Origin of the sequence: Pseudomonas sp. CG7 (assembly GCF_023701885.1) — a bacterium.
GTDB classification, from domain to species: domain Bacteria; phylum Pseudomonadota; class Gammaproteobacteria; order Pseudomonadales; family Pseudomonadaceae; genus Aquipseudomonas; species Aquipseudomonas zanjanensis.
The window spans coordinates 90999-136970 of sequence record NZ_JABAEE010000005.1 but is presented as its reverse complement, the minus strand read 5'-3'; the positions used below and the strand labels follow the sequence as shown (position 1 = coordinate 136970).

The window sequence follows — 45972 nt, the reverse complement described above, 5'->3', positions numbered from 1 at the left end:
CGCGATGGCGGAGTATCAGTCAGCATCTATGATTCTGATGCACCGCCATCGCGAGCAAGCTCGCTCCCACAGGGGAATGGGGTTGGCTTTAAGAGCTCCTGCTCTCACAGGGAGATGTGGTTGGCTTTAGACCACCTGCTTCTGCGGCTCCGGCAGGTGACTCGCCCCCAGCACCGCCGGCAGCAGCCCCGAGCGCAGGTCCGTGCCGCTCGGCTGCTGGTACAGGTTTAATCCGAACTCCGGCATCACCGCCAGCAGGTAATCGAAAATGTCCCCCTGGATGCGCTCGTAGTCCGCCCACGCGGTGGTGCGGGTGAAACAGTAGATTTCCAGCGGGATGCCCTGGGCGGTGGTCTGCATCTGCCGGACCATGCAGGTCATGTTCGGCTGGATCTCCGGGTGGCTCTTCAAATAGGCCAGGGCATAGGCGCGGAAGGTGCCCAGGTTGGTCATCCGCCGGCGGTTGGCCGACATCGCCGCGACGTTGCCCTGGGCCTCGTTCCAGGCCTTGAGCTCGGCCTGCTTGCGGCTGATGTAGTCGGTCAGCAGGCGGACCTGGGTCAGGCGTTGTTCCTCCTCGTCATGCAGGAAACGCACGCCGCTCGCGTCGATGAACAGGCTGCGCTTGATCCGTCGTCCACCGGACTGCTGCATGCCGCGCCAGTTCTTGAACGACTCGGACATCAGGCGCCAGGTGGGGATAGAGACGATGGTCTTGTCGAAGTTCTGCACCTTGACTGTGTGCAACGTGATGTCCACCACATCACCGTCGGCGCCGACCTGGGGCATCTCGATCCAGTCGCCGACCCGCAGCATGTCGTTGCTGGTCAACTGCACGCTGGCGACGAACGACAGCAGGGTGTCTTTGTAGACCAACAGGATCACCGCCGACATCGCACCCAGGCCCGACAGCAGCAACAGTGGCGAGCGGTCGATCAGCGTGGCGACGATGATGATCGCGCCAAACACATACAGCACCATCTTCGTCAGTTGCACGTAGCCTTTGATCGAGCGAGTCCGCGCGTGTTCGGTGCGTGCGTAGACGTCCAGCAGGGCGCTGAGCAGGGCACTGAGACTCAGCACCATGAACAGGATGGTGAACGCCAGGGCCACATTGCCCAGGAAAATCATGCTGGTCTTGCTCAGTTCCGGCACCAGGTGCAGGCCGGATTGAATGATCAGTGACGGCGTCATTTGCGCCAGGCGATGAAAGACCTTGTTCTGGCGCAGGTCGTTGACCCAATGCAAGGCTGGCTGGCGCCCAAGCAACTTGGCGGCGTGCAGGATCAGGTAGCGCGCGACGCGTCCGAGCACCAGGGCGATGACCAGCAGCAACATCAGGGCGAGGCTGGAATGCAGGAGCGGGTGCTGGTCAAGGGCACCCCAGAGGTCTTGAATGTTGACCCAGAGTTGTTTGATGTCCATGGACGAAACGATTCTTCTATAGAGACGCGACGGGGCGATTAGAGCATTTAAGCCTGCTCAAGTGACCGTTGATACAATATCGGCTGATAAAAAAGCACTGATTTACCGCCGTTTGTATAAAGAAACTCGGCCTTCGCGCTCGAACCCGTTACCCTATGCAGCTGTTTTTTTGCATTTCTTCGAGGTAGCACCCGTGTTTTCCCAATTCGCCCTGCACGAACGCCTGCTCAAAGCCGTGGCCGAGCTTAAATTTGTCGCGCCAACGCCGGTGCAGGCAGCGGCCATTCCGCTCGCGCTCCAGGGGCGTGACCTGCGGGTGACGGCGCAAACCGGCAGCGGCAAGACTGCCGCGTTCGTGCTGCCGATCCTCAACCGCCTGATCGGTCCGGCCAAGATCCGCGTCAGCATCAAGACCCTGATCCTGCTGCCGACCCGTGAACTGGCCCAGCAGACCTTGAAGGAAGTGGAGCGCTTCTCGCAGTTCACTTTCATCAAGTCCGGCCTGATCACCGGCGGCGAAGACTTCAAGGTCCAGGCCGCCATGCTGCGCAAGGTGCCGGACATCCTGATCGGCACGCCGGGGCGGATGATCGAGCAGTTGAACGCCGGCAATCTCGACCTCAAGGAAGTCGAAGTGCTGGTGCTGGACGAAGCCGACCGCATGTTGGACATGGGTTTTTCCGAAGACGTGCAGCGCCTGGTGGACGAGTGCGTCAACCGCCAGCAGACCATGCTGTTCTCCGCCACCACCGGCGGTTCGGGCCTGCGCGAGATGATCGCCAAGGTGCTGAACAACCCCGAGCACTTGCAGCTCAACGCGGTCAGCCAACTGAACTCCACCACCCGGCAGCAGATCATCACCGCCGACCACAACCAGCACAAAGAGCAGATCGTCAACTGGTTGCTGGCCAACGAAACCTACGAAAAAGCCATCGTGTTCACCAACACCCGGGCCATGGCCGACCGCATCTACGGCCGCCTGGTGGCCCAGGAATACAAGGCGTTCGTGCTGCACGGCGAAAAGGACCAGAAGGACCGCAAGCTGGCCATCGACCGCCTCAAGCAGGGCGGCGTGAAGATCCTCGTCGCGACCGACGTCGCTGCCCGCGGCCTGGACGTGGATGGCCTGGACATGGTCATCAACTTCGACATGCCCCGCAGTGGCGATGAATACGTGCACCGCATCGGTCGTACCGGCCGCGCCGGCAACGACGGCCTGGCGATCTCGCTGATCTGCCACGGCGACTGGAACCTGATGTCGAGCATCGAGCGCTACCTCAAGCAGAGCTTCGAGCGCCGCACCATCAAGGAAGTCAAAGGTACTTACGGCGGACCGAAGAAGGTCAAGGCGTCGGGCAAGGCCGTTGGCGTGAAGAAGAAAAAGGTCGACGCCAAGGGCGACAAGAAAAAAGCCGGCGCCAAGGGCCCGACCAAACGCAAGACCGCCAATCGCCCGAAGTCCGACGCACCGTCGCTGGTCAGCAAGGACGGCATGGCCCCGCTCAAGCGGCGCAAGCCAGAGGCGCCAGCGGCTGAGTGAAGCTGCGTTAGCGCTTGCTAAAAAGAACCGGACCTTGGGTCCGGTTTTTTTATGGGCTGTTACTCAGCCTTACGTACAACAGGCTCTTGTGGCGAGGGAGCTTGCTCCCGCTGGGCTGCGCAGCAGCCCCGAGAGGGTCTCTGGTTTATCAGCCCTGATGTTGACGCTCAGGTTTGGGGGCGCTTCGCACCCCAGCGGGAGCAAGCTCCCGCGCCACAAAAGCTGGCCGTGCTCGCTCGGCGATCACTCCGCTTTCCTCTGCGCCTCTTCCAGCTCCTGCAGGCGCTTATCGATCAATTGGCACTTATCCGGCACCTCCTTGCTGGATGTTTCCAGATCCATAGCCTTCAACTCGTCATTCATCTCCTTGGCCTTGGACGGATCCTGTTCGGTGAGCTTGGCGATTTTATCCGCCAGTTGTTCACGCTTGATGGTCGCTTCCTCAGGTGTACAAGCGGCCCAGGCGGGCAGGGCGCAGGTGAGGGTGGCGGCGAGGGTAAGTTTGATGAGGGTTTTCATGGCAGGGCCTCATATTCCTTGTTGGGCAGGTAATGGGTTGAGGCCCGTGCAGAGTGGAAAGTTCATTAGCCTGCCGCTGACAGGCGTTCCGTCGCTGCATGGGCCCAGACACGGATTGAAGTCTTTTTCAGGGTTTCCCTAGCCGATATGAAACCGTCGTCTACCATGGAGAAAGTGACTGGTAGCCCTATGCCTGCAATGCTGGGTCGCTCCTTCACACAGGACGTAAGTGCTTCATTAGCCAGGAGGCTAACAATATGTCTGACGCAATGCAGTCAATGAGTTCTGGATCACCCGGTGCCGCTCGCATTCGAGCAATGGAACAACTACGCCTGTCAGGACGTGCCCACGGACTGCGATAGCTATTAATTCAAGGAATGAAATCTATGAGCCTTAGAGCGATACTCAGTCGGCTGATGTTGTGCCTGTGTGGTTTGTTCGCGGTGTCATCGGCTTATGCAGAAAGTGTGATCATCGCCACGTCGCGACCCGATGAAGGGATCGTAGTTGATGTGTTTGACAGCCCTGATGCCGCAAACGCCATACCTTCTTCGTCGGGCATGGTGCCATTTCCCTCGGTAGGGTTGGCTACACCCGCGGTGCAATCGTTCAAGGGCAAGATTTATATGTTTTGGGCCAACGATAGTGATTCCGCTATCTATTTTTCCACTTCGGCGCAGGGCAGTAATTGGTCCCCACCACAGCCCATTCCGGTGTCTGGCATCGTGGGTAATGTCTCAGCGACCGTGTTTCAGCAAAAGCTGGTGCTGACCTTTACCGACGAGAAGCACATAAATAGCATCAGTTCCGAGGACGGCATAACCTGGTCCAATGTTAACCCTATTGCGGTCTCCAGCGACGCCGCTACTAACAGTCCTGTGGTGTACAACGGAAAATTATTTGTCCTGTATAGCGAGGAGGACGATCACACGATTAACTATGTGACCTCGGACGATGGCTTGCTGTGGAGTAAGGAAAATCCTGGGTTCACTGCAAATGCTCTCAGAGTGCTGAGTCTGGTGCCCGTGGTCTATAACGGTGAGCTGTTGGTCTATTACTCTTATGATCTTAATAATTTTGCCGTGCGCAGTTACGACCGGGGCGGTAACTGGGGAGATGAACAAAGACTGTCGGGCCTAGCAAAGAGCGAGCTTTTCCTGAACCGTGCAACCATCACCGGTAACCGCATTTTTCTCAGCAGTGGCCCTACCACTTTTGGTTCAAGCGATGGGGTCAACTGGAGTCCCTATTATTCAAGGCTTTTCTCTGACAGTTTGACCGGCCCATCGGGATTGGGCGTTTCCTACGGCATTACCACAAACGATCTGACAGGGGACAACCCGCAGTTGCCTGCTGACCTGGCGACGGGCCTTAGCCATACCGACTATGCGACCTTTGCCTGGCGGAGTTTTTTTGCGCTGAACAACACCGCCATGACGCCGTTACCGGCTAGCCGTGGCATGGGTAATCCCGCCAGCAGCTTTGCCGATTCGGGCAAGGCCTCGCAGTCTCCAACCCCTTTGTTGTGGCAAACCTTCGCCCACCGCAGCGAGTTGTTTCCGGCGGTAGGGTTCAATCCCGTTGGCGGTCCTACGCGTTCGCTTGGTTCTGATCCGAACTACACCTATACCCAGTTCCTCAAGAAGCCGATACGGATGGCGCCAGGCACTGATTTTACCCTTTACAACAATCTGGATGAGGCGACCCAAATAGGACAAAACGCTATTTTCTTCCCGGTTAAGCCGCCCAATGCGGCGAAGACAACAGATGCGCGGGGAGACTATGCCCCTTCAAGCGACAGCCAGATCCTGTTCGAGGCCAAGGCCAACCCCGTCGTTTACAACTATGCGAAAGGCCTGACCCGTTATCCGGATCATATTGTGCTGCCCGACGGCGCGGTGGAGGTAAAGGCGGCATGGCGCAAGCTGGCCGACATTCCGGTGCCGGATCGCGGGCGCTACCATACGGCGACGGTGGTGACCTATAAGGGTACCGACACTGACCCGGAGGCGCAGAACGAAGACTACGCACTGGTCGCCTTGCATATCATCCATAAGACGGCCAACTACCCGACCTTCATCTTCGCCACATTCGAGCACGAAGATGCCCTGACGTTGCCCGACGGTAAATCGCCGACCGGGCTCTACTACATCGCCAACTACAACAAGATCGATTACCCCGGCCTCGATTCAGCCACGCCGCCGACCGCCACCTTCTCTGACGGCAACAAGACCTATACGGTTTCCCTGCCAACGGAGGGACTGGTCGCAAACGCGAAACTTGATCCGCCGGTCTACTCCGGCAGCAACGGGATCCCCGAAGGACAAGCCGGCCCGATCAAGGTCGTGCAACCGCTGACCGTCCATTCAGAAGTCCAGGCGGTGAACGACCAGGTCAGGCAGCTCATGGACGGCAGCCGCGAATTCGACAATTCGGTCTGGAAGCACTATCGGCTCAAAGGGGTGCAAGCCATCCCGTCGAGCACCTCAACCGACCCGGATTACTATCTGGCCAACATCATGGTCGAAAGCAGCCAGCCGGGCATCCAGCTGTTTCGTGGAAGCAACGTGTTCCCCATCCCGAATAACAACACCCTGACCAATGCGCGCAACCAACCGAACATCAAGGTGCCGGACTACGCCCACAGTACTCAAAGCCTGACCATGGGCGGCTGCATGGGCTGTCACGGCATCGCCCAGAGCTCGCTGAAACAAGGCTTCAGCTTTTTGTTCGATGCGATCAATCCCACGTTCGCCAAAGGCGTCACCGGCTTTGCGGGCCCGGAGACCGTAGGCTTACCTGATCCGCGGACCTCGAAGGCACGGGCCCTGAAATACTCTTTCGGTCCTCAGAATGCGGCAGCCGTTGAGGAGGCAAGCAAGTAGTCGTCAAATCTCTGCCAAGCAGGATATCCCTGCTTTCTGAGGCAGATGCCTAGCGCTTTAATAAAGAACCGGACCTTGAGTCCGGTTTTTTATGAAGCCCATCCTGAATTCGCCACAAAAGCAAATTCGGTCCTCCTTCCCGCAGCCTCAATTCGCGACGTTTATCGAGTAACGGGTGTGCCCAGGCCAATCGGCGTTACCAATGCCCCGTACCGCAGCCATCTGATTTCAGATGAATGGGTCTAGGAATAGCCTCAAAGCCAAACCCATTTAGTTGACGTCAAAATGATGGCTCATTAATATCGCGCCACTATTTTGATGTCACTTTCCACTCGAGGGATCGAACATGTCCTCACCCGCCTTTTGGGCGAGGTTGTGCCTGGCTTTGCTGTGCCTTTCTCCATTCACCCTGGCTCACGCCGCCCCCACGCCTGGCGACACGGACCTGATCCGCGAACGCCAGAATCGCTTGCTCGAAGAGCAGCGCCGTCGTCTGGAAGAACTCAAGGATTTGCCCGGCCAGGAGGCGAAGCCGGCCCAGCCGAGCGCACCTGCCGATACCCATTGCTTCCCCATCAAGACCATCGAACTCAAGGGCGCCGACAGCCTTTCCGCCGGCGAGCGCGAGCAATTGCTCAAGCCCTACATCGGCCAATGCCTGGGCGTGCCGCAGCTTAACGAACTGCTCAAAGTCATCACTGACCATTACATCGAAAAGGGCTTGGTCACCAGCCGCGCCTATTTGCCGCAGCAGGATCTGTCCGGCGGACACCTGAGCGTGTTGGTGGTGGAAGGGCGGCTCGAAGGCCTCAAGGGGGCCGAGACCAGCCAGCTATCGGACCGTGAGTTGGCGATGGCTTTTCCCGGTGCGACCGGCGAGTTGGTCAACCTGCGGGAGATCGAGCAGATGGTCGATCAGCTCAATCGCCTGCCGTCGAACCAGGCAAAAATGGAATTGACGCCAGGGCAGAACGTCGGTGGCAGCGAAGTGCGGGTCACCAATGAACCGAAAAAGCCTTGGCGCGCCGGCCTGTCGCGCAGCAACGATGGCCAGCGCAGCACCGGCGAGCAGCAGTGGGGCAGCAGTTTCGAATGGGACAGCCCGCTGGGCCTGGCCGATCAGTTGATGTTGCGCGGTGGTCATGACGCGATGACCGACCACCAACACACCTCCAACAACGCCATGCTTTATTACAACCTGCCCTGGGGTTGGTGGAACGTCAGTTACACCTACAGCCAGAGCGAATACCGCTCGCAGATCCCGGCCAACGGTTTCAACTTCAAGCAGACCGGCGACAGCCAGAATCACCAGGTGCGGGTCGAGCGGGTGATCTACCGCGACGCCTTGAGCAAGACCTCCCTCAATACGGGCCTGGCGTACCTGCGCACCAACAACTTCATCGAAGACAGCAAGCTGGCGGTGAGCAGTAATCGGCTCAGCGAAGCGCAATTCGGCATCAACCATGGCCGGCGGGTTGGCAATGCTTTCGTCAACCTCGACTTGGGCATGCAAGAGGGGATCGGCGCCTTCGATGCCCAGGACGACAACGATCCGGGTCCCGGCCAGGCCGATGCCCGCTACCGCAAATACACCGCCACCGCCAGCTACCTGCAACCGTTCCAGGTGTGGGGCGAGTCCTTCAGCTTCAGCAGCCTGATGACCGGCCAGCGCAGCGAAGACGTGCTGTTCAGCCCGCAGCGCATGAGCCTGGGCGGCCAGTCGTCGATTCGTGGCTACAAGGATCAATCGTTGTCCGGCGACAGCGGCGGTTATTGGCGCAACGACCTGCGCTGGAGCCGTCCGGTGACGTTGGAATGGCTGCGCCCGGTGTTCGGCGAATACGGCACCAGCCTCGGTTATGACCAGGGTGTGATTCGAGGCAGTCGCTACAACGGCGACCAGCACGGACGCATGTCGAGCAACTCACTGGAGCTGTTTGCCCGCGGTGAGCACCTGAACGCCAGCGTCACCTTCGCCCATTCCCTGGAACGCCCGGATGCCCTGACCGAGCGCGAAGCGCCGATCTACTTCCGCGTGGATGTACTCCTCTAATTCCGCTGCAACGAGACCTGAACATGGACGACCGTCAACACGCCTTCCTGGCCCGCCAACCCTCCGCGACCCTGCAATCGCGCGAGCAATTCTGGGGCATGCCCAAGCGCGGCCTGGCGTTCCTGTTGGCCAATGTCATGTTCTGGCAACCGATGTGGGCCCAGGCCGACGGCATCATCGTCAGTGCGCCGGGCACTGGCCTGGATCGGGCGGGCAACGGCGTGCCCATCGTCAACATCGCCAAACCCAACGGCAGCGGCCTGTCTCACAACCAGTTCAGCGATTACAACGTCGGCAGCAACGGCGTGATCCTCAACAACGCCACCGCCCGCACGCAGTCCACGCAACTGGGCGGGATCATTATCGGCAACCCGAACCTCAACGGTACGGCCGCCACGACCATTCTCAACGAGGTCAACGGCGGCAACCCCAGCCAGTTGCGTGGCTACACCGAAGTGGCGGGACAGTCGGCCCATGTCATCGTTGCCAACCCCTATGGCATCACCTGCAACGGTTGCGGTTTTATCAACAGCCCGAAAGTGACCTTGAGTACCGGTAAACCGGTGGTGGAAAGCGGTCGGCTGGATCGTTATCAGGTGGACCAGGGCAGCGTCGCCATCGAAGGAGCGGGCCTTAACGCCAACAACCTTGATCGCGTCGAAATCATCACCCGCAGCGCCAAGATCAACGCCGAAATCCAGGCCAAGAACCTGACGATTGTGGCCGGACGCAACGACGTCAACGCCAATACCCTCGACGCCACAGCCCGCGCCGATGACGGCAGCGTCAAACCGCAACTGGCCATCGACTCCTCGGCCTTGGGGGGCATGTACGCCGGTGCGATCAAGCTGGTGGGCACCGAGACGGGCGTCGGCGTGAAGCTGGGCGGCAAACTGATCGCCAGCGGCGGCGATATCCAGCTCGACGCCAACGGTCGCCTGAGCCTGGCCGAGACCTCGGCCAGCGGCGCCGTCAACGTCAAGGCTGCCAGCCTCGATGCTCGGGGTGCGGTCTATGCCGGCACTACGCTGAACGCCCAGACACAAGGCAACTTGAGCAACCAGCAAACCCTCGCGGCGCGGAACAGCATCACGCTGAATGCGGGTGGGCAGTTGACCAACAACGGCATCATCGAAGCCGGGGTCAATGCCGACGCTACGCGCAATGCGACGGGAGATGTAAACCTTACGGCGCAGCGCCTGAGCAACGATGGCAAGAGCATCGTTGCCAGCCGGAACCTCACGGCCAATGTTGGGCAGACCCTGAGCAACCAAGGCGGGACCTTGAGTGCCGGCCAAACGGCCACGGTCAAAGCCGGGAGCCTGGACAACCAAAACAAGGGCAGGGTGCTGAGCGGCACCGCGCTGAACATCACTGCCGATAAGTTGCTCAACGCCCAAGGCGTGGTCAGCAGCAACGGCAACCTGACAGCCAACGTCGGGCAGTTGAACAACAGCAGCGGCGAACTCAACAGCCTGAGCAACATCACGTTGCGCGTCGCCTCGCTGGATAACGTGGCAGGTCTGGTGGCGGCGGGGCAGATGCTTGACATCAACGCCAGCGGCCAAGTGAACAACCGGAACGGGCGGCTCTCCGCCCGCAATCGCGCTCAGTTGACGGCGGCGTCAATGGACAATACGGCGGGTCGATTGCTCAGCGACGGAGCGCTCACCGCCAGTATTTCGGCACAGTTGCTCAATCAGGCCGGGTTATTGTCATCGGCTGGCCTGTTGACCCTCAACGCGGCGAGTCTGGATAACCGCCAGGGTGGCGTCTTCACTGCCGCCCAGGCGGGCAGCCTCAACGTCGGCACGCTGGATAACCGTGGCGGCGAAGTGTCGAGCCAGGGCGTCCTGGCCCTGGTCGGCACCGAACTGGACAACAGCGATAGCGGCAAGCTGATTGCCTATGGCGACCTGCGCCTGACCCTCGAACGCTTGACCAACCAGACCAAGGGATTGATCTCCACTCGCGCAGCCTTGGCGATCGACGCGCAACGACTGGACAACCGCCAGGGATCGCTTTATGCCCAGCAAGGCCTGAATCTAAACCTGGGCGGGGCACTGCTCAACGCCCAGGGCAGTGTGAAAAGCGACACCACCGCCAGCCTCAAAGCCGCCGAGATAAATAACGACGGTGGCCAGATTTCCAGCATCGGTGCGTTGAGCCTCGACAGCATGGAAGCCCTGAGCAACGTCGGCGGCAACGTGATCAGCAGTGACACGCTGCTATTGAAGGCTGGCCAAGTGAATAACGCCAGCGGCCGCATCGCCAGTGCCAAAGCCCTGGATGCCAGTGTCACCGGCCTCGATCAACAGAACGGCCAGTTGTTCAGCAACACCCGCCTATCCCTTGACCTCAACCATGGGCAGTTGAATAACCAGGGCGGGCTGATCAACACCCCGGGCAGCCTGTTGTTGAAAAACCTGGCGGCGGTGAACAACCGCGACGGTGAGATTTCCAGCGACCAGGCGTTCAGCCTGAATGCCATGAGCCTGGACAACCGCGCCGGTTCGATCGTCAGCCAGCAGCGTCTCGATCTGGTCATTGCCCAGGCGCTAAATAATGCCAAGGGCCTGATCTCAGCCAACGGCCTTGAAGTGCGTGCAGCCAGCCTGGACAACAGCGGCGGCAGCCTGGGCAGCGATGCAGACCTGACGGTAAACGTCGACGGCACGTTGACCAACCTCGATGGCGAAATCTCCAGCGCGGGCCTGACCCGGCTCAACGCGATGGCCTTGGATAACCGCAACGGCCAGGTACTGGGCGACAGCGCCTTGAGCATTGAGCTTGGCGGCGCGCTGGACAACCGCAACGGTGTACTCGGTTCGGGTAAGGCCGTGGACATCAAGGCGGCCAGCCTGGACAACAGCAACGGCGGCCAATTGATCAGCGATGGCAGCCTGACCGCGCGCATCAGCGGTCTGCTGGACAATCAGAACCAAGGCCAAGTGCTTGCCAAAGGCGCGATCGACCTGCAAACCGGCAGCCTCGATAACCGCAGTGGTCGCCTGGCCGGCAACGACTTGCTGACCTTGCGCAGCGACTCGGTCGACAACCGTGGCGGGAGCATCCGTGCCGACAAGGCGCTGCAACTGACGGTCAATCAACTGGATAACCGTGATAACGGCGTCATCGCGGGCAAAAGCAGCGTCACTTTCGAAGGCTCGCGTCTGGACAACAGCGCCGGGCTGCTGACCAGCGTTGGTGTGCTGACCTTGAAGGCCGCTGAGGTGCAGAACGGCCTCGGTCGTATCTCCAGCCAAACCGACCTCACCGCCATTATCGATACCCTGCAGCAACAGGGCGGTGCGCTGGTAGCCCAAGGCAATTTGAGCCTGACCGGCAAGATTCTTGATAACCGCAACGGTGGTTTGATCGGCACCACAAAAGCGCTGGATTTGCAGGTCGGGCAGATCGATAACCGCGCGGGCGAGCTGTCCGCGGGGCTTGGCATGAAGGCGGGCGGCCAGCGACTGGACAACAGCGAGGGCGGCAAACTCATCGCCGGCACTGATCTGGAGTTGAAGGTCGCTGAGCTGATCAACCAGAGCAAAGGACTCATCCACGCCCAAGGCCAAATGACCCTCAGCGGCACCACGCTGGACAATAGCGAAGGCGTGCTCGACAGCCTCAACGGCCTGGTGATCACCCTCGATAACGCACTGTTGAACAACAAAGGGCTGATCAGCAGCGAAGGGGAATTGAGCGTCGACGTGGGCCGCCTCGATAACACCGCCGGCAGCCTGAGCAGCGCCGGCGTGTTGTCGATTGTCAGTGGTGGTGGGTTGATCAACCAGGGCGGGGCCATCAGCACCGACGCCGCGCTGACCCTCGAAAGCGCCAGCGTGGACAATAGCCAAAAGGGCCTGATCTCGGGCAAAGCCGCGACCCAAGTCACCACCGGTGCCCTTGACAACAGCCAGGGCGGGCGCCTGATCTCGGGCACCACGCTCACGCTCAACGCCACGCAGGTAAACAATGCCTCAGGCCGTATTGCCAGCAGCCAAGCCCTGACCGCGTCAGTCACCGGGCTGGATCAGCAGCAAGGCGAACTGTTCAGCAACACCCGCCTGAGCCTGGACCTGAACCACGGTCAGTTGAACAACCAGGGCGGCCTGATTAACGCCTCGGATGCGTTGCTGCTGAGCAACCTCAAGGACGTCAATAACCAGGACGGGGAAATCTCCAGCCAGCAAGCCTTCACCCTGACCACGCAAAACCTCAATAACAGCGGCGGTAAATTGCTGAGCAGCCAAGGCCTGATGCTCAGAACCGCCCAGGTACTCAACAACGCCCGCGGCGTCATCTCGGCAGCGTCCCTGGACAGCCGCAGCGCCAGTTTGGACAACAGCGAGGGCCTGGTCAGCAGTCGTGACCGCCTCGACTTGAATGTCGATACCGTGTTCGACAACCAGCGTGGCTCGTTGCTGGCCGACGGTGCGTTGTTGCTGGTCGCTGATCGCCTGGATAACCGTGCCGGCAGCCTCGCCGGCAAGCCCGGATTCAACGCCACTGTCAGCACGTTGGATAACCGTCAGGGCACACTGATCAGCACCGACGCCCTGACACTGGAGGCCGCCAGTCTCGACAACCGTCAGGCCGGTTTGATCGGCGCGACAAAAGCGCTGGATCTCAATGTCGACGATCTTGATAACCGTGGCGGTGAGCTGTCCGGCAGCGCCGATGTCACGCTGGTCAGCCAGAACCTCGACAACAGCGACGGCGGCCAGGTATTCGCCGGGCAGGCGCTGAAACTGACCGTGGATAAATTGCTCAACCGCACCAAAGGCCTGCTCAGTGCCAAGACTCAGTTAAGCCTCGATGGCGGGTCCTTGGATAACAGCGGCGGCTACCTGATCAGCCAGCAGAATCAGCGCATCAACCTGAGCCGCGATCTGCTCAACACCCAAGGCCAACTCAGCAGCGAAGGCACGCTGCATGTCAGCGCCGCCAACCTGACCAACACCGGCGGCAGTCTGTCCAGTGCGGCGGATTTGACCGTGCACAGCCTGGGGCGTCTCGACAACCAGGGCGGCGAACTGGTCACCGACGGCGCGCTGCTGCTCACCAGCGCAGCACTGGACAATCGTCAGCAGGGCAACATCAGCGCTAAAGGCGCGGTAAACGTCACCACCGGCGCGTTCGACAACAGCCAGCAGGGGCGGCTCAACAGTGGCAGCACGCTGAACCTCACGGCCGCCCAGGTCACCAACCAGGAGGGCGGTCGCATCGGCAGCCAAGGCGCGTTGATCGCGTCGGTCGCCGGCCTTGATCAACAGGGCGGCCAACTGTTCAGCAACACCTCGCTGAGCCTGGACATGAACAACGGCCAGCTCAATAACCACAGCGGCTTGATCAACGCCCCCGGCGCGTTGCTGCTGAAAAACCTCAACGGAGTGAACAACCAGGGCGGTGAAATCTCCAGTGCCCTGGCCCTCACCCTGACGGCTAAAACCCTCAACAACGATGGCGGCCGGCTGCTCAGCAACCAGGGCCTGACCCTGCGCATCGCCCAGGCGCTGAACAACGTCAAAGGCATGATCGGCGCGGCCAGCGTCGATGCCCACGGCCAAAGCCTGAACAACAACAGCGGCACGCTCACCAGCCGTGGCAATCTCGTCCTGACGGTCGATCAGCAACTGGATAACCAAGCCCAAGGTCTGATCAGCGCCGCGCAATTGCTCACGCTCAACAGCGGTGACCTGAACAACCAGGGCGGCAGTGTGCTGGCGGGCGATGCTTTGGTCCTCAATGCCATGGCCCTGAATAACGGCGCCAATGGCCTGATCAATGCCCAGGACGATCTAACGCTCACCGCCAATGCGCTGGACTCCAGCAATGGCGGCGAAGTATCGGCCAAGGGCGACATCAACCTGACCTTGGCGGCGCTGACGCAAAACGGCGGTCGCCTGATGGGCGAACAGGCCATGACGCTGAACCTGGGCGGCCATGATCTGAACAATCGCAATGGCCTGATCACCGCCAAAGGTCCGCTGACCCTCAACGGCCTGCGCGACCTGAATAACCAGGGCGGTGAAGTGTCCAGCAGCCAAAGCTTCACCCTGGCCGGACGCACCCTCGATAACACGGGCGGCAAGCTGATCAGCAGCAACCTGCTTAGCCTCAACGCCACCAGCCTGATCAACCAGAACGGCCTGATCTCTGGCTGGCAGGGGCTGGACGTCAGGGGTACCAGCCTCGACAACCGCAACAACGGCACGCTCTCCAGCCGCAATGGCGACGTTGGCGTCACCCTTAGCGGGGCACTGCTCAACAGCGGTGCCGGTGCACTGGTCGGTCAGCAAAAACTCGCCGTCAGCGCCGCCAGCCTGGACAACAGCAGCGGCGGGAGTCTTTCCAGCGGCGGCGACCAGACCCTGACGGTCACTGGCGGTCTGCTCAACAACGCCCAAGGCGGCCTGATCGACAGCGGCGCCCTCCTGGTCATGAATGCCATGACCCTGGGCAACGCTGGCGGTACCGTCAACGCGCAAAAGGCCTTGAAATTCACCGGCACCACCTTGGACAACAGCGGCGGCAGACTAGTCGGTAACGCTGCCGTGACCCTGGACCTGCTGGGTGCGCTGAGCAACACCAATGGCAAAGTCGCTAGTGTTGGCCCATTGCGAGTCGAACGCGCCACACAGATCAGCAACCAGGGCGGCCAGATCGCCAGCCAAGGTTCGTTGACCTTGTCCTCCGATGGCCTGGACAACAGCAATACCGGCACCGTCGCCGCGAAAAATGCGCTGGAGATCACTGCCTCCGGAGCCGTGCAGAACCATAGCAACGGCCTGATCTACAGCCAGACGGCCGATGTTGCACTCGATGCCGCGAGCCTTGCCAACGGCCAGGGTGAGATGCAAGGCCAGACTGGCCTCAAGCTTGAACTGGCCGGAAATCTGGATAACCAGGGTGGCAAGCTCATCGCCCAAACCGGCGATGCCAACGTGACCGCGGCGAATATCGACAACCGTGGTGGCATCCTCGCCAGCCTCAAGGGCGCCCTTGAGGCGAGAACCGTGGGCGTGCTGCGCAACGGCTTCGATGTGAACAACAAGGGGGGGGTGATCCAAGGCCAAGGCTTGGACCTGCGCGCCTTGGCCGGGCTGAACAACAACGGTGGTCGGATCGCCGCGCAGACTGGCGATGTCATCATCGACACCGCCAGCTTCAACAACCGCAACGGCGGTCTTTATGCCTCTGGGCTGATCAAGGTCGCTGGCCCCGGTGCCAGCGTGGACAACACCGCCGGACAGATCGCCGGCAACGCCATCCATTTGGATCTGGACGGTGCCCTGACCAACCGTAGCGGCATTCTGGAAAGCGACAGCACTTTGGTGGTCAGCGCTGCCAGCCTCGATAACCAGACCGGCCAACTGCGAGCCCTTGGGGCAACGGGCAAAACCGACTTCCAGATCGGCAGCCTCTTCGACAACCGCAACGGCAAGCTGGAAAGCGCCAACACTCACCTGACCCTGTCCGCCAACAGCTTCCTCAACAGCGGCGGCCAATTGCTGCATCTGGGCGACGGCACCTTCGATATCTCCCTGGCCAACGTCACTGGCGCCGGCGGCGACATCGTCACCCGTGGCGGCCTGACGCTCAAAGCCGACACCTGGACCAACACCAGCGCCATCCAGGCCGGACGCCTGACGGTCGACGTCAACAACTTCACCCAGACCGAGACGGGGCAACTGCTGGCTTCGACGCAACTGGAAGGCAAGGGTGGGAATTGGGTCAACAATGGGTTGATCGCCAGTGATGGTGGCTTGGGCTTGGAGTTGACCGGGCGGTATAGCGGCAATGGCCGGGTCACCAGCCTGGGCGACATGACGGTAGACGCCGCTGCGATCGACTTGAGTAGCGTGGCCAGTATTACCGGTGGCGGGACCACGACGATCGGTGGGCGCGGTGGCCTGGGCAGCCTGAACAACTACGGGCGGCTGACATCGGCGAGTGCGCTGAATATCACTGCGAGCACCATTAATAACTATGGGACGGTTGCTGGTGCGGATGGATTGAAACTGACGGCTTCGACCTTGCTGAACGATCAAGGTGGGTTCTTGTTCAGCGGTGGGGACATGAAGCTGCGGGTGGGGAGCTTTACCAACCGTAAGTCGGATGTTTATGCCCTAGAGGACATTGATGTAGCGCGCAATGACCTGGGGGGGCGGTCGGCGTTGATGGAGAATGATTCGGGCACCATGGAGAGTGGGCGGGATTTTTCCATTAATGCGGATTCGATTATCAATAAGCGGGGGGATTTTAAGACTGAGGCGGAGTTGTATTCGTCGGCGGTGGGGGTTCGCTGCTATAGCTGTGATTCGATTCCACGTTATTGGACAGATCGGCAACCTTCTTTATATTTGGTTTATCTACAGCAATATCGAGTTAAAGTTTCTGGAGATGCGACGGCTAAAGCGGCTTCGTTGAGTGCAGGAAAAAATCTGACCGTTAAGGGTTTCTCTTTCTTGAATTCAAATTCACTTGTTAGTGCTGGAGGTGATATCGATGTTGCAGTAAGTGAGTTTGAAAACTCAGGTACAGCTCTGGGAGACTACACGAGCTACCAGTATTTTGACGATGATCTTTCTTTGGAGAGGATGAGGGAGGTTGTAAATTACAATATACGTAACGACGCGGGCTACAAGGAGGATCTGCGTTTCTGGAACGCAGCAGGTACTGAATCCCCAGTTTATTCTGAGGTTCTGCGTACTGGCTCCAAGAATCCGGATAAAGAAACTTACCAGGTTATCGGTCCGGTGGTGTTTTTGCTCGCGGCGGGTTGGAATACATCGTCGGCAATTATATTTGGACAATCTGAGTTTGCAGCGGGCAGTCGTGCGGAGCTACCGGACTTTATAAATAACCTCAATCCATTCAAACAGGAGGTTTTTACTTCCACCGCATCCGACAGTTTTGCCCCAGCCATCATCCAAGCCGGCGGCAACGTCTCCATTACCGCAACAAACAAAATCACCAACGGCGTGGAGCGCCCATTCTCCACCGGCATTACAACGTCGTCCCGCAACACCACAACCGCCGCCGCAGGATCAGGCAAAACCACGGGCGTGACCCTGAACAGCCAACTCCCACCGGACTTGGCCCAACAACAAATAACCCCCCTGACACTCCCCGGCTTCAGCCTCCCCACCGGGCAAAACGGTCTGTTCCGGCTGAGCGGGCAGGGCGCCAGCGACGCGTCAGCCTCCCAGACCCCGGTCGTGTCGCAGAACTGGACAATCGGCGGCGCCAGCGTGAGCGCATCGAATCGATCCACCGCCGCGCCGATCGCCAATGTGCGCGACATCGAGATCGCCGATGTCACCCAGGTTTCCGCCGCCGAACGACAGGTGCAGTTGTTGAATCGTGACAGCGGCGGCGTCACCGCCGGCGCGTCCGCCATTCAGGTCACCGCCCCAACGGACTCATCCACAGGCAAGCCGCAACTGCCAGGGCATAGCCTCGATGGCACCATCACCCGTGGCGCCGACATTGCGCTGGACACTTCGGGCACGCCGCCAATTGGCGTCAGTCGCCCAACCGACGCCTCGGTAAGCGCGCCAGTGCCTGTCACCGGTCAAACGGTGGCGCGGGTCACGGGGCTACCCAGCACAACCGTGGCTTCCAAACCGCAAAAATACCTGATCGAAACCAACCCGCTTCTTACCAACCTCAAGTCATTCACCAGCTCGGATTATCTGCTGACGAAACTCGGCTACGACGCGGACACCAGCGCCAAGCGGTTGGGTGACGGCCTGTTCGAACAACGACTCATCCAACAGGCCGTCGTCGCCCGTACCGGCCAACGCTTTATCGACGGCCAGACCTCCGACGAGGCGATGTTCACGTACCTGATGAACAACGCCATCGCCAGCAAGGACGCCCTCAACTTGTCGGTAGGCGTCACCCTCACCGCCCAACAAGTCGCCGCCCTGACCCACGACATCGTCTGGCTTGAAGAGCACGAAGTGAACGGCGAAAAGGTGCTGGTGCCGGTGCTGTATATGGCCCAGGCCAATAATCGTCTGGCACCTAATGGTGCGTTGATTGCCGGGCAGAACGTTACGTTGATTGCCGGTAACGATCTGGAGAACGTTGGCACGCTTAAGGCTACGAATAACCTGTCCGCGACCGCAGGTCAGAACCTCGTTAACAGCGGGCTTATTGAGGCCGGCAGCCGCCTTGATTTGCTGGCTGGCAACGACATCGTTAACAAATCCGGTGGCATCATCACCGGACGTGACGTCACCCTAAGGGCGGTAGCGGGGGACGTAATTAATGAGCGCACGTTGACCACTGCAAGTGTCAGCAGCAACGGCTACACCCAGCGGCAGGATTATGCGGATAACGCCTCGCGTATAGAAGCGGCCAACGACCTGACCATGGGCGCCGGTCGAGACGTCAATAGCGTCGGCAGTGTCATGGTCAGCGGGCGTGACACGGAAATCGATGCGGGGCGGGATGTGAATATCGTCTCTGCGCAGCAGCAGACCTCCAACACCGGTGGTACCCGCAGAAGTTCGATCACTCAACTGGGCTCGGAGGTGGAGGCGGGTCGCGACGTCACTGTGAACGCAGGTCGAGACTTCAACGCTATCGCTAGCCAGATCAGTGCCGACCGCAATGTGGCCTTGGCCGCCAACGAGAACATGACAATCTCCTCCGGCGCCAACGAGATTCACTCTTACTACAAGTCGAAAAAAGTCACAGCCCAAGAGGACCACGTCAAACAGATCAGCAGCGCTGTCAGTGCTGGAGGCGACGTGAGGTTGGATGCCGGGAAAGACATGGCGCTGATCTCCAGCCGTATCAGCGCCGGTGACGAAGCTTATCTGGTGGCTGGAGAAAATCTTGACTTGTTGGCAGCGCAGGACAGTGATTACTCGCTGTATCAGAAAAAGAAAAAGGGCAGTTGGGGGAAGAAACAGTTCCGGCGCGATGAGGTTACTAAGGTCACCCATGTCGGAAGCGAAATCATTACCGGCGGGAACTTGGCGTTGATTAGCGGCGGTGATCAGACGTATCAGGCCGCCAAGCTGAATAGCAATAGTGATCTGACACTTCTAAGCGGAGGGGCCATAACCTTCGAAGGCGTAAAAGATCTCCAACAGGAAAGTCACGAGAAGACCAACAACAATGCTTTCTGGGTCTCGTCGAAAGGGAAAGGAAACACCGACGAAACCTTGCGCCAGACCCAAATGAAGGCTGCTGGCAATGTCGTGATCAATGCTGTCGGTGGTTTGACAATCGACGTGAGGCAGATTGATCAGCAAACCGTTAGTCAATCCATTGATGCAATGGTAAAGGCCGATCCTCAACTGGCCTGGCTGAAACAAGCAGAAGCACGTGGTGATGTGGATTGGCGGCAGGTGAGGGAGATCCATGAATCCTTCAAATACAACAATTCCGGGTTGGGGCCTGCTTCGCAAATCATCATTGCTATCTTGATGGCCGCGTTTGTTGGGCCGGCAGTGGCGGGTATGGCCGGCGGAGGTATTGGGGGCGGTATGGTTGGTGCTGTTGCGTCAAATGCAGCGACGAACGCAACAGTCAGTACCGTCAACAACCGTGGCGATCTTGGCGCGGTATTCAAAGATGTGACCTCCTCAGACGCGATGAAGGGTTATGTCATCTCAGCGGTTACAGCTGGGCTTACGGCGGCATATTTCAACGACTGGACTGGGACAACGGCCAATACGGTAACGGACAAGATCATTTCCCCTTCTTTGAGCACTTGGAGTGGAGTTGGTCAGTTCGCCGCTAATCAGGCGCTACAGAACGGTACGTCGACGCTTTTAAGCAAGGCATTGGGGCAGGGGGGCAGCGTGAGCGATGCATTGAAAGGTGCGTTGTTCAATACGCTGGCGGCAGCCAGTTTCAATGCGATTGGGGATTACTCCAAAGGAGTACTGGCTGACGGTTCTTTGCCAAAGATCGCCGTTCACGCGATGGTTGGTGGGTTGCTGGCAGAAGCAACTGGCGGTGACTTCAAAACCGGGGCCCTGGCAGCAGGGGCGAACGAGGCGCTCGTTACGCAGCTGAACACGCTGGTTAAGGGTAATGAAGATCTGTTGAGCATGAGCTCACAAATTGTTGGTGTTTTGGCTGCAGCAGCGCAGGAAGATGCGGATGCCAGCAAGATGGATAAGGGCGGGTGGATTGCCAAAAACGCCACGCAATACAACTTTTTGGGCGACCATGGCTATGGGCAGGCAGCAGCGTCTCTTGCTGAATATATGCAACGCAACGGTGCGACTGCCGAAGAGGTTGCACAGGCGCAACGAGACCTCGCGGAGGGGCAAGGTTTTGATGGCGTGCTACCGGCTAACGAGTTCGTTAAGGCTTGGGGCGAATTCATGGCTGGAGAGGTTGTAGGACTGGGACTACTCTCCTTTATAGGAAAGCTTGGTTCGTGGGGAGGGAAAGCAACCCCGTCTGTCGTAACAGATCTCGGGAAAGTTTCATTTGATGCTGCTAATGGGGTTGGAACTATATATTCTCCAAAAGTGACAGTGAGTGCCGGTGAGGTTATGTTTGACGACTTTGCTGTTGGTACGTCGAAAGGTTTTATTGGCTATGGTTCGGATGGGGCTGCTGAATTAGTCGGACCGCTTAAAAAGCTCTTGGAATACACTAAGTCTCAAGGCGGCACGACTGTTACCTTAAGGGGGTATTATGCATCCGAAGAGGGCGCAGCATTAGGTACGGGAAAAGTAGGTGAGAAATTTTCTTTTAGTTTCCCTGCTACGAATGAAGGTCTTAGGAATTTCTTGAAGGGGCTAAAAAAATGACCAATATTAAACCAGTTCATAGATATCTTGAAAGTCTAAGTGCGTCTGGTTATGGAGCGTATATATCTTTTGCTAGTGATCCGGTGTTGGGGCAGGGGGTGTACGAAATTGTTTTAGAGGGTTGTGTCTTAAAACTTTTCGAAAAGGGTTTGGCTATAAGTTTTAAAGGTGAAAATGTTGATGTGTTTTATTCTGATATTTTAGATATCGCTAGTCATCTCTCTGCTGAGGTGTTTTCAAAGGCTTCGGAGAGTCAGAATATGGATGTTAAAGTTCCTTTGGATATTCATGTTTTCGAGAGGGTTGTGGCTTTAGAAGTGCAGTTGTTAGCTTATTCTAGGGTGGTAAATATTTTGAAATATCTATGGGGTGGCTTAAAGAAATAAGGGAAAAGCCAAAAGAGCACAAAATAGCGAAAAAAGGGAAAGGTTTTAATGGTGCTTACTTAACGACTAATTAACTGATGTACCCGCAAAAAATGAAAAAGACTGGCCTTGGAGTACGGCTCCTCAGGGCCGGACCACATATCTGTGTAGGTTTTAGATGTAAAATTTGGTTTGTACCCAAGAGTCCCGATCTGCGAGTTTGCTCGCCAGCATGTTGATTTGTTGCTGGTAGGAAAACTCGCTTTCGCATGGGTCATTCCCTAGACAATTCGGCCCTCTTCTTGGCGCGTGCGAATACTTCCATCGCTTTGGCGAAGTAGTTCGCATCGCCGGTTTCCCAGGCATCTCTCATAAACTCCGCAATGGTCTCTGGTGTGCTGAGATATTCTGCAAGGTCAAATTCTGTAAAGGTCTCAATCATTTTGTTCTCCGCGCATGTGAAAAACGGGCGACCCTCAGCAAAAGTCGCCCGTTTTTCGTTACTCAGCAGCTTGCGCCCGCAACCGTCTCCCAATCACATCCATCACATCACACCCATCGCGCAACGCAATCGTCAGCATCTTGCAAAAGTCCGAAAGCACCACCGTATCGGAGCTGATGTCCGAGCGAAACGCGATGTTTTCCAGCAGTTGGGTCACGGTGCGGATGCGGTAGTCGGCAGTTTCGAAGAGGACATCGAGTGGGGCTTCGGTGTCGATGAGCAGGGTGGCTGGGGTGCAGTCGATTCCGGTGATGGGCATGTATCTGGTCATAAGCAGAGCCTCGAAAGTTGATGAGTCTCTCTGTAGATCGGGTCGCCAAACCCGGCTGCCTTTTTGGGCGACGAGGGACTATAGGGCGATTCGCTCTTGGGCCACAAGACTCCGCTTTCCGCGCTTCATGTAGGACGTTTAGCCTGGTATTTGTCGGCTTAAAGCAAGCGACTGCTGCGCAGTCGAGCGGGAGCAAGCGCCCTCGCCACGGGGATCGCGCTCGACTGGGCGGGTTGACGTATCAGCTGTGGCAGCAACCACGCGGCTTGGCCTCTTCGTATTTATCGTGGTGCCGCACCCAGTCCATGATTTCCTCTTCATTGCGGCCCTTGGGCGTCAGGTCGAGGTAGTTGTAGGTGCCGACCAGGATGTCGAGGCCACGGGCGTACGTGGAGTAGGTGTGGAAGATGTCGCCGGCTTCGTTGCGATAGAAGACGCTCAGGCCGGGGAGTTCGCCTTCGGTGGTGTCGGTTTTTTCGTAGTTGTAGGTGGTTTTTCCAGCGGCGGTGTCTTCGGCTTCGAAGCTGACGCCGAAGTCGTAGTTGAAGTCGCAGCCTTCCGACGAGACCCAGTCGAAGGCCCAGCCCATGCGGCGTTTGAACGGTTGGAATTCGGCGAAGGGCGCGCGGGAGACGGCGACCACGGCCACGTCGTGGTGGGCCAGGTGTTGGTTGGCGCCGTCGATGTGGTCGGAGAGGAAGGAGCAGCCCTGGCAGCCTTCTGCCCAGCCGGGGCCGAACATGAAGTGGTAGATGAGCAGTTGGCTGCGGCCGCCGAACAGGTCGGCCAGGCTTAGTTCGCCGTGGGGGCCTTGGAAGCGGTAGGGTTTGTCGATTTTGACCCAGGGCAGGGTGCGGCGTTCGGCGCTGAGTTTGTCCCGTTCGCGGGTGAAGGCTTTTTCGTGGGCCAGGTGCTGGCGACGGGCGGCGAGCCATTCTTCCCGCGAGACGACTGGATGATTCTCTACGTTCATGGTGATTTCTCCTGTAGGCAGTTGCTCAAGTCGGCGCTTCACTCATTGGTCGTTTGGCCTGGGGTAAATTCGACAGGCCGTTGGTCGGCTGGCGGGATGGGCCGTCCGCCAACCCGGCTGAACGGTGGCGTGGCGCCTCGGTCACAACCTAGGTAGGCATCTCACTCTTTAGAGGATGGACCAGGATGACGACTTATAACTGGGACTTGATCGAACGGTTGTTGCACGAAGTGCAGAACGGCGCTGGCCACAGTTTTGCTCCTCGGGTTTATGCGGAGGAGTACGCGGCGGCGAAAGCGGCTGAAGGCGGGGAAATCGAGAACCTCGATCATTTGAAAGCAGTCGCCGGGGAGTATGAAAAGTTACTGCTGGAGCGTGGCTATATCGAGCCGCGGCCCGAGGATCAGGGTGGCAACGGTGAGAATTTTATTCTGACGCCGCGTGGCTCAAGTTTGTTGAGCCTGATCGACAGCAGCATTCCGGGCAATGATCATCCACGCGAGGTGTTGGATGAGCAGGAAGACGCGCTGGATGAGCTTACCTTTAATGATTTGGCTTCGAAGGCGCAGATTGCCTGACAGCCTGGCACTGAACCCTGTGGGGGCAGAGCTTGTGTGGGAGCAAGGCTTGCCCGCGATACCATCACCTCGGTTCACCTGATAGACCGAGTTGCCTGCATCGCGGGCAAGCCTTGCTCCCACACAAGCTCGCTCCCACATTGGGTCTTCCACAGGATCTCAGTGGTTTTAAGAGCGTGCTGCCTTCAGGCACTTCAAGTCAGTGAAATCCTTCTTCACCCCGTCGATTTTCTTCAACAGCTGTTCGCGCTGGGGCGGGGTGCTTTCGGCCATCAGGTCCACCAGCAGGCTGCGGGCCTGGGCTTCGGTTTTGCTGAAGGCCTCGCGGTAGGCTGGGGTGCAGAGGCTTTCGCGGTCGACGAGTAGCTGCTCGATGCGTTTGGGGAAGTCCGGGCTGTGGCGGTGGGCCACGGCTTCGCTGAACTGGTTTTGCCAGTGGGCGCGGTTGGCGATCCATTGCTGGTTCTGGTCGCCGAGGGCGGTGGACCAGGCCATCACCCGTTGGCGCTGGGCGTCGTTGAGCGGGCCGAGCCAGTCGTCCAGGCGTTTGACCATGCGTTCGCTGCGTTGCTGGATCTGCTCCTGCAGCGTCGGCTTGAGGTATTGCTGCTGGCGCTTGCGCTGGTCCTTGACGAAGGCTGCGTCCATGTCGGCAACTTGGTCGTCGCTCAGGCCTTGCAGCAGTTCGATGGCCGAGGGGGTGATTGCCCGGGCGGTTTCGGCGATGGCGGCCTTGGCTTCCCGGGTGCGCTGTTGTAGCGCTTCGTCGGTGACCTGGTTGGTCTGCACCATGGTCTTGAGGCGATCCAGCCAGTCGAGGTAGCCGGGCAACTGGGTGGTGCAGTGCCAGGTCAGGTGGTCCTTGAGGCGTTCGTTGAACCAGTCTTTTTGCTCGCCTTTGATGTCCAGGTAGTCGTTGAGGGTCCAGGGGATGATCAGGTCGAGGTTGCGGTACGCCAGCCCGACGCGGCTGCAAGCGGTGAGCACGAAGAGCATGGCGATGAACATGGCGGTGCGTGTTAACCAGCGCGACATGAGCGAGTCCTTGCGAATGCGTAAGTGCTTTGTTTGAGCATGGCAGGCGCGCAGCAGTTCAGCTGATTAATGCGTAACGCTTAGTAAAAAGGATGGGCCATCTTGAGGGTCAGCAGGCTGTCGCATTCGCTGTTGTGGCCGGAGTACGCCGAGCAGCTGCTGCCGCTGAGGCTTGAGTCGCTGTAGATCAGGTCCAGGTCGATGCCCATCCAGGGGCGGGAAATTTTCAGTGACCAGTCGCTGAAACTGCCTACAGAACCGTTCTCGACCGAGACCGGCGTATTGAGTTGGTGGGTGGTGTATTTGGCGCTGATGCCAATGCCGAACGGCACATTGCCGCCCAGGTCGGCAAACAGTGTGCTGTTCTGCTTGTCCGGATCGTTGCTCAGGGCCGCGCCGAAGCGGCTGCCCAGCACAGTCAGGCCGCCGTAGAACGCCTGGCTGTCGAGGGTATCGACGGTGGGGTAGCTGTAGTGGATCAGGCCGACTTCGTAGCCCAGGGTCTGGTCGAAGGGTTGTTTAAAACCCATGTAGGAATCGACTTCAAGATCGGCGGATAGGCCGGCGCTGGGTGACCACTGGCCGACGTACCAGCCGCTGTCGTGGCTCAGGTCAAGGCCACCATGGAACGAACCGGTGCTCGACGGCGTGACCAGGCCCTGGGCCATGCTGCGGCTGGGAGTGGTGCCGAGTTTGAGGTCGAAGTCGCCGAGTTCGCGCTGGAACACCTGCCCATGAGCGAGAGAACAGGACAGTAGGCTGATCATCAGCAGGACAATAGGAATGCGCATGCTTCACTCCATGAAATAGCGAGGAGCAGGAACTAAGCTGAAACGCTTGGGCTAGAGAGGTGCAAGCATACCGGCGAATACTCGGCAGCGAAGGCCGTTCGTCGATTTTTGGGAAATGGGTGAGGCGGGGAAGGTTCCAGTCCAAGCGCTTCGAAGCTCAAAGCGCTTTGGGACCAGGTGACGCGCAGGTTATTTCTTGCCCAGGCTGATCTGCTTGGACGGGCCGAATGTCTGGCCGCTGACGCCTTTGGCAATTTGCTGGATCTCGCCGCCGGACTTGAGGAACGCAGCGATCTGGTCGTTGATCGACTCGCTGGTTTCAACGGCTGGAGCTGGCTTTGCTTTGCTGTTGGATGCTTTTACGCGCATGACGGCCATTAACCTGTAGATAATTAATTGGGCCAGGCATCGTACAGGAAATACTTGACAATTGCTTGGCAAATATCCTTCTGAATTATCGTCGGCGTGACGGGAATAATGCGCGGTTATCCGTCAATTATTGCCCTAAGCCCCTGTTTTAAATAACAACCCTGCGAAAAATAGTGTGCCGATGACAAGCGGTACGCACCGCCGCTCGCCTGACGAATGGCCGTGCCCGGGGTGAAAACCCAGGAAAATCAAGGGTCGTGCCGGGCCTTGTCGGCAAACCGTGCCGGCGGCCACGAATCGCACCGCAAAACCGGGTAGAATGCCGCCCACGCAATGAGGGTATTGGAAATGGCTGTAGTCGGGCGCTACAACAGTTTGCAAGTGGTCAAACACACTAACTTCGGTTTATATCTGGACGGCGGTGCGGACGGCGAAATCCTGCTGCCCAATCGATATATTCCCAAGGATATTCCCAGCGAAGATGAAGATTGGCTCAATGTTTTCATTTATCTGGACAGCGACGACAAACTGATCGCCACCACGGAAAAACCCAAGGTCCAGGTCGGTGAATTCGCCAGCCTGAAAGTGGGTGAGATCAACAGCATCGGCGTGTTCCTGGACTGGGGCCTGCCCAAGGACCTGTTGCTGCCGTATTCCGAAGAAAAGCGCCAGATGACCGCCGGCGAATACTGCGTGGTGCACGTCTACCTCGACAAGCACACCCGCCGCATCACCGCCACGGCGCGCCTGGATCGTTATCTGGACAAGACCCCGGCCAACTACACGCCGGGCCAGGAAGTGGATTTGCTGGTCGCCGAAGCCACCGACATGGGGTTCAAGGCGATCATCAATAACAAGCACTGGGGCCTGATCCATAAAAATGAAATCTTCAAGTTCATGCGCGCCGGCAAACAGGAAAAGGGCTTCATCAAGGAAATCCGTCCGGACGGCAAGATCAGCCTGAGCCTGCAACCCGTTGGCCAGGAGGCCGCCACCAGCCTCAACGCCAAGATCCTCGCCAAGTTGCGTGAGAACAACGGCACCCTGGCGGTCAGCGACAAGAGCGACCCGGTGCTGATCAGCAGCCTGTTCGGCGTGAGCAAGGGCAACTTCAAGAAGGCCATTGGTGCGCTGTACAAGAATGGGCAGATTGTCATTCATGCCGATCGCATTGAATTGAGCTGATCGAACGCAGAATCCTTGGCTTGTGAACCTTGTGATCAATGATCCAGTGGCTTGTGACCTTGTGGCGAGGGAGCTTGCTCCCGCTGGCCTGCGCAGCGGGCCCCGGCGTTCTTCCTGACATGCTGTGGTGATACAACCGCTTTTGGGGCTGCTTCGCAGCCCAGCGGGAGCAAGCTCCCTCGCCACGGGTGCTCATCTCTGTATACAAACTCCTGCACCTTTAGCATGCATCCACGCCCTGTTCGTGGGCGCATGCCTGCGCTTGCCTGGCTTTAGCCCCCGCTACACACCCCGGTTTGTCTCATATTCCACGCCTATGGCACGCATTCTGCGTAGCAACCCGTATACAAACCATGCCGGCTCCCGTGCGCAGTATGGTGAGCAGGTCGATACGGGGGCACGGCGGTACTCAAAAGGAGCCCCGCAATGTCCGAGCAATTGCCCAATGGCTACAGCCCCCGCCTCTATAACCAGGACCTGGGCCCGCTGCCGCAGAAATGGAATTGGTACAACATCTTCGCGTTCTGGATGAGTGATGTGCACAGCGTCGGCGGCTATGTGTTCGCTGCCAGCCTGTTCGCCTTGGGCCTGGCGAGTTGGCAAGTGCTGATCGCGTTGCTCGGCGGGATCTGCATCGTGCAGTTGATCGCCAATCTGGTCGCCAAGCCGAGCCAGCAGGCGGCAGTGCCTTACCCCGTCATTTGCAGGTTGGCGTTCGGCGTGTTCGGGGCGAATATTCCGGCGGTGATCCGCGGGCTGATCGCCGTAGCCTGGTACGGGATTCAGACGTACCTGGCGTCCAGCGCGCTGATCATCGTGGTGCTGCGGTTTTTTCCTTCGATGGAAGTCTACGCGACGCCGCATTTTGCCGGTTTGTCCTACCTGGGCTGGTTCGGTTTCCTCAGCTTGTGGTTCGTCCAGGCGCTGGTGTTCTGGACCGGCATGGAGTCGATCCGGCGTTTCATCGATTGGGCCGGACCGGTGGTGTATGCGGTGATGTTCCTGTTGGCCGGCTGGATCGTGTGGAAGGCCGGTTGGAGCAATATCAGCTTCACCCTGGCGGAAAAGTCGTTGTCTGGCTGGCAAGCGTTCGGCCAGGTGATTGTGGCGACGGCCCTGGTGGTGTCGTACTTTTCCGGCCCGACGCTGAATTTCGGCGATTTCAGCCGTTACTGCCGGAGCATGTCTGACGTGCGCCGGGGCAATTTCTGGGGGCTGCCGGTGAATTTCCTGGCGTTCTCCCTGGTCACCGTGGTGATTGTTTCCGGGACCTTGCCGGTGTTCGGTGAAATGCTCCACGACCCGATTGCCACCGTGGCGCGCATCGACAACGACGTGGCCGTCCTGCTGGGGGCCTTTGCCTTCGTGACCGCCACCATTGGCATCAACATTGTCGCCAACTTTGTGTCCCCGGCGTTCGACTTTGCCAACGTCGCGCCGAGCAAGATCAGTTGGCGCGCCGGTGGCATGATCGCGGCGGTGGCGTCGATTTTCATCACGCCGTGGAACCTGTTCAACAACCCTGAAGTGATCCACTACACCCTGGACGTGCTGGCCGCCTTCATCGGCCCGCTGTTCGGGATTCTGCTGGTGGATTACTACCTGATCAAAAAACAGCAGATCGACGTCGATGCGCTGTTCAATGACGGGCCGAGCGGACGCTATTACTACAGCGGCGGTATCAACTGGACTGCGGTCAAGGCGCTGATCCCGGCGACCTTGATGGGTGTGGCAATCACCTTCACGCCGCTGCTGCAACCGATGGCCAACTTCGCCTGGTTCACCGGTTGCTTCCTCGGCGGGGTGTTGTATTTCGCCCTGGCCCTACGAGAGCCGACCGCGCAATCGAGCAAAGCGTTCAGCCCGGCCGGCCAGGCCTGATCAACGCAGGGCGGTCTGGGCGCAAGGGCCCACCGCGCCCCGGCTGGCGGGCCGCAGCAACAGGCCGCCCGCCAACAGCAGGCCGCTGCCGGCAATGATCAGCGCCGGTTGCAGGCCGCCGCTGAAATGGCTGCTCAGCGCTGCCAGCAACGGCCCGCTGAGCTGGCCCACGGCAAAGCAGGCGGTCAGCAGGCCGGCGTTGCGCTGGGTGGCGTGGGGGGCCAGTTCCCGGGAGCGCAGCATCACCAGCTGCATGCAGGCCAGGAATGGCGCACCACACAGGATCACCCCCAGCGCCAGCCCCGGCCCACTGCCCAGCAGGCAGGCAAACACCCCAGCGGCTTGCAGCCAGAGCGTACCGATCAGCCAGCGACCGGTGCTGTTCGGGTTCGGCCGCCGCAAGCTGACCAGCAACACGCCGATGGCGGCGGCCAGGCCGAAGCAGGGCCAGAACAGGTCCGCCAGCCATTGTCCGTGGAACTGCGCCGAGGCCATTTGTGACAGGAACGTGGCCGGAATGATGTAGCCCACGCCGTACAAGGCATACACCACGCCCAGTCGAGCGATGCCACGATTCGGCGAGGAGGTGACTGGCGCGGCAACGGTCGCGGTTGCGGCGGGTTGCGGCAGGATCGGCAGCATCACCAGCAACATCGCCAGCGCTACGCCGGCGTACGTCAGCCACAGGGTTGCGGAGGTCGGGTCCAGCAGGTTCGAGCCCAACGCCAACAAACCTGTCAGGAAAATCCCCAACCCAGGGCCGGCAAACACCAGTGCGCCGAGCCGTGGCCGTCCCGTCGCCGCTGCCAAGGGTTGGCTCAGGGCGGTAATCATCACCATCACCCAGGCGCTCGCTACGCCGGTGCCGAAGCGCAATGCCAGGTGCGGCCAGAAGCCCCAGGCCCAGAACGACGCCAGGGTCAGCAGCACGCACAGCCACAGGCCGCCGAGCAACCGCCGCCGCACCTGTTCCGGGCGCCGGGCGAACATGGCGTCCAGGGCACCGAGGAAATAACCCAGGTAGTTGGCGGCGGCAATCAGACCGGCGGCGGTCAAGTCGACCTGACCTTCGCCGATCAAATGAGGTAACTGCGGTGTGAGGGCGAAGCGGCCGATGCCCATGGCCATCATCAGCGCGATGAAACTGCCAAGCAGGCGAATTAGGGGTGACATGGTCGTTCTCCGGGTGTCGGGGCGAATGACCGTCAGGCTAGGACTGATTGACTTTCATTAAAAATGAATAATAGTGAGTAACTTGTTCTTTTTTGGAGAAGGTCGTGGAGTTCAGCCAGTTAAGGATTTTCCAGGCCGTGGCCGAGGAAGGTTCGATCACCCGGGCTGCGGAGCGCTTGCACCGGGTGCCCTCGAATCTGTCGACCCGGCTTAAGCAGCTCGAAGAGCAGTTGGGCGTAGACCTTTTCCTAAGAGAGCGTCAGCGCTTGCAGTTGTCACCGGCAGGAAAAGTCCTGCTGGACTATGCAACCAAGCTCTTCGCCTTGCACGACGAAGCCCACGCAGCGGTGCAGGGCGGACAGCCGGCCGGGGATTTCCTGCTGGGCACGATGTACAGCACGGCGGCGACGCATTTGCCGGACCTGCTGGCGGCGTATCACCGGACGTATCCAGCGGTGAACCTGCAAGTGCAGTCGGGGCCCAGTGGTGAACTGTTTGAAGGCCTGCTCACCAATCGGCTCGATGCGGCGTTGGTGGACGGTCCGTTGGAGTTGGCGGGGCTGGATGGCGTGCCGTTGTGCGACGAACGGTTGGTGCTGATCACCGAGGCCGATCACCCGCCGGTGCGCAGTGCGCTGGATGTGCAGGGCCGCGCGGTGTTCACGTTCCGCCGTGGCTGCTCGTACCGGATGCGCTTGGAAGCCTGGTTTGCCCATGATCACGCGACCATGGGCCGGGCGATGGAAATCGAGTCTTACCAGGGGATGCTGGCGTGTGTGATCGCCGGATCCGGCGTGGCGTTGATGTCCGAGTCGATGGTGGCCAGCCTGCCGGGCCGCGAGCGGGTGACGGTGCATCCGCTGGCCGAGCCGTTTGCCAGCGCCACCACTTGGCTGATGTGGCGTAAAGGCATGGTCGGGGCCAACTTGAATGCCTGGATTGAATGGCAACAACAGGCGTGGCCGCGAGCGCCAATGAACACGGCGCAATCGGCTTGAACTCCGGGAGGTGGATTTGGATCAATTCAGTAACAGATCATTGCAAACTGAGACGAGCATTGCGTAGCACATCGGACTATTATCAGTGCGAAGGGGCCACAGAAATCTGCCGCTCGCACCACCCTGAGGGGGCACCACGATGAAAGAGAAAATCCAGAACTGGCTTCACGACTTGGGTGTCGCGCTTGGCCTGATCGAGCCGCCGATGCAACCGGTACCGATCCGCACCGATGACGAGCAACGCCGCCGCCAGCCGCGCCGCCGTTAAACCCACCAGGAATTTGCAGAGATCGCAGTTCCGGACCATCTCGATCGAGATGGCCCGGAACTGCGATCTTTTTATTTCTGAAAGACAGGACCTGTGGGAGCGAGCTTGCTCGCGATAGCGGTGGACCGGCATGCATCCATGTTGAATGTACCGACGTCATCGCGAGCAAGCTCGCTCCCACAGGAATCTCTCATTGCCCAGAGTTGACGGTCAAACCGCCTTGGCCCCCACGTTCGACCTGGGCGACAGCAAGCTCACCAGCACGAAACTCACCAGCGCCACGCTCAGGCTGTAGTAGATCGGCGTGTTCGCATCCAGGCCATCCTTGAACATGAAGAACAGCGCGGTCAAGAAGCCCAGCGACATGCTGGTGATCGCGCCAGCGGTGGGGGCGCGTTTCCAGTAGATGGCGCCGATCAGCGGAATCAGCATGCCGCCCACCAACAGGTTGTAGGCCAGGGTGAGGGCGCTGATGACGTCGCTGACCACCAGGGCGATCACCAGGACCACCGCCCCCATCAGCAGGGTGGCGATGCGGTTTTCGTGGACGTCGCCGCTGCCACTCTCACGGTCATGACGCAGGCGAGGCAGTAGATCCTGGACCACCGTGGTGGACGCGGCGAGCAGGCCCGCCGCGGCGGTGGACATCAAGGCCGCCAGGGCCGCGGCGATCACCAATCCACGAATGCCATTGGGCAGGCTGGTCTGCACCACGCTGGCGAAGGCGTTGTTGACGTTTTCCAGATCCGGCAGCAATACCTTTGCCGCCATGCCGATCAGCGCCCCAGCCAGGCCGTACAGCACGCAGTACAGGCCGGCGGCGGTGCCGGCCACTTTGGCCACGCCTTCGCTGCGGGCGGTGAACACCCGCTGCCAGATGTCCTGGCCGATGAAAATGCCGAAAAAGTAGATCAGGAAGTAGGTGAGGATGGTGTCCCAGCCAATCGCGGTGAAATCGAAGTAGCTGGCCGGCAAGGCCGCCACCATCGCGTCCCAGCCGCCGGCATCGCCGATGGACATTGGCATCAGCAGGAACACCAGGCCAATGGTCATGATCAGGAATTGCACAATGTCGGTGAGGGTCAGCGACCACATGCCGCCGATGGTGGAATACAGCACCACCACACCACCGCCTACGAGGATCGACATCCAGAACGGCAGGCCGAACAGCACCTGCATCACGGTGCCGATGGCGATGGTCGAGGTGGCGCCGATCATCAGCGCATACACCAGCATGATCAGCGCACTGGCCTGGCGCGCGGCCGGGTTGTAGCGGCGTTCCAGCACTTGGGTCACGGTGTAGATCTTCAGTTTGAGCAACGGCTTGGCCAGGAACAGGCTCAGGCCGACGATGCCCAGGCCGATGGCGCCGCACAGCCAGAATCCGGAAATGCCATGGACGTAGCCCAGGCGCACGGTGCCGATGGTCGATGCGCCGCCCAGCACGGTGGCGGCCATGGTGCCCAAGTAGAAGCCTGGACCGAGGTTGCGCCCGGCGACCAGGTAGTCGTCACGGGTCTTGGCGCGGCGCATGCCGTACCAGCCGAGGGCGATCATGCCGGCGGCGTAGATGAGAACGACGATTAAATCCAAAGCCATGATGGCGTGTCTCCGATTGTCTTTTTTATGTACGGGACGAAGTGCTGCTGTCCCTGGCGAACGAGTCTTTGTGGCGAGGGAGCTTGCTCCCACTCGACTGCGCAGCAGTCGTCGCTTATCGGTTCAGAAACTTGGGGGGCTGCTGCGCAGCCCAGCGGGAGCAAGCTCCCTCGCCACTGGTATTTTTTAGTCAGGCGCTCTGCCGGAGCTCTGATTTAGCAAGCGGCGCTGTGCTCCGCGGATCCTGCGGCCCATACACCGCCGCCGGCTCTGGAAACAGCCCCAACAACGCCAGGTACACCACCGAGGCCAGGCCCAGGGTCACCGGCAGGCTGATGTCGATTCCGCCGGCCAGTTCCCCCAGCGGCCCGACGAACTGCCCTGGCAGGTTGACGAAGCACAACCCCACCAGCGCGCTGGGGATCCACGCCCCCAGGCCGCGCCAGTTCCAGCCGTGGCTGAACCAGTAGCGCCCGCCGGTTTCGCCGCGGGTGAACACTTGCAGGTCGTCCGGGCAATAGAAGCCGCGGCGCACCAGCAGGCCGATGATCATGATCACCATCCAGGGTGTGGTGCAGGTGATGATCAGCACCGCGAAGGTCGACACGCTCTGCACCAGGTTCGCCGCGAAGCGCCCGATGAAGATGAAGGCAATCGACAGCACGCCGATCAGCAGCGTCGCCTTGACCCGCGACAGCAGCCGTGGAAACACGCTGGACATGTCCAACCCGGTGCCATACAGCGACGTGGTGCCGGTGGACATGCCGCCGATCACCGCGATCAGGCACACCGGCAGGAAGAACCACCCCGGCGACACAGCCAGCAGCCCGCCCACGTAGTTGTTGGCCGCGATGTAGTCCGGCGCCTTGATCGCCACGATGGTGGCGGTGGCGAGGCCGAACAGGAACGGGATCAATGTCGCCAGTTGCGCCGCGATCACCGCCAGCATGATGCGGCGCTTGGGCGTGTTGCGCGGGATATAGCGCGACCAGTCACCGAGGAACGCACCGAAGGAAATCGGGTTGCTCATGGCCACCAGCGCCGCGCCGATGAAGGCGGCGTAGAAGCCCGGCTGGCCAAGGTTGACCGTGCCGGCGAACTGGTTGTCAAAGGTCGGTGCGAAGGCGAAAATGCCCAGCAGGAACAGCAGGCTGGCGGCCCACACGGCGATGCGGTTGACCCACAGCATGAAGCGGAAGCCGTAGATGCACACGGTCAACACCAGCAGGGCGAACAGGCCGTACGCCAGGCCCAGGCTCAACTCGGTTTCCGGCACGCCGATCAGCCGCTTGGCGCCGCCGATCAATGCATCGCCCGAACTCCACACCGACAGTGAGAAAAACGCGATGGCGGTCAGCATCGAGAGGAACGAGCCGACGATTCGCCCGTGCACGCCGAAGTGCGCACCGGATGACACCGCGTTGTTGGTGCCGTTGAGCGGACCGAACAGGCCCATCGGCGCGAGAATGATCGAACCCACCAACACGCCCAGCACAATCGCCCAGACCCCGGCCTGGAACGACAGGCCGAACAGCACCGGAAAACTGCCGAGCACGGCGGTGGCAAAGGTATTGGCGCCGCCGAAGATCAGGCGAAACAGGTCGCCCGGGCCGGCGGTGCGTTCGTGGTCCGGGATCTGTTCGACCCCGTTGGTTTCAATCTGCGTAAGGCTTTTATCGTTATTGTTATTCATGATCTGCTCCGATCATCGAGGCGCATTCATCGGTTGTGAATGTCGCCTGTGGCTAAGGGGGTGGCAGCCCTTCCGGCATTGCGGACAAATGTTCATGACAGGCCAGCCATAGGCCTTGTTGTTCTTGGCGAAACACAATGGTTTCGCGCTCCTGGCTAATGTGAAGCTCCCCTTGCATGCGCAGCTCGGTGGCCACGTCATGGATGAAAATCGCCACGTCCCCTTGCAGGCTGACGAAGGCGTTGCTCGAGGTGCAGCTCAGCACCTCGAAGCCATCCTCGGACCGCCAGCGATCCCACAACGCCTGGTAGGCATCGCGTGACAGCAGGGGCTGTTCGAGGGTGTGGAACACGAAGCTCGCATCGGTGCTGAACGCACTGAAATAAGCCTCGCGATCGTTGCGGGCGAAGGCCGACACCAGCTCGGCGGCGGTCTTGAGAACCTGGTCTCGATGGTTCATGGCGGCGCCTCAGCGATGAACCACGCCAGGCAGTACGCAGAGCATCTCGTACAGCAGGTTGGCGCCCAGCAGCGAGGTGTTGCCGGTGGTGTCGTACGGCGGCGAGACTTCTACCAGATCGCAACCGACCAGGTCGAGGCCCTGGCAGCCACGGATGATTTCGATCGCCTGGATGGTGGTCAGGCCACCGATTTCCGGGGTGCCGGTGCCGGGCGCCCAGGCCGGGTCGATGCCGTCGATGTCGAAGCTCAGGTACACCGGGCCGCCGCCGACTTTTTCACGCACTTCGGCCATCAACGGCGCCAGGGATTTGTGCCAGCACTCTTCGGCCTGGACCACGCGAAAGCCCTGGTGGCGGCTCCAGTTGAAATCATCGGCCGTGTAGCCCTGGGCCCGCAGGCCGATCTGCACCACGCGGTCGCAATCGAGCAGGCCTTCTTCCACGGCGCGGCGGAAGGTGGTGCCGTGGGCGATTTTCTCGCCGAACATGTGGTCGTTCACATCGGCATGGGCGTCGATGTGCACCAGGCCGACCTTGCCGTGTTTCTTGTGGATGGCTCGCAGTATCGGCAGGGTGATGGTGTGGGCGCCGCCCAGGGTCAGGGGGATGACGTTGTGTTCGAGGATCTTGTGGTACGACTCTTCGATGATCCGCACCGCGTCCAGCAGGTTGAAGGTGTTGATCGCCACGTCACCGATGTCCGCCACTGCCAGCGAGTCGAACGGTGCGGCGCCGGTGGCCATGTTGTAGGGGCGGAGCATCACGGATGCGGCGCGAATCTCCCGCGGCCCGAAACGGGTGCCGGCGCGCAGGGAGGTGCCGATGTCCAGCGGCACGCCGACGAAAGCAGCGTCCAGGCCGGCAGCGGTGGGAAGGTGGGGGAGTCGCATCATGGTGGCGATGCCGCCGAAGCGCGGCATTTCGTTGCCGCCCAGTGGTTGGTGAAGAATCTTGTCCACGGGTAGGGCCTCATCGTTGTTTTATTTATCAGGGGCCGATTCTGCGTAAAGTGTTTGCCGTGAAGAATCCCTGGCGGCAAATACTTAGTTCAGATTTTTCTAAACTAATGGCGGGTGGGGCGATAGACTCCGCAGCAGCGCAATCCTGGGGCAGACGATTACCCCGGTGGCGAGGGAGCTTGCTCCCGCTGGGCTGCGAAGCAGCCCCAAAACCATTCCCCTCGGTGTATCAGGTACATCGCGTGGGTAGGTTTACGACTGCTTCGCAGCCGAGCGGGAGCAAGCTCCCTCGCCACAAAAGCGCGACAAGTACTGTCTATGTGTGATCCGGAGACACCCCCATGGCCAATGCTCTACCCGACCTGAAACTGCTGCGCATTTTCGTCAGCGTGGTCCGGCACCAGGGGTTCGCCAATGCCCAGCACGAGCTCAACCTTTCCACCTCGGCCATCAGCACTTATATGAGCCAACTGGAATCGGCCCTGGGCCTGGTGCTCTGTCATCGCGGCCGGGGTGGGTTCAGCCTGACCAGCAAGGGCGAATTGTTCCATCAGGAAACCTTGCGCCTGTTGGGCGAGCTCGAAGGGTTCGAGCAGTACGCCGCCGCGCTCAAGGGTGAGCTGCGTGGCACCTTGAACCTGGGGGTGATCGACTCCACCGTCAGCGACAAGGCCTTGCCGTTCGCCGAAGCCATCGGTGCCTACAGCCAGGAGCATCCGGCGGTGCATTTGCACCTGTCGGTCATGAGCCCTTACGAGCTGCAACTCGGCGTGCAGGACAACCGCCTGGACCTGGCCATCGGTGCGTTTTCCACGCGCATGAGCGGGCTGGTCTACATGCCGCTGTACCGTGAGCAGCACTGGTTGTATTGCAGCAACCGTCACCCGCTGTTCAACGAGCGGCGCATCCCCGAGCAGGTCATCACCCAGCAGCGCATGGTCGGGCGCGGTTACTGGAGCCAGGCCGAACTGGCCCGTCATGGCTTCAAGCACAGCGCGGCGACGGTGGAGAGCATGGAAGCGCAGTTGATCCTGGTGTTGTCCGGGGCCTACGTCGGTTACCTGCCTGAACACTACGCCCAGGCCTGGGTCGACAAGGGCGACTTGCGCGTGCTGTTGCCGGCGACCTTCGGCTATCAGGCGCCGTTTTCGATGATCGTACGCCGTGGTCGCAGCCGCGAGCCGCTGATCCAGACCTTCCGCGATTTGCTCAAAGCTCAACTGAACCAGGCCTGACCATGTCCAGAACTCAATGCCCGCGCTGCCAACGACCGCAAAGCCACTGCCTGTGCCCGTTGATCCCCAGCCTCGACAGCCGCACCCGGGTCTTGCTGTTGCAACATCCCAGCGAAGTGAACCACGCCTTGAACACCGCCCGATTGGCGGCATTGGGGCTGCGCAATGCCGAGCTGATCGTGGGCGAGGTGTTCGAGGATCTGCCACGGTTGCTCAATCAGGCAGGTTATCAGGCGCGGTTGTTGTTTCCCGCTGACGACGCGCAGCCGCTGCAAACCTACGGGCCGTCCGATGAGCCGCTGCTGTTGGTCGTTCCCGATGGCACCTGGCGCAAGGCGAGAAAACTGCTGCACCTCAATCCGCTGCTGGCGGCGTTGCCGAGGGTGACGTTGGCTAACGGTGGGGTGTCCCGTTATCGCTTGCGCAAGGCACCGGGGCCGGGGGCGTTGTCGACGGTGGAGGCGAGTGTCCAGGCGTTGCAAGTGGTTGAGGCGCCGGTGAGGTTCGAGCCGTTGCTGCGGCCGTTCGAGGCGTTGCTCGAGGGGCAGATTGCAGCGATGGGGGAGGAGACTTACCAGAAGAACCATGGAGGGGTATAGAGACCCTTGTGGCGAGGGAGCTTGCTCCCGCTCGGCGGCGCAGCCGTCGTAAAAACTGCTGGCGCGGTCTGCCTGACACAACGAGGTGAATGGTCATGGGGCTGCTGCGCAGCCCAGCGGGAGCAAGCGCCCTCGCCACAGGATCGGCGTAGATTCGGCTCACCGCTCGCGCATCGCCTCGGTCCGCGCCTTCAACACCGGCTTGAGCAAGTAATCCAACACACTTTTCTCCCCGGTGATGATGTCCACCGTCGCCACCATCCCCGGAATGATCAGCAACGGCTTGGCATCCCCACCCAAGTGGTTTTTATCGGTCCGCACCTGGATCAAATAGAAGCTGTTGCCCTTGTCGTCGGTGATGGTGTCGGCACCGATCAGTTCGAGCTTGGCGCTGAGCCCGCCATAGATCGTGTAGTCGTAGGCGCTGAACTTGACCATGGCTTTCTGGCCTGGGTGCAGGAACGCCACGTCCTGGGGGCGGACCTTGGCTTCGATCAGCAAGTTGTCTTCCAGGGGCACGATTTCCACCATGTCGTTGCCCGGCTGCACCACGCCGCCGATGGTATTGACCTTCAATTGCTTGATCACCCCATGCACCGGCGAGACCACGGTGGTGCGGGTCACGCGGTCGTCGATGGCGATGCTTGAGGCGGTGATTTTCGACAGCTCGGTGCGTTTCTCGTTGAGGTCCTTGGCTGCCTCGGAACGGAAGGTCTGTTCCGATTCGTCGATCTTGCTCTTGATCTCGTTGATCGCCGATTCGGCCCGGGGAATGGCCAGGGTGGTGGCATTGAGCGAGCCACGGATTTCCACCGCGCTGCGCTTGAGCCGCAGGATCTCCACCGGCGATACCGCCCCGGTGCGCACCAGCGGCGCGGACATGTTCATTTCTTCCTGCAGCAAGGCCAGGGCGGAGCTGAACTGGCCTTGCTTGGAACGAAACTCCGCCAGTTCCTGGGTCTTCTGCCGCAGCTGTTCGGTCAGGGTCCGTTGTTCGCTGGCCAAGCGTCGCTGGCGTTGTTCATACAGCGAGCGTTCGTCCTCGGCCACTTGCGGGGCCTTGGCGGTGACCTCTGCCGAGAGCGCGAAGGGCCGCCCTTCAGCTTCGGCCGACAGGCGCTCGACCTGGGCGGTCAGGGCATAGCGATCAGCCTCGCTCTCGCCCTTGTTCGACAGGAACCGCGTATCGTCGAGGCGCAGCAGGGTGTCGCCCTTGTTCACCATCTGGCCTTCGCGCACGAAAATCTCGGTGACGATGCCGCCCTCCAGGTTCTGGATCACCTGGATCTTGCTCGACGGAATCGCCTTGCCTTCGCCGGTGGTGACTTCCTGCAAGACCGCAAACTTCGCCCAGACCAACCCGGTGACGATCAACCCGGCGGCCAGCCACACGGTGACCCGTGAGCGACGGGGCGAATCCTGCAGCGTGGCGCCGGCGGTTTCCGGCATGAACTCGCTTTCGGCGCTTTTGCTGAAACTGCCGAAGTAGCTTCGGGCGGCTGAATCCGATGTTTGAGCAGACATGGGGCGGTACCCGTTGGTTAAGTGAAAAGAGCTGGGTGCTGCTGTTTGTGGCGAGGGAGCTTGCTCCCGCTCGGCGGCGAAGCCGTCGTAAAACCTGCCGGCGCGGTCCGCCTGACACAACCGGGTGAATCGCCTTGGGGCTGCTTCGCAGCCCAGCGGGAGCAAGCTCCCTCGCCACAGTGGTTGTGTTGGCAGCTATACCGCCGCGGAGCCCACCCGTCCCTTGCGCAGCGCATCGATCACCGCGTCCTTCGGCCCGTCCGCCACGATCCGGCCGTTATCCAGCACCACCAAGCGGTCCACCAGGCTCAGCATCGAGGTACGGTGGGTGACCAGCAGCACGGTCTTGCCTTGTACGTGGGTGTGAAGCTTCTGCCGCAAGACGTCTTCGCTGCTGTTGTCCATGGCGCTGGTGGGTTCGTCCAGCAGCAGGATCGGCGGGTCGAGCAACAAGGCCCGGGCCAGCAGCACAGCCTGGCGCTGGCCGCCGGACAGCAGTTGTCCGCGCTCGCCCACCGGGCGGTCGAAACCTTGGGGATGCTGACGCGCCAGTTCGGTGACACCAGTCAGTTCCGCCACTTCCAGCATGCGCGCGTCGCTGATGTAGCGCGCACCGAGGGTGAGGTTGTCCCGCAGGCTGCCGGCCAGCAGCGGCAGGTCATGGGCGACGTAGCCGATCTGTTGGCGCAGGTCGGCGACGTCCAGTTGCCGCAGGTCCAGGCCGTCGAGCAGCAACTGGCCTTCCTCCGGTGCATAGAAACCCATCACCAGGCGCGCCAGGGTGCTCTTGCCCGAGCCACTGCGGCCGATGATCCCGACCCGTTCGCCGGGCTTGAGGCTGAAACTGATATTGGCCAGTGCCGGGGCGCTCTGGCCGTTGTAGTGGAACGTCACACCGCTGACGTCCAGCGCGCCCTGCAATTGGGTGCGCTCAAGAGGCCGCTGCTTGGCGTCACGCTCCTGGGGCAAGGCCATCAGGGCATCGGTGCTGCGCATGGTGAGCTGGGCTTGCTGGTAGCGGGTGATCAACCCGGCGATCTGCCCGAGCGGGGCCAGTACGCGGCTGCCGAGCATGTAGGTCGCCACCAGCGCGCCGACGCTGAGATTGCCGGCAATGATGCTGTAGACCCCGGCGACGATGGTCGCCATGCCCGCCAGTTGTTGCAGGAACAAGGTGCCGTTGGTCGCCAGTGCCGAGAGGTTGCGCGCATGGCTGTCCAGGCGGGTGAGGGCGCCGTGGGTGCTTTCCCATTGGTGCTGGCGCTCGCTTTCGGCGCTGCAAGCCTTGAGGGTTTCCAGGCCGCCGAGGGTTTCGATCAGCAGGGCCTGGCGCTGGGCGCCGAGGGCCAGGCTTTTTTGCACGGTGTCGCGCAGGCGTGCCTGGATGATCATGGCGAAGACAATGGTGATCGGAAATGCGATCACGGGAATCACCACCAGCCAGCCGCCCAGCAGGCCGATCACCACCAGCATCAGCAGGGCGAACGGCAGGTCGATCAGGCTGGTGAGCGTCACCGCCGTGAGGAATTCCCGCAGGCCCTGGAAGTCGGGGATGCTCTGGGCGAAGCCGCCGATGGTCACCCGTTTGGCCTTCATCGCCATGCCAGTGATGCGTTCGAACAGGGTCGCGGAGAGAATCACGTCGGTTTTCTTGCCGGCGGTGTCCAGCAGATGGGCGCGCACCACCCGCAGCACCAGTTCGAAACCGGTGCCGATCAGCCGCCCCACGGCCAGCCCCCATAAGGTCGACGTGGCCTGGTTCGGCACCACGCGGTCGTAGGTCTGCATCACGAACAGCGGCACCATGAGGCCCAGCAGGTTGATCAGGAAACTCGCCAGGATCGCGTCGCTGTACAGCCAGCGCGACAGTTTCAGGGTGTCGCGAAACCACGCCTCGACCCGCGGCACCAGCGGGGCGCGCAAGTCTTCGAGTTCATGGCGCGGCCGGGCGAATAGCGCCTGGCCGCTGTAATCGGTGGTCAGTTCCTCGCGGCTGACCCATTGTTCACCGCCATCGGCTTCGCTGGGGAGGATCAGCGCCTTGCCATCCTCGCCCCAGCGCCGCAATACGGCGCAGCGGCCCCCCGCCAGGATCAGCATCACCGGCAGGTTCAGGGCTGAGATGTCCGCCAGCTCACGACGCAACAGTCGCGCCTGCAAGCCCGCCCGGGCCGCTGCGCGGGGCAGCAGGTCCAGGCTCAAGCGTTGGTGCGCCATAGGAAGCCCGGCGCTGAGGCTGGCGCGACTGGCCGTCGCGCCATGGAGTTTGCAGAGGATCAACAGGCCGTCCAGCAAGGGATCATCGAAGTTCAGGCGCGGATCGGCGCCGGGGGTTGCGGGTTCCATGCTGGTCACATTGATCGCTCCCACTGGATTACTTCAGTTCCGGCAACCGTGCCTGGTTCTTGACTTCGGTCTGCGCGACCGCATCGGCCGGCAGCACGATCCGTTGTTTTTGCAACAACAGGCCCATGTTCGCCAGCACCCGGTACATCGAGTATTCCTCGGTGTAGCGCACTTCGGTGTAGCGACGGTTGGCGTTGTACAACTCGTTTTCGCTGTCGAGCAGGTCGAGCAGGGTGCGCTGGCCGAGGCCGAACTGATCCTGGTAGGCGGCGCGCACACGGGCGGTGGTGTCGGCGTATTCGCGGGCGGTCGGGGTCTGCTTGCGGGCGTTGAGCATGGCGTTCCAGGCCAGGCGCGTGTCTTCGTTGAGCTTGCGCAGGGCGTTGTTGCGGATGTCCATGGCCTGGTTGATCTGGTGGGCGTTGGACGCCAGCCGCGCCTTGTCGCTGCCGCCGCGGAACAGGTTGTAGTTCATCACCACGCCCAGCCGCCAGTTGTTGTCGTGGCCTTCTTCGCCACCGATGTTGTTGTTGGCGCCCACTGCCGCCTCGGCGTCAAAGCGCGGATAGAACGGCGATTTTGCCACTTCATATTGGCTTTCGGCTGACTGGATGTCGGCCTGGGCCGATTTCAGGTACGGGTTGTTATCCACCATGCTTTGCTGGGCTTCGCGCAGGTCGGCGGGAAGCTCGCCTTTGGTCGAGGGCGGTGCTTCCAGTTCATCGGGCATGCGCCCGACCACGCTGTAGAAGTTCGCCTCGGCGTCAGCCAGGTCGACCTGGGCGGTGTCGAAGTTGTTTTCCGCCAGGGCCCGACGGGCGTTGGACTGGTCGGAGTCGGCCGTACTGCCCACCCCTCGCTCGGTGCGCAGGCCGATCTGGTCGTTGACCCGCAGGTGCGCCTGCAGGTTGTTCTTGGCCAAGGTCACCAGTTCGCGACGCTTGAGCACTTCCAGGTAGACCTCGATGGTGCGCAGTGCCAGATCCTGGGCGGTGCCCTGGGCGTAATAGGCCCGGGAATTGACCACGCCCTGGGTGCGCTGCACTTCATTGGCGGTGTTGAACCCGTCGAAGATCATCTGCCGCAGGCGCAGTTCCGATTGGGTGTAGGTCAGGATATTGGTGTGGTGGTTGCCCTGCGCCCGGGTGTTGGTGTTGTCGCTGTAGCCACGGCCATAACCGGCATTGAGATCCACCGACGGGAAAAAGCCCCCCCGGGCGACTTTGACGTCTTCATTGGCCGACAGGCGGCTGTCCACCCGTTGTGCCAATTCCGGGTGAGTCGCGATGGTGCTCTGGATCGCTTCGGTCAAGGACATGGCCTGCGCCTGAGAAGAGCAGGCCATGGCCAGCAAAACCGCGCTGCAGAGGGGGGTTAGAACGCGCATGGGGTGCATCTCCTGAGGTCTGTAGTGCTTCGTTGTCGCCAATTTATTGACGTATTTAAGATCAAAACCGTTTCAACCTTGTAACAACACAGCTAAGAACATCCTGCGCAAAACCTAAGAAGAATTTCTCATAACTCTTATTCCGAAAAAAACTTATGTGCTTGTAAAAAACCGGCACATTGTTCAAAGCGAAAGCCTTTGAATCTGCGGGTTCTGACGGATTTTAGGCGTCAATAAAGTTCCATTCAGATTTTTAAGCGATGTGAAGAAGTGCCGAAAGGGCGATGGATGAGGCGGTTACAGGTGACGGTTTTTTGTCGTTTAGGCGAATTGCCAGCACGTTCTGCCTTCAGGAAAGCTGGCAGATTTTCCAGCTTTGCAGATCGCCAATCTGAGGACGGATTCTTCACCCAAACAGGTGCCGATTGCGGTCGGCAACGGAGGAAATGCACATGGCAGCGCTCATCGGTATCGTCAGCAAAGTGGTCGGGCAAGTTTTCGCGGAAACGGCTGGTGGCCTGCGGCGGCCGCTGGTCGAAGGCGATCGGCTTTATGCCGGCGAACACCTGGTCACCGGTGCCGAAGGGGCCGTGGCTGTCCAATTGCAAAACGGCCAGGCGTTGACCCTGGGCCGCGAAAGCAACCTGACCCTGACCCCGCAGCTGCTCGCCAACCCTGCGCCTCATGTCGACACGCCCGACACGGTGGCACCGAGTGACGCGCAACTGACCGATGTGCAAAAGCTGCAGCAAGCCTTCGCCGCCGGTGCCGACCCGACGCAGACCGGTGAAGCCACGGCTGCCGGACCCGAAGGGGGCAACCCGGGTGGCGTAGGGGGCGGGCACAGTTTTGTGTGGCTGGAAGAGGTGGGCGGGGAGGTCGATCCGTTGATTGGTTTCCCGACGGCCGGGTTCAACGGGATTCCTGAGTTTCCAGACCTGCGCCTGGCCGGTGACCCGGATAACACGGGCGACGATGCGACCGTGCCACCGGTCGTGCCTGAGACCCCGGACAACCCCGTGACCCTCGACGGTGTGACTGTCGAGGGCGGCGAACTGACCACCAACGAGGCCAATCTGGCCGATGGTTCGGCCAGCAATCCGGGGGCGCTGGTGCAAAATGGCACGTTCACGGTGTCCGCGCCTGACGGGCTGGACAGCCTGAACATCGGCGGCATCAACGTGATCAGCGGCGGTGTGCCCGCAGGCTTCCCCCAAACCATCACGTCGGCGCTGGGCAACACGTTGACCATCACCGGTTATAACCCGGCTACGGGAGTGGTCAGCTACACCTACACACTGACGGACAATGAAACCCATCCTGCCGGCGGCGGTGCCAACAACATTACCGAGCAGTTCCCAGTGGTGGCGGTCGACACCGACGGCGACACGGCCACCGGCACCCTGGACGTCAACATCACCGATGACGTACCCCAGGCGATCGACGACAGCCACGCCAACACGGCGTCGGAAACCCTGGTCAGCCTCACCGGCAACGTATTGCCCAACGACCTTCAGGGTGCCGACCGGATCCCCACCGGCCCCGACAGCGGACCGATCATTGGCGGGACGTTCACCGGCACCTACGGCACCCTGGTGCTCAACCCCAACGGCACGTACACCTACACCCTGAACACCAGCGACCCGCAGTTTGTCGCGTTGCAGGGCGGGGGCAGCGGCACCGAGACATTCACCTACACCCTGACCGACGCCGACGGCGACACCAGTACCGCGAACCTGGTACTGCAAGTGCACAACAACGACGACCCGGTGACCATCACCGGCCTCGACACCGAAGGCGGCGAGCTGTCGTTGCAGGAGAAAAATCTCAGCGACGGCAGCAGCCCGGATGCATCGGCCCTGACCCAAAGCGGCACGTTCACCGTGACGGCGTTGGACGGTGTGCAGACACTGAGCGTGGGCGGGATCAACGTCGTCACCAACGGTGTAGCGGCTGGTTTCCCACAGTCGATTACCACCGCGCTGGGCAACACCCTGACCATCACCGGTTTCAACGCGGCTACCGGTGTAGTGAGTTACAGCTACACCCTTCTGGACAATGAAGCCCATCCAAACGCCAACGGTGCCAACAACGTTAGCGAGCAGTTCGCGGTTGTGGCCACCGATGACAACGGCACCACCGCCAACGGCAACCTCGATGTGAACATCGTCGATGACCTGCCGACCGCTCATGCTGATTCCGCCTCGGTGGATGAGGGCGGGACGGTCAGTGGCAATGTCCTGAATAACGACGAAGGCGGTGCCGACGGGCCGGCTGCCAGTGGTGCCGTGATCGGCGTGCGCGCTGGCAACGATACCTCGACCCCGGCCGTCGGCGGCTTGAACACCCAGATCAACGGCACCTACGGCTACCTGACCCTGGACGCCAACGGTAACGCCGTCTATCACAGCAATCCGAACACCGTCAGCGCCCCGGGCGCGACCGATGTCTTCACCTACACCGTGCGCGACGCCGACGGCGATGAAAGCACCACCACCATCACCATCGATGTCCATGACGTCTGCCTGGTTGCCACACCGGACCAGGAAATCAGCGTC

General features: G+C 60.4%; 29 protein-coding genes. 13 read left to right on the top strand and 16 right to left on the bottom strand.

The genetic code is table 11. From position 1 onward, the window contains the following. Positions 1–126: 126 nt before the first annotated feature. Entirely contained in the window at positions 127–1425 is a 1299-nt protein-coding gene (locus tag HGO40_RS04245; protein WP_186704601.1) for a mechanosensitive ion channel family protein, read from the bottom strand. Positions 1426–1618: 193 nt separating this feature from the next. On the opposite strand from HGO40_RS04245, the gene HGO40_RS04240 reads away from it, so the two are divergent. Beyond that, positions 1619–2965: a DEAD/DEAH box helicase gene (locus tag HGO40_RS04240; RefSeq protein WP_250962004.1), complete on the top strand. Its 1347-nt coding sequence runs from the start codon at positions 1619–1621 to the stop codon at positions 2963–2965. Positions 2966–3208: 243 nt separating this feature from the next. Here the strand turns inward: HGO40_RS04240 and HGO40_RS04235 are convergent, their stop codons facing one another. Then, a complete protein-coding gene (locus tag HGO40_RS04235; protein ID WP_186704603.1) occupies positions 3209–3484 on the bottom strand; it encodes a hypothetical protein in 276 nt (91 codons plus the stop codon). A 386-nt stretch (positions 3485–3870) separates the two neighbouring features. On the opposite strand from HGO40_RS04235, the gene HGO40_RS04230 reads away from it, so the two are divergent. The 4 genes from HGO40_RS04230 to HGO40_RS04215 all read left to right on the top strand — a co-directional run bounded on the left by HGO40_RS04230 (position 3871) and on the right by HGO40_RS04215 (position 21608). Continuing rightward, positions 3871–6369, top strand: coding sequence for an exo-alpha-sialidase (locus HGO40_RS04230; protein WP_250962003.1), 2499 nt, complete (start codon positions 3871–3873; stop codon positions 6367–6369). 346 nt (positions 6370–6715) lie between these two features. After that, positions 6716–8422, top strand: a complete 1707-nt coding sequence (locus HGO40_RS04225) for a ShlB/FhaC/HecB family hemolysin secretion/activation protein (RefSeq protein ID WP_250962002.1) — start codon at positions 6716–6718, stop codon at positions 8420–8422. 23 nt (positions 8423–8445) lie between these two features. After that, positions 8446–21222, top strand: a complete 12777-nt coding sequence (locus tag HGO40_RS04220) for a two-partner secretion domain-containing protein (RefSeq protein ID WP_250962001.1) — start codon at positions 8446–8448, stop codon at positions 21220–21222. Next, entirely contained in the window at positions 21219–21608 is a 390-nt protein-coding gene (locus tag HGO40_RS04215; protein WP_250962000.1) for a hypothetical protein, read from the top strand. The genes HGO40_RS04220 and HGO40_RS04215 overlap by 4 nt, the downstream gene beginning before the upstream one ends. 253 nt (positions 21609–21861) lie before the next feature. On the opposite strand, the gene HGO40_RS04210 is transcribed toward HGO40_RS04215, so the two are convergent. The 3 genes from HGO40_RS04210 to HGO40_RS04200 all read right to left on the bottom strand — a co-directional run bounded on the left by HGO40_RS04210 (position 21862) and on the right by HGO40_RS04200 (position 23333). Further along, positions 21862–22029 carry a helix-turn-helix domain-containing transcriptional regulator gene (locus HGO40_RS04210; RefSeq protein WP_250961999.1) on the bottom strand — a complete coding sequence of 56 codons (168 nt, stop codon included), beginning with the start codon at positions 22027–22029 and terminating at the stop codon, positions 21862–21864. A gap of 58 nt (positions 22030–22087) precedes the next feature. Next, a complete protein-coding gene (locus HGO40_RS04205; protein ID WP_003184161.1) occupies positions 22088–22360 on the bottom strand; it encodes a hypothetical protein in 273 nt (90 codons plus the stop codon). 241 nt (positions 22361–22601) lie between these two features. Next, positions 22602–23333, bottom strand: a complete 732-nt coding sequence (locus HGO40_RS04200; protein ID WP_250961998.1) for a DUF899 domain-containing protein — start codon at positions 23331–23333, stop codon at positions 22602–22604. Positions 23334–23518: 185 nt separating this feature from the next. Between HGO40_RS04200 and HGO40_RS04195 the strand changes: the two genes are divergently transcribed. After that, positions 23519–23911, top strand: a complete 393-nt coding sequence (locus HGO40_RS04195; RefSeq protein WP_250961997.1) for a transcriptional regulator — start codon at positions 23519–23521, stop codon at positions 23909–23911. A gap of 168 nt (positions 23912–24079) precedes the next feature. Here the strand turns inward: HGO40_RS04195 and HGO40_RS04190 are convergent, their stop codons facing one another. The 3 genes from HGO40_RS04190 to HGO40_RS04180 all read right to left on the bottom strand — a co-directional run bounded on the left by HGO40_RS04190 (position 24080) and on the right by HGO40_RS04180 (position 26115). Then, positions 24080–24946 (bottom strand): DUF6279 family lipoprotein, encoded by an 867-nt coding sequence (locus tag HGO40_RS04190; protein WP_250961996.1) that lies wholly within the window; start codon positions 24944–24946, stop codon positions 24080–24082. Between the two features lie 80 nt (positions 24947–25026). Further along, on the bottom strand, positions 25027–25737 hold the full coding sequence (locus HGO40_RS04185) for a TorF family putative porin (protein WP_250961995.1): 711 nt from the start codon (positions 25735–25737) through the stop codon (positions 25027–25029). 189 nt (positions 25738–25926) lie between these two features. Further along, positions 25927–26115 carry a PFL_1563 family small protein gene (locus HGO40_RS04180; RefSeq protein ID WP_018607615.1) on the bottom strand — a complete coding sequence of 63 codons (189 nt, stop codon included), beginning with the start codon at positions 26113–26115 and terminating at the stop codon, positions 25927–25929. Between the two features lie 339 nt (positions 26116–26454). Here HGO40_RS04180 and HGO40_RS04175 point away from each other — a divergent pair, with 339 nt between their 5' ends. Together HGO40_RS04175 and HGO40_RS04170 are read left to right on the top strand one after the other, a co-directional pair. Further along, a complete protein-coding gene (locus HGO40_RS04175) occupies positions 26455–27291 on the top strand; it encodes a CvfB family protein (protein ID WP_250961994.1) in 837 nt (278 codons plus the stop codon). 426 nt (positions 27292–27717) lie between these two features. Beyond that, positions 27718–29172 (top strand): NCS1 family nucleobase:cation symporter-1, encoded by a 1455-nt coding sequence (locus HGO40_RS04170; protein WP_186730818.1) that lies wholly within the window; start codon positions 27718–27720, stop codon positions 29170–29172. Here HGO40_RS04170 and HGO40_RS04165 read toward each other — a convergent pair whose 3' ends face one another. Then, positions 29173–30345 carry an MFS transporter gene (locus HGO40_RS04165; protein WP_250961993.1) on the bottom strand — a complete coding sequence of 391 codons (1173 nt, stop codon included), beginning with the start codon at positions 30343–30345 and terminating at the stop codon, positions 29173–29175. It lies immediately after the preceding gene. Positions 30346–30449: 104 nt separating this feature from the next. Here HGO40_RS04165 and ptrR point away from each other — a divergent pair, with 104 nt between their 5' ends. Further along, complete coding sequence (gene ptrR, locus HGO40_RS04160; protein WP_250961992.1) at positions 30450–31343, top strand: putrescine utilization regulator PtrR; 894 nt, start codon at positions 30450–30452, stop codon at positions 31341–31343. Between the two features lie 139 nt (positions 31344–31482). Then, positions 31483–31611 carry a PA1414 family protein gene (locus tag HGO40_RS30500; RefSeq protein ID WP_003198971.1) on the top strand — a complete coding sequence of 43 codons (129 nt, stop codon included), beginning with the start codon at positions 31483–31485 and terminating at the stop codon, positions 31609–31611. Positions 31612–31821: 210 nt separating this feature from the next. On the opposite strand, the gene HGO40_RS04155 is transcribed toward HGO40_RS30500, so the two are convergent. The 4 genes from HGO40_RS04155 to speB form a co-directional block, all read right to left on the bottom strand. Beyond that, positions 31822–33210 carry a sodium:solute symporter family protein gene (locus HGO40_RS04155; protein ID WP_250961991.1) on the bottom strand — a complete coding sequence of 463 codons (1389 nt, stop codon included), beginning with the start codon at positions 33208–33210 and terminating at the stop codon, positions 31822–31824. A 190-nt stretch (positions 33211–33400) separates the two neighbouring features. Continuing rightward, a complete protein-coding gene (locus HGO40_RS04150) occupies positions 33401–34906 on the bottom strand; it encodes a purine-cytosine permease family protein (protein ID WP_250962010.1) in 1506 nt (501 codons plus the stop codon). Between the two features lie 49 nt (positions 34907–34955). Next, positions 34956–35363 carry a YybH family protein gene (locus HGO40_RS04145; RefSeq protein WP_250961990.1) on the bottom strand — a complete coding sequence of 136 codons (408 nt, stop codon included), beginning with the start codon at positions 35361–35363 and terminating at the stop codon, positions 34956–34958. A gap of 9 nt (positions 35364–35372) precedes the next feature. After that, entirely contained in the window at positions 35373–36323 is a 951-nt protein-coding gene (gene speB / locus HGO40_RS04140) for an agmatinase (RefSeq protein ID WP_250961989.1), read from the bottom strand. Between the two features lie 341 nt (positions 36324–36664). Here speB and HGO40_RS04135 point away from each other — a divergent pair, with 341 nt between their 5' ends. Together HGO40_RS04135 and HGO40_RS04130 are read left to right on the top strand one after the other, a co-directional pair. After that, the gene (locus HGO40_RS04135; RefSeq protein WP_003184133.1) at positions 36665–37558 is read left to right on the top strand and encodes a LysR family transcriptional regulator; all 894 of its coding nucleotides are present in this window, start codon (positions 36665–36667) and stop codon (positions 37556–37558) included. A gap of 2 nt (positions 37559–37560) precedes the next feature. Continuing rightward, on the top strand, positions 37561–38157 hold the full coding sequence (locus HGO40_RS04130; RefSeq protein ID WP_250961988.1) for a tRNA-uridine aminocarboxypropyltransferase: 597 nt from the start codon (positions 37561–37563) through the stop codon (positions 38155–38157). Positions 38158–38316: 159 nt separating this feature from the next. Here the strand turns inward: HGO40_RS04130 and HGO40_RS04125 are convergent, their stop codons facing one another. The 3 genes from HGO40_RS04125 to HGO40_RS04115 all read right to left on the bottom strand — a co-directional run bounded on the left by HGO40_RS04125 (position 38317) and on the right by HGO40_RS04115 (position 43414). Next, positions 38317–39681 carry an HlyD family type I secretion periplasmic adaptor subunit gene (locus HGO40_RS04125; protein WP_250961987.1) on the bottom strand — a complete coding sequence of 455 codons (1365 nt, stop codon included), beginning with the start codon at positions 39679–39681 and terminating at the stop codon, positions 38317–38319. A gap of 195 nt (positions 39682–39876) precedes the next feature. Continuing rightward, positions 39877–42036, bottom strand: coding sequence for a type I secretion system permease/ATPase (locus HGO40_RS04120; protein ID WP_250961986.1), 2160 nt, complete (start codon positions 42034–42036; stop codon positions 39877–39879). A 19-nt stretch (positions 42037–42055) separates the two neighbouring features. Next, positions 42056–43414: a TolC family outer membrane protein gene (locus HGO40_RS04115; RefSeq protein WP_250961985.1), complete on the bottom strand. Its 1359-nt coding sequence runs from the start codon at positions 43412–43414 to the stop codon at positions 42056–42058. A 452-nt stretch (positions 43415–43866) separates the two neighbouring features. Here HGO40_RS04115 and HGO40_RS04110 point away from each other — a divergent pair. Then, the coding region (locus HGO40_RS04110; protein WP_250961984.1) for a retention module-containing protein at positions 43867–45972 on the top strand (2106 nt) is incomplete at its 3' end.

Excerpts from the sequence above, each read along its gene's own strand:
- HGO40_RS04245 (WP_186704601.1), bottom strand. The coding sequence starts at position 1,425 with ATGGACATCAAACAACTCTGGGTCAACATTCAAGACCTCTGGGGTGCC.
- HGO40_RS04235 (WP_186704603.1), bottom strand. The coding sequence starts at position 3,484 with ATGAAAACCCTCATCAAACTTACCCTCGCCGCCACCCTCACCTGCGCC.
- HGO40_RS04230 (WP_250962003.1), top strand. The coding sequence starts at position 3,871 with ATGAGCCTTAGAGCGATACTCAGTCGGCTGATGTTGTGCCTGTGTGGT.
- HGO40_RS04225 (WP_250962002.1), top strand. The coding sequence starts at position 6,716 with ATGTCCTCACCCGCCTTTTGGGCGAGGTTGTGCCTGGCTTTGCTGTGC.
- HGO40_RS04220 (WP_250962001.1), top strand. The coding sequence starts at position 8,446 with ATGGACGACCGTCAACACGCCTTCCTGGCCCGCCAACCCTCCGCGACC.
- HGO40_RS04215 (WP_250962000.1), top strand. The coding sequence starts at position 21,219 with ATGACCAATATTAAACCAGTTCATAGATATCTTGAAAGTCTAAGTGCG.
- HGO40_RS04210 (WP_250961999.1), bottom strand. The coding sequence starts at position 22,029 with ATGATTGAGACCTTTACAGAATTTGACCTTGCAGAATATCTCAGCACA.
- HGO40_RS04205 (WP_003184161.1), bottom strand. The coding sequence starts at position 22,360 with ATGACCAGATACATGCCCATCACCGGAATCGACTGCACCCCAGCCACC.
- HGO40_RS04200 (WP_250961998.1), bottom strand. The coding sequence starts at position 23,333 with ATGAACGTAGAGAATCATCCAGTCGTCTCGCGGGAAGAATGGCTCGCC.
- HGO40_RS04195 (WP_250961997.1), top strand. The coding sequence starts at position 23,519 with ATGACGACTTATAACTGGGACTTGATCGAACGGTTGTTGCACGAAGTG.
- HGO40_RS04190 (WP_250961996.1), bottom strand. The coding sequence starts at position 24,946 with ATGTCGCGCTGGTTAACACGCACCGCCATGTTCATCGCCATGCTCTTC.
- HGO40_RS04185 (WP_250961995.1), bottom strand. The coding sequence starts at position 25,737 with ATGCGCATTCCTATTGTCCTGCTGATGATCAGCCTACTGTCCTGTTCT.
- HGO40_RS04180 (WP_018607615.1), bottom strand. The coding sequence starts at position 26,115 with ATGGCCGTCATGCGCGTAAAAGCATCCAACAGCAAAGCAAAGCCAGCT.
- HGO40_RS04175 (WP_250961994.1), top strand. The coding sequence starts at position 26,455 with ATGGCTGTAGTCGGGCGCTACAACAGTTTGCAAGTGGTCAAACACACT.
- HGO40_RS04170 (WP_186730818.1), top strand. The coding sequence starts at position 27,718 with ATGTCCGAGCAATTGCCCAATGGCTACAGCCCCCGCCTCTATAACCAG.
- HGO40_RS04165 (WP_250961993.1), bottom strand. The coding sequence starts at position 30,345 with ATGTCACCCCTAATTCGCCTGCTTGGCAGTTTCATCGCGCTGATGATG.
- HGO40_RS30500 (WP_003198971.1), top strand. The coding sequence starts at position 31,483 with ATGAAAGAGAAAATCCAGAACTGGCTTCACGACTTGGGTGTCGCGCTT.
- HGO40_RS04155 (WP_250961991.1), bottom strand. The coding sequence starts at position 33,210 with ATGGCTTTGGATTTAATCGTCGTTCTCATCTACGCCGCCGGCATGATC.
- HGO40_RS04145 (WP_250961990.1), bottom strand. The coding sequence starts at position 35,363 with ATGAACCATCGAGACCAGGTTCTCAAGACCGCCGCCGAGCTGGTGTCG.
- HGO40_RS04135 (WP_003184133.1), top strand. The coding sequence starts at position 36,665 with ATGGCCAATGCTCTACCCGACCTGAAACTGCTGCGCATTTTCGTCAGC.
- HGO40_RS04130 (WP_250961988.1), top strand. The coding sequence starts at position 37,561 with ATGTCCAGAACTCAATGCCCGCGCTGCCAACGACCGCAAAGCCACTGC.
- HGO40_RS04125 (WP_250961987.1), bottom strand. The coding sequence starts at position 39,681 with ATGTCTGCTCAAACATCGGATTCAGCCGCCCGAAGCTACTTCGGCAGT.
- HGO40_RS04115 (WP_250961985.1), bottom strand. The coding sequence starts at position 43,414 with ATGCGCGTTCTAACCCCCCTCTGCAGCGCGGTTTTGCTGGCCATGGCC.